This window comes from Streptomyces sp. ATexAB-D23, from assembly GCF_000373645.1.
Classification (GTDB): domain Bacteria; phylum Actinomycetota; class Actinomycetes; order Streptomycetales; family Streptomycetaceae; genus Streptomyces; species Streptomyces castrisilvae.
Genome location: NZ_KB892017.1, coordinates 57,672 through 113,379, shown reverse-complemented (window position 1 = coordinate 113,379; position 55,708 = coordinate 57,672). Strand labels below are relative to the sequence as shown.

At 72.6% G+C, this 55,708-nt stretch carries 55 protein-coding genes (2 of these 55 only partly in view); 30 read left to right on the top strand and 25 right to left on the bottom strand.

The genetic code is table 11. The annotated features are described in order from the left end of the window. Window positions 1–847, top strand: the 3' portion of a protein-coding gene (locus B082_RS0117775) for a hypothetical protein (protein ID WP_018553166.1). Its footprint begins 161 nt before the window's first position; 847 of the gene's 1,008 nt are visible here — the last part of the coding sequence; its start codon lies off the left edge, out of view; the stop codon is at window positions 845–847. Window positions 848–853: 6 nt separating this feature from the next. Here the strand turns inward: B082_RS0117775 and B082_RS0117770 are convergent, their stop codons facing one another. Beyond that, complete coding sequence (locus B082_RS0117770; RefSeq protein ID WP_018553165.1) at window positions 854–1,249, bottom strand: PPOX class F420-dependent oxidoreductase; 396 nt, start codon at window positions 1,247–1,249, stop codon at window positions 854–856. 81 nt (window positions 1,250–1,330) lie between these two features. Here B082_RS0117770 and B082_RS0117765 point away from each other — a divergent pair, with 81 nt between their 5' ends. Then, entirely contained in the window at window positions 1,331–1,846 is a 516-nt protein-coding gene (locus B082_RS0117765) for a GNAT family N-acetyltransferase (RefSeq protein ID WP_018553164.1), read from the top strand. Window positions 1,847–1,849: 3 nt separating this feature from the next. On the opposite strand, the gene B082_RS0117760 is transcribed toward B082_RS0117765, so the two are convergent. From B082_RS0117760 to B082_RS0117725, 8 genes are all read right to left on the bottom strand, one after another. Beyond that, entirely contained in the window at window positions 1,850–2,476 is a 627-nt protein-coding gene (locus B082_RS0117760) for a Uma2 family endonuclease (RefSeq protein ID WP_018553163.1), read from the bottom strand. 164 nt (window positions 2,477–2,640) lie between these two features. Then, window positions 2,641–3,759: a phosphoserine transaminase gene (serC, locus tag B082_RS0117755; RefSeq protein WP_018553162.1), complete on the bottom strand. Its 1,119-nt coding sequence runs from the start codon at window positions 3,757–3,759 to the stop codon at window positions 2,641–2,643. Between the two features lie 105 nt (window positions 3,760–3,864). Further along, window positions 3,865–5,115: a cytochrome P450 family protein gene (locus tag B082_RS0117750; RefSeq protein ID WP_018553161.1), complete on the bottom strand. Its 1,251-nt coding sequence runs from the start codon at window positions 5,113–5,115 to the stop codon at window positions 3,865–3,867. A gap of 102 nt (window positions 5,116–5,217) precedes the next feature. Further along, window positions 5,218–6,516 (bottom strand): cytochrome P450, encoded by a 1,299-nt coding sequence (locus B082_RS36260; protein ID WP_018553160.1) that lies wholly within the window; start codon window positions 6,514–6,516, stop codon window positions 5,218–5,220. Beyond that, the gene (locus B082_RS0117740; protein ID WP_018553159.1) at window positions 6,513–7,178 is read right to left on the bottom strand and encodes a GTP-binding protein; all 666 of its coding nucleotides are present in this window, start codon (window positions 7,176–7,178) and stop codon (window positions 6,513–6,515) included. Before B082_RS0117740 ends, B082_RS36260 begins: the two co-directional genes overlap by 4 nt. After that, window positions 7,159–7,524 carry a DUF742 domain-containing protein gene (locus B082_RS0117735; protein WP_018553158.1) on the bottom strand — a complete coding sequence of 122 codons (366 nt, stop codon included), beginning with the start codon at window positions 7,522–7,524 and terminating at the stop codon, window positions 7,159–7,161. The genes B082_RS0117740 and B082_RS0117735 overlap by 20 nt, the downstream gene beginning before the upstream one ends. Further along, entirely contained in the window at window positions 7,521–7,955 is a 435-nt protein-coding gene (locus B082_RS0117730; protein WP_018553157.1) for a roadblock/LC7 domain-containing protein, read from the bottom strand. Before B082_RS0117730 ends, B082_RS0117735 begins: the two co-directional genes overlap by 4 nt. Beyond that, the gene (locus B082_RS0117725) at window positions 7,952–9,463 is read right to left on the bottom strand and encodes a sensor histidine kinase (RefSeq protein WP_018553156.1); all 1,512 of its coding nucleotides are present in this window, start codon (window positions 9,461–9,463) and stop codon (window positions 7,952–7,954) included. The genes B082_RS0117730 and B082_RS0117725 overlap by 4 nt, the downstream gene beginning before the upstream one ends. A 246-nt stretch (window positions 9,464–9,709) precedes the next feature. Between B082_RS0117725 and B082_RS0117720 the strand changes: the two genes are divergently transcribed. The 4 genes from B082_RS0117720 (at window position 9,710) to B082_RS0117705 (ending at window position 14,794) form a co-directional block, all read left to right on the top strand. After that, window positions 9,710–12,685, top strand: a complete 2,976-nt coding sequence (locus B082_RS0117720) for an FAD-binding and (Fe-S)-binding domain-containing protein (protein ID WP_018553155.1) — start codon at window positions 9,710–9,712, stop codon at window positions 12,683–12,685. Window positions 12,686–12,756: 71 nt separating this feature from the next. Further along, window positions 12,757–12,921, top strand: coding sequence for a hypothetical protein (locus B082_RS39205; RefSeq protein WP_018553154.1), 165 nt, complete (start codon window positions 12,757–12,759; stop codon window positions 12,919–12,921). A gap of 178 nt (window positions 12,922–13,099) precedes the next feature. Continuing rightward, the gene (locus B082_RS0117710; protein ID WP_018553153.1) at window positions 13,100–14,053 is read left to right on the top strand and encodes an EamA family transporter; all 954 of its coding nucleotides are present in this window, start codon (window positions 13,100–13,102) and stop codon (window positions 14,051–14,053) included. Window positions 14,054–14,275: 222 nt separating this feature from the next. After that, window positions 14,276–14,794 carry a DinB family protein gene (locus tag B082_RS0117705; RefSeq protein WP_018553152.1) on the top strand — a complete coding sequence of 173 codons (519 nt, stop codon included), beginning with the start codon at window positions 14,276–14,278 and terminating at the stop codon, window positions 14,792–14,794. Between the two features lie 242 nt (window positions 14,795–15,036). Here B082_RS0117705 and B082_RS0117700 read toward each other — a convergent pair whose 3' ends face one another. Further along, window positions 15,037–15,759, bottom strand: coding sequence for a dienelactone hydrolase family protein (locus B082_RS0117700; protein WP_018553151.1), 723 nt, complete (start codon window positions 15,757–15,759; stop codon window positions 15,037–15,039). 261 nt (window positions 15,760–16,020) lie between these two features. Here B082_RS0117700 and B082_RS0117695 point away from each other — a divergent pair, with 261 nt between their 5' ends. The 7 genes from B082_RS0117695 (at window position 16,021) to lspA (ending at window position 25,715) form a co-directional block, all read left to right on the top strand. Further along, window positions 16,021–16,815, top strand: a complete 795-nt coding sequence (locus B082_RS0117695) for a TIGR03084 family metal-binding protein (protein ID WP_018553150.1) — start codon at window positions 16,021–16,023, stop codon at window positions 16,813–16,815. An 86-nt stretch (window positions 16,816–16,901) separates the two neighbouring features. Next, entirely contained in the window at window positions 16,902–18,632 is a 1,731-nt protein-coding gene (locus B082_RS0117690) for an acyclic terpene utilization AtuA family protein (protein WP_018553149.1), read from the top strand. After that, window positions 18,629–20,236 carry an acyl-CoA carboxylase subunit beta gene (locus tag B082_RS0117685; RefSeq protein WP_018553148.1) on the top strand — a complete coding sequence of 536 codons (1,608 nt, stop codon included), beginning with the start codon at window positions 18,629–18,631 and terminating at the stop codon, window positions 20,234–20,236. The genes B082_RS0117690 and B082_RS0117685 overlap by 4 nt, the downstream gene beginning before the upstream one ends. A gap of 8 nt (window positions 20,237–20,244) precedes the next feature. Continuing rightward, the gene (locus tag B082_RS0117680) at window positions 20,245–22,203 is read left to right on the top strand and encodes an acetyl/propionyl/methylcrotonyl-CoA carboxylase subunit alpha (RefSeq protein WP_018553147.1); all 1,959 of its coding nucleotides are present in this window, start codon (window positions 20,245–20,247) and stop codon (window positions 22,201–22,203) included. Further along, window positions 22,200–23,402 (top strand): acyl-CoA dehydrogenase family protein, encoded by a 1,203-nt coding sequence (locus tag B082_RS0117675; RefSeq protein ID WP_018553146.1) that lies wholly within the window; start codon window positions 22,200–22,202, stop codon window positions 23,400–23,402. The genes B082_RS0117680 and B082_RS0117675 overlap by 4 nt, the downstream gene beginning before the upstream one ends. Before the next feature lie 71 nt (window positions 23,403–23,473). Then, window positions 23,474–25,054, top strand: coding sequence for an AMP-binding protein (locus tag B082_RS0117670; RefSeq protein WP_018553145.1), 1,581 nt, complete (start codon window positions 23,474–23,476; stop codon window positions 25,052–25,054). 103 nt (window positions 25,055–25,157) lie between these two features. Beyond that, the gene (lspA, locus tag B082_RS0117665; protein ID WP_018553144.1) at window positions 25,158–25,715 is read left to right on the top strand and encodes a signal peptidase II; all 558 of its coding nucleotides are present in this window, start codon (window positions 25,158–25,160) and stop codon (window positions 25,713–25,715) included. A gap of 41 nt (window positions 25,716–25,756) precedes the next feature. Here lspA and B082_RS39505 read toward each other — a convergent pair whose 3' ends face one another. Further along, window positions 25,757–25,984, bottom strand: coding sequence for a hypothetical protein (locus B082_RS39505; protein WP_018553143.1), 228 nt, complete (start codon window positions 25,982–25,984; stop codon window positions 25,757–25,759). A 24-nt stretch (window positions 25,985–26,008) separates the two neighbouring features. Beyond that, entirely contained in the window at window positions 26,009–26,470 is a 462-nt protein-coding gene (locus tag B082_RS0117655) for an ATP-binding protein (RefSeq protein ID WP_018553142.1), read from the bottom strand. Between the two features lie 251 nt (window positions 26,471–26,721). Here B082_RS0117655 and B082_RS0117650 point away from each other — a divergent pair, with 251 nt between their 5' ends. Then, window positions 26,722–27,609, top strand: a complete 888-nt coding sequence (locus B082_RS0117650) for a helix-turn-helix domain-containing protein (RefSeq protein WP_026249906.1) — start codon at window positions 26,722–26,724, stop codon at window positions 27,607–27,609. After that, window positions 27,596–27,787, top strand: coding sequence for a DUF397 domain-containing protein (locus B082_RS38040; protein ID WP_078622591.1), 192 nt, complete (start codon window positions 27,596–27,598; stop codon window positions 27,785–27,787). The genes B082_RS0117650 and B082_RS38040 overlap by 14 nt, the downstream gene beginning before the upstream one ends. Before the next feature lie 246 nt (window positions 27,788–28,033). On the opposite strand, the gene B082_RS0117645 is transcribed toward B082_RS38040, so the two are convergent. Together B082_RS0117645 and B082_RS0117640 are read right to left on the bottom strand one after the other, a co-directional pair. Beyond that, on the bottom strand, window positions 28,034–29,470 hold the full coding sequence (locus B082_RS0117645; RefSeq protein WP_018553140.1) for a serine hydrolase domain-containing protein: 1,437 nt from the start codon (window positions 29,468–29,470) through the stop codon (window positions 28,034–28,036). Between the two features lie 243 nt (window positions 29,471–29,713). Further along, on the bottom strand, window positions 29,714–30,364 hold the full coding sequence (locus B082_RS0117640; protein ID WP_018553139.1) for a TetR/AcrR family transcriptional regulator: 651 nt from the start codon (window positions 30,362–30,364) through the stop codon (window positions 29,714–29,716). 142 nt (window positions 30,365–30,506) lie between these two features. Between B082_RS0117640 and B082_RS0117635 the strand changes: the two genes are divergently transcribed. From B082_RS0117635 to B082_RS0117625, 3 genes are all read left to right on the top strand, one after another. Further along, entirely contained in the window at window positions 30,507–31,121 is a 615-nt protein-coding gene (locus tag B082_RS0117635) for a CatB-related O-acetyltransferase (RefSeq protein ID WP_051094634.1), read from the top strand. An 82-nt stretch (window positions 31,122–31,203) separates the two neighbouring features. Continuing rightward, window positions 31,204–32,013 (top strand): methyltransferase domain-containing protein, encoded by an 810-nt coding sequence (locus B082_RS0117630; protein ID WP_018553137.1) that lies wholly within the window; start codon window positions 31,204–31,206, stop codon window positions 32,011–32,013. Window positions 32,014–32,071: 58 nt separating this feature from the next. After that, window positions 32,072–32,287 carry an e9imm peptide gene (locus B082_RS0117625; protein WP_078622594.1) on the top strand — a complete coding sequence of 72 codons (216 nt, stop codon included), beginning with the start codon at window positions 32,072–32,074 and terminating at the stop codon, window positions 32,285–32,287. Window positions 32,288–32,504: 217 nt separating this feature from the next. On the opposite strand, the gene B082_RS0117620 is transcribed toward B082_RS0117625, so the two are convergent. Next, complete coding sequence (locus B082_RS0117620) at window positions 32,505–32,687, bottom strand: hypothetical protein (protein ID WP_018553135.1); 183 nt, start codon at window positions 32,685–32,687, stop codon at window positions 32,505–32,507. A gap of 35 nt (window positions 32,688–32,722) precedes the next feature. Here B082_RS0117620 and B082_RS36255 point away from each other — a divergent pair, with 35 nt between their 5' ends. Further along, window positions 32,723–34,006 carry an RNA-guided endonuclease InsQ/TnpB family protein gene (locus B082_RS36255; RefSeq protein WP_106435507.1) on the top strand — a complete coding sequence of 428 codons (1,284 nt, stop codon included), beginning with the start codon at window positions 32,723–32,725 and terminating at the stop codon, window positions 34,004–34,006. A 155-nt stretch (window positions 34,007–34,161) separates the two neighbouring features. Here the strand turns inward: B082_RS36255 and B082_RS0117605 are convergent, their stop codons facing one another. Continuing rightward, window positions 34,162–34,365 (bottom strand): hypothetical protein, encoded by a 204-nt coding sequence (locus tag B082_RS0117605; RefSeq protein WP_018553132.1) that lies wholly within the window; start codon window positions 34,363–34,365, stop codon window positions 34,162–34,164. A 167-nt stretch (window positions 34,366–34,532) separates the two neighbouring features. On the opposite strand from B082_RS0117605, the gene B082_RS0117600 reads away from it, so the two are divergent. The 3 genes from B082_RS0117600 to B082_RS0117590 all read left to right on the top strand — a co-directional run bounded on the left by B082_RS0117600 (window position 34,533) and on the right by B082_RS0117590 (window position 36,582). Next, window positions 34,533–35,270 (top strand): enoyl-CoA hydratase family protein, encoded by a 738-nt coding sequence (locus B082_RS0117600; RefSeq protein ID WP_018553131.1) that lies wholly within the window; start codon window positions 34,533–34,535, stop codon window positions 35,268–35,270. After that, the gene (locus B082_RS0117595; protein WP_026249904.1) at window positions 35,258–35,851 is read left to right on the top strand and encodes a TetR/AcrR family transcriptional regulator; all 594 of its coding nucleotides are present in this window, start codon (window positions 35,258–35,260) and stop codon (window positions 35,849–35,851) included. Before B082_RS0117600 ends, B082_RS0117595 begins: the two co-directional genes overlap by 13 nt. Window positions 35,852–36,036: 185 nt before the next feature. Beyond that, window positions 36,037–36,582, top strand: coding sequence for a GNAT family N-acetyltransferase (locus tag B082_RS0117590; RefSeq protein ID WP_026249903.1), 546 nt, complete (start codon window positions 36,037–36,039; stop codon window positions 36,580–36,582). A gap of 193 nt (window positions 36,583–36,775) precedes the next feature. Here the strand turns inward: B082_RS0117590 and B082_RS36250 are convergent, their stop codons facing one another. Both B082_RS36250 and B082_RS0117580 read right to left on the bottom strand, forming a co-directional pair. Continuing rightward, the gene (locus B082_RS36250) at window positions 36,776–37,549 is read right to left on the bottom strand and encodes a thioesterase II family protein (protein ID WP_037710387.1); all 774 of its coding nucleotides are present in this window, start codon (window positions 37,547–37,549) and stop codon (window positions 36,776–36,778) included. Between the two features lie 138 nt (window positions 37,550–37,687). Beyond that, window positions 37,688–38,797 carry a citrate synthase 2 gene (locus tag B082_RS0117580; protein ID WP_018553127.1) on the bottom strand — a complete coding sequence of 370 codons (1,110 nt, stop codon included), beginning with the start codon at window positions 38,795–38,797 and terminating at the stop codon, window positions 37,688–37,690. Window positions 38,798–39,013: 216 nt separating this feature from the next. On the opposite strand from B082_RS0117580, the gene pdxH reads away from it, so the two are divergent. Together pdxH and B082_RS0117570 are read left to right on the top strand one after the other, a co-directional pair. Next, window positions 39,014–39,649 (top strand): pyridoxamine 5'-phosphate oxidase, encoded by a 636-nt coding sequence (gene pdxH, locus B082_RS0117575; protein ID WP_026249902.1) that lies wholly within the window; start codon window positions 39,014–39,016, stop codon window positions 39,647–39,649. 357 nt (window positions 39,650–40,006) lie between these two features. After that, window positions 40,007–41,359, top strand: coding sequence for a PAS domain S-box protein (locus B082_RS0117570; protein ID WP_018553125.1), 1,353 nt, complete (start codon window positions 40,007–40,009; stop codon window positions 41,357–41,359). Between the two features lie 104 nt (window positions 41,360–41,463). On the opposite strand, the gene B082_RS0117565 is transcribed toward B082_RS0117570, so the two are convergent. Continuing rightward, entirely contained in the window at window positions 41,464–42,219 is a 756-nt protein-coding gene (locus B082_RS0117565) for an SIS domain-containing protein (protein ID WP_018553124.1), read from the bottom strand. A 185-nt stretch (window positions 42,220–42,404) separates the two neighbouring features. Between B082_RS0117565 and B082_RS0117560 the strand changes: the two genes are divergently transcribed. Further along, on the top strand, window positions 42,405–43,097 hold the full coding sequence (locus B082_RS0117560; protein WP_018553123.1) for a metal-dependent transcriptional regulator: 693 nt from the start codon (window positions 42,405–42,407) through the stop codon (window positions 43,095–43,097). A 623-nt stretch (window positions 43,098–43,720) separates the two neighbouring features. Beyond that, window positions 43,721–44,614 (top strand): alpha/beta fold hydrolase, encoded by an 894-nt coding sequence (locus tag B082_RS0117555; RefSeq protein WP_018553122.1) that lies wholly within the window; start codon window positions 43,721–43,723, stop codon window positions 44,612–44,614. A gap of 16 nt (window positions 44,615–44,630) precedes the next feature. Here the strand turns inward: B082_RS0117555 and B082_RS0117550 are convergent, their stop codons facing one another. Genes B082_RS0117550 through B082_RS0117540 form a run of 3 tightly spaced genes read right to left on the bottom strand, consistent with a single transcriptional unit; the run spans window position 44,631 to window position 47,809 of the window. Beyond that, complete coding sequence (locus B082_RS0117550) at window positions 44,631–46,283, bottom strand: hypothetical protein (protein ID WP_018553121.1); 1,653 nt, start codon at window positions 46,281–46,283, stop codon at window positions 44,631–44,633. Then, on the bottom strand, window positions 46,280–47,110 hold the full coding sequence (locus B082_RS0117545) for an ABC transporter ATP-binding protein (protein ID WP_026249901.1): 831 nt from the start codon (window positions 47,108–47,110) through the stop codon (window positions 46,280–46,282). Before B082_RS0117545 ends, B082_RS0117550 begins: the two co-directional genes overlap by 4 nt. A gap of 42 nt (window positions 47,111–47,152) precedes the next feature. Further along, window positions 47,153–47,809 carry a bifunctional DNA primase/polymerase gene (locus B082_RS0117540; RefSeq protein ID WP_018553119.1) on the bottom strand — a complete coding sequence of 219 codons (657 nt, stop codon included), beginning with the start codon at window positions 47,807–47,809 and terminating at the stop codon, window positions 47,153–47,155. A gap of 326 nt (window positions 47,810–48,135) precedes the next feature. Here B082_RS0117540 and B082_RS0117535 point away from each other — a divergent pair, with 326 nt between their 5' ends. Together B082_RS0117535 and B082_RS0117530 are read left to right on the top strand one after the other, a co-directional pair. Further along, window positions 48,136–49,518 (top strand): hypothetical protein, encoded by a 1,383-nt coding sequence (locus B082_RS0117535; protein ID WP_018553118.1) that lies wholly within the window; start codon window positions 48,136–48,138, stop codon window positions 49,516–49,518. Between the two features lie 230 nt (window positions 49,519–49,748). After that, entirely contained in the window at window positions 49,749–51,206 is a 1,458-nt protein-coding gene (locus tag B082_RS0117530) for a hypothetical protein (RefSeq protein WP_018553117.1), read from the top strand. A gap of 9 nt (window positions 51,207–51,215) precedes the next feature. Here B082_RS0117530 and B082_RS0117525 read toward each other — a convergent pair whose 3' ends face one another. Then, entirely contained in the window at window positions 51,216–52,496 is a 1,281-nt protein-coding gene (locus B082_RS0117525) for an ABC transporter substrate-binding protein (protein WP_026249900.1), read from the bottom strand. Window positions 52,497–52,670: 174 nt separating this feature from the next. Here B082_RS0117525 and B082_RS0117520 point away from each other — a divergent pair, with 174 nt between their 5' ends. Both B082_RS0117520 and purU read left to right on the top strand, forming a co-directional pair. Beyond that, window positions 52,671–53,117 (top strand): SCO4402 family protein, encoded by a 447-nt coding sequence (locus tag B082_RS0117520; protein WP_018553115.1) that lies wholly within the window; start codon window positions 52,671–52,673, stop codon window positions 53,115–53,117. Between the two features lie 28 nt (window positions 53,118–53,145). Further along, window positions 53,146–54,024, top strand: a complete 879-nt coding sequence (gene purU, locus B082_RS0117515; RefSeq protein WP_018553114.1) for a formyltetrahydrofolate deformylase — start codon at window positions 53,146–53,148, stop codon at window positions 54,022–54,024. 170 nt (window positions 54,025–54,194) lie between these two features. Here the strand turns inward: purU and B082_RS0117510 are convergent, their stop codons facing one another. Both B082_RS0117510 and B082_RS0117505 read right to left on the bottom strand, forming a co-directional pair. Beyond that, window positions 54,195–55,514, bottom strand: a complete 1,320-nt coding sequence (locus B082_RS0117510; protein ID WP_018553113.1) for a zf-HC2 domain-containing protein — start codon at window positions 55,512–55,514, stop codon at window positions 54,195–54,197. Next, window positions 55,511–55,708 carry the 3' end of an RNA polymerase sigma factor gene (locus tag B082_RS0117505; RefSeq protein ID WP_026249899.1) on the bottom strand. The gene runs 372 nt beyond the window's last position, so the window shows 198 of its 570 coding nt (coding positions 373–570); its start codon lies off the right edge, out of view; its stop codon occupies window positions 55,511–55,513. The genes B082_RS0117510 and B082_RS0117505 overlap by 4 nt, the downstream gene beginning before the upstream one ends.

The following is a 55,708-nucleotide window of genomic DNA, read 5'->3' as shown; positions in this document are numbered from 1 at the left end:
CCGCGCCCATCCGGGGATCTACTGGACGCACAACGACAGCGACGACGGACCGTACGTCTTCGCCGTCGACTCCCGCACCGGGAAGACCGTCGCGACGATCACCATGCAGGGCGTCGGCGCCCCGCGCGACGTGGAGGCGATCTCGCTCGGGCCCGACGGGAACCTGTACGTCGGCGACATCGGCGACAACCTCAACGGCAGCTGGGACCACGTCTGGATCTACCGGTTCCCCGAGCCGAAGGTGCTGAAGGACGCGACCGTCCGGGCCACCCAGTTCGACGTCAAGTACGCCGACGGCCCGCGCAACGCGGAGGCCCTGATGGTCCACCCCAGGACCGGACGCGTCTACATCGCGTCGAAGAACGAGGAGGGCGGCGGGCTGTACGAGGGGCCCGCCGAGCTGAAGACCGGCTCGGACAACGTCTTCCGGCGGGTCGGTGAGGTGCCGTGGGTGACGGACGGGGCGTTCTCCCCGGACGGCAAGGAGCTGGTCCTGCGCTCCTACTTCAGCGCCCGCGGCTACGCCTTCGCCAACGGCCGGCTCGGCAAGGACTACCCCGTCGAATCACCCCTCCTCCCGCAGTCCGAGTCCGTGACGTACACGGCGGACGGCTCCGCCCTGATGTACGGCTCCGAGGGCGAGCGGAGCCGTGTCGTGCGGGTGGACCTGCCGAAGACCGGGGACGGCGGCGGGGGCGGGGCCACCCACCGGGCCGGGGGGATCAAGGAGTCGGCGGACTCCGACGGGGACGGGGTGCCGGTGAAGGGCACCACGCTGACCGGAGTCGCCGTGCTGGCCGGGATCGGGCTGCTGCTGTTCCTGGGCCGGCGGCGCCGCAAGGGGTGAGCGCGCTCAGGTCTCCAGCGGCCGGATCTCGTAGTGCAGGGTCCTGTCCCGTTTGACGCGGTGGGCGAGCGGTACGAGCACGCCCTGCATCGCCGGGTACTTCCGGGACAGCATCCGGGACGCGTGCGTGTTCTCCTTCGAGCCGGCCGGGAGGAGGCGCGCGTGGGCCTCGATCTGCGGCCCCGTCGGGCGCCCGCGTACGGTGCACGGGCGGATCCGCACCCTCGGGTGGTTGCGCATCCGCTCCACCTTCCACGCCGAGGAGAACGTACGGATGTAGGCGTGGTCGCCCTCGACCGCGATGTGCACCGGGGTGTCGGCATGCGTCCCGTCCTGCCGCTGCGTGCTCAGCAGGACGGTGTACTGCTTCACGTAGGGCTTGAGCTGCGGGATCGTATCCATACCTCCATGGTGCGCCGGTACGAGCCGGTGTCATCCCGGCAGCCGCCGGGCGACAGGCGTTTCGCGTAAGGTCCCCGGTCCATGACGACCGATCGCGGCCCTCGCGGCCCCGCCCCCTTCGCCACGCCCCGCCTCGACGCCCTGCCCCTGCGGGTGGCGCACGCGGACGAGATGGCCGCCGTGCTGGCCGACCCCGCCCTGCACACCTTCACCGGAGGCGCCCCGGAGACCGCCGAGGCCCTGCGGGCGCGGTACGCACGCCAGACCGCCGGTTCGCCGGACCCCGCCGAGCTGTGGTGGAACTGGGTGCTGCGGGAGCGGGAGACCGGCCGGCTCATCGGCTATGTGCAGGCCAGTGTGCGCGGCGGGCTCGCCGAGATCGCCTGGGTGACCGGCGTCCCGTGGCAGGGGCGGGGATACGCCCGGGAAGCGGCCCGGGGGCTCGTCGGCCACCTTCGCGGGACGGGGATACGGGCCGTCGTCGCCCACATCCACCCCGAGCACACCGCGTCCGCGGCTGTGGCCGCCGGGGCCGGTCTGGAGCGGACGGGGGAGTGGGAGGACGGCGAGGAACGGTGGCGGCTGGGCGAGGGGTGAGCCTCAGGCCTCAGGCGTACGGGGCTTGGCCCGGCCCGCCTGGACCAGCTCGGCGACATCGAGACTCACCTCGGCGCCGATCGAGGCGGGCAGTGGTGCCTGCTGGCCGGGGGCGTACACCTCGTGGCGGTCGTACGAGCCGCCCAGCGGCTCCGTCAGGACGTGGACGCGGCCGTGTTTCCGGTCGAGGATCACGTAGACGGGGACCTTCGCCTCGGCGTACGCGGCGACCTTGTGCCGCAGGTCGCTGTTGTAGTTGCTGGAGGTGACCTCCAGGACCAGGCGGAAGACGGCCGGGTCGTAGCAGTTGTACTCGATCGGACGCTCGTCGAAATCCGCGTCGACCAGGGCGAGATCGGGGATCGCGTAGTCCTCCGGACCGCCCGGCAGCCACAGGCCGATGCCTTGGAGGACTCTCGACTCCGGGCCGTGCAGTCCTGCGGACAGGAACGGGATCATGAGTGTGGTCAGCGCGTCCGCGTGCGGGCCGTCCGGGGGTGGAGCCACGGTGATGACGCCTCCGATGATCTCGACGCGATAGCCGGGATGCTGCTCGGCGAGCCGGGTGGCGGTGACGAGCAGGGGCTCCGGTCCATCGTCACAGGGGTGCTCGACTGCTGCTGCAGACATTGCGGGCCTCCTGGAATGGGCTGGTGTCGAGACCATCATCGTAGGGCGGAACGGCCGCGGACCGTGTTTCTGGCATATGCCACTCGGTGGAGTGAAGTCGCCGGGTGAAGCAGAAACGGCCCTGAGCACCTCGCGGTGCGCAGGGCCGTTTTGAGGCGTACGCCCTACAGCTTCTCGATCACGTAGTCGATGCAGGCCGTCAGGGCCTGGACGTCGGACGGGTCGATCGCCGGGAACATCGCGACGCGCAGCTGGTTGCGGCCCAGCTTGCGGTACGGCTCGGTGTCCACGATGCCGTTGGCGCGCAGGACCTTGGCGACGGCCGAGGCGTCGATCTCGTCCGCGAAGTCGATCGTGCCGATGACCTGCGAGCGCTTCGCCGGGTCGGTGACGAACGGGGTCGCGTACTTGGAGTCGTCGGCCCAGCCGTACAGGTGGCCGGAGGAGGCGGCCGTGCGGCCGGTCGTGAAGGCCAGGCCGCCCTGGGTGTTCATCCACTTCAGCTGCTCGTCCAGCAGGAAGAGCGTGGCGAGCGCCGGGGTGTTGTACGTCTGGTTCTTCAGGGAGTTGTCGATCGCCGTGGGCAGCGAGAAGAACTCCGGGATGTGCCGGTCCGAGGCGTGGACGCGGGCCGCGCGCTCCAGGGCCGCCGGGGAGAAGACGCCGATCCACAGGCCGCCGTCGGAGGCGAAGGACTTCTGCGGGGCGAAGTAGTAGACGTCGGTCTCGGCGATGTCGACGGGCAGGCCGCCGGCGCCGGAGGTGGCGTCCACCAGGACGAGGGAGCCCTCGTCGGCGCCCGCCACGCGCTTGACCGGGGCCGCGACACCGGTCGAGGTCTCGTTGTGCGTGAAGGCGTAGACGTCGACGCCCTCCTCTGCCCGCGGGTCCGGGTGGGTGCCCGGGTCGGAGGCGATGACGGTCGGGTCGGCCAGCCACGGGGCGAGCTTGGCGGCCTTCGCGAACTTCGAGGAGAACTCGCCGAAGTTGAGGTGCTGGGACTTCGACTCGATCAGACCGTGCGTCGCGATGTCCCAGAAGGCGGTGGAGCCGCCGTTGCCGAGGATCACCTCGTAGCCCTCGGGGAGGGAGAAGAGTTCGCGCACACCGTCGCGCACCGCGCCGACCAGGTTCTTCACCGGGGCCTGGCGGTGGGACGTACCGAGCAGAGACGTTCCGGTGGCGGCCAGCGCGTCGAGCGCCTCCGTCCGCACCTTGGAGGGACCGGCGCCGAAGCGTCCGTCGGCGGGCTTGATGTCAGCGGGAATCTGGATGTCGGCCACGAGTCGGAGCGTAGCCCTTCCGTGCGGCGGCTACGCACCCTGTCCGTCGGATGAGACAGGGTTCCCGACTCGTGGTCGTAGGAGGAACATCCGTACGGGCGGCTGTCAGCGCAGCGTGACCGGGAGTTCGTACAGGTCGTTCTGCGTGACGATCGGCTTGTTGCGCAGCTCGCCCGCCGGGACGGCCAGCGCCAGGTCCGGGAAGCGGGCGTACAGCGCGGGCAGGGCGACGGACGCCTCCAGGCGGGACAGCGCGGCCCCCGGGCAGACGTGCGGGCCGTGGCCGAAGGAGATGTGGCGGTTGGGGGAGCGGGTGACGTCGAACTCGGTCGCCGTCCCGCCCCACTGCCCCTCGTCGTGCGCGATGGCTGCGAAGGAGATCATGATCCCCTCGCCCTTGGGCAGCACCCGGTCGCCGACCTCGATGTCCTCCGTGGCGAACCGGATCAGGATGTGCGAGGTCGGCGCCGACCAGCGCAGCGTCTCCTCGATCACCCCGTCCCAGCTCACCTCGCCGGCCAGCACCGCGCGCCGCTGCTCGGGGTGGCTCTGGAGCGCCACCACCGCGTTCACGATGAGGCTGATCGTCGTCTCGTGACCCGCCGCGATGATCAGCTTCAGGGTGTTGAGGATCTCGTCGTCGGTGAGGTGGTCCCCGTCCTCGGACGCCACCAGCAGCGCGCCGGTCAGGTCGTCGGCCGGGGACTCCTTCTTCTCGTCCAGGATGCGCGAGAACAGCGTGTGGATGTCCGCCATCATCTGCGGCACCTCGGAGCGGGGCGTCATGTTGGAGAAGAACTTGTCGAAGAGTTCCTTCATCCGGGGCAGGTCGGCGGAGTCGATGCCCATCAGCTCGCTGATGACGTTCATCGGCAGCGGGTAGGCGAACTCCGCCTTCAGGTCGACCGTTTCGCCCGCCGTGTGCCGCTCCAGGCGGTCCAGCAGCTCGTTCGTACGCGCCTCGATGCCGGCGCGCAGCCGCTCCACCCGCCGCACGGTGAGCGCCTGCGCGACCAGGCCGCGCAGCCTGCGGTGCTCGGCGCCGTCGGCGGTGAGCATGGTGCGGCCCGGGTTGACCAGGCCGATCAGCGGCCAGTCGAGCGGGATCTCGCCGCGCTGCCAGGCGCCCCACACGTTGATGTCCTTGACCAGGCGGCTGTCGGTGAGCAGCGCCTTCGCCTCGGCGTAGTGGGTGACGCTGTAGACGGGTACGCCGCCCGGCAGTTCGACGCGGGCGAGCGGGCCCGCCGCGTACAGCCGCGCGCTCTCGCCCGCGAGGTCGGCGACGAACGGGTCGAGGACGATGCGCTCGGGGTCGCTGCCGGTGCCGGTCGGTTCGGTGGTGGTGGCGGTCATCTGGGGGCTCCAAGGGGGTGTCTTGTCGTTCAGGACCGGATCAGGCCGAGGCGTCTGGTGCGGTGCATCGCAAGGCGCCGGAGCGTCCTCATCGCGGAGCGATTAGGGCGTTTCGGCAACGCCGCGAGGTGCCGTGCCAGGCGTCGCGGACCCGGTCCTGAACGACGAGCCACCCCCAAGGGCCGGGGTGGGCGTGAAGCTGACCGGGAGATCGGTGAGGCCACGCAGCCAGGGGGAGGGGCGCCGGGTCAGCTGTTCGGCGGGGACGGCGAGGTCGACGTCGGGCAGCCGGTCGAGGATGACCTCGATGGCCGTACGGGCGATGACCTCGGCGATCTCCTGCGCCGGGAACGGGCAGCGGTGCTCGCCGTGGCTGAAGGAGAAGAAGGCGTTGTTGCCGCCGGTCAGCGTCGACCCGTCGGTGCGGACCTGGGGGTCGGCGTTGGCCCCGGCCAGGCTGAGGACGAGCAGGTCGCCCGCCTTGATGTGGTGGGCGCCGAGGCGTGTGTCGCGGGCCGCCCAGCGCCCGGCGATGTTCTGCGAGGGGGTGTCCTCCCACAGCACTTCGTTCATGGCCTCGGCGACGCTGTGCCGGCCGCCGGAGAGGGAGGCGGCGAAGCGGTCGTCGGTGAGCATGAGGCGCAGCGAGTTGCCGATCCAGTCGGAGGTCGGCTGGTGCCCGGCGGCCATCATGACCATCAGGTCCCGGGCGACGTCCTCCTGGGTGAAGCCGCCGGTGTTGGCGAGCATCCGGGTCGCGACGTCGTCGCCGGGCTCGGCCTGCCGCTCGGCCAGCAGCTGGTACATGGACGTGGCGATGTGCTTCTGGCCGGCCAGCGCGCTCGCCCCGCCGTTGATCATGTCGTTCATCGCGGTGACGAGGGCGGGGCCCTTGTCGTCGGAGAACCCGTAGAGCTTCGCCAGCACCCGTACGGGAAGCAGCATCGCGTACTGGGCGATCAGGTCCGTCGAACCGGCCGAGCAGAACGCGTCGATCAGCTCGTCGGCGAACTCCTCGGTGCTCTTCTTCAGCTCGAACGGGTTCGCGGCCTCCAGCGCCTCGCCGATCATCCCGGCGCGGAGGCTGTGGCGTTCGCCGACCGTGTAGAGGATCGAGGGCTGGGTCCGGCTGATCATCGGCATCAGCGGCCAGTCCTCGGGGATCGCGTCCCACTGGTTCCACAGCTGCGAGTCGCGGGTGAACAGGACCGGGTCCCCGGTGACCTGGTGCAGCTCGCGGTAGCCGAGCACGAGCCAGGCGGGGATGTCGCCGGGCAGCACGATCGGGGCGACCGGGCCGTGTTCGCGCCGGATCTCCCGGTACAGCTGGGCCGGTTCGGCCTGGAACCGGGGGCCGGAAAGCGGTACGGCACCGGCCGCCGCGTGGGGGCACTGGGTCACGGGGTGGGCTCCGAGGTCAGGGCGGCCGTCAGGGCCGGACCGTCGTCGGGCGCGGTGGGCCCGGCGGCGTCCCCGGCGCGTGCGGCGGACATCCGGTGCAGGTGCTCGACCAGGGTGATCAGCACGTACTTGCTGGAGGACCGGTCGCGCGCGTCGCACTCCACGAGCGGCACGTCCTGGGAGAGGTCGAGCGCCTCCCGGATCTGCTGCTCGGTGTGGAGCGGGCCGCCGAAGTCGTTGCAGGCGACGATGAACGGCGTGCCGTGGTGCTCCAGCCGGTCGATGGCGTACCAGGAGTCGGCCAGCCGCCGGGTGTCGACCAGGACGACGGCGCCCAGGGTGCCGGAGAACAGCCGGTCCCACAGGAACCAGAAGCGCTCCTGGCCGGGCGCGCCGAACAGGTACAGCACCGAGCGTTCGTCCAGGCTGATCCGCCCGAAGTCGAAGGCGACCGTGGTGGACGTCTTGGAGCCCACGCCGTCGAGGTGGTCGACCGCCTCGCCTGCGCGGGTCATCGTCTCCTCCGTGTTGAGCGGACGGATCTCGCTCACGGATCGGACCATGGTGGTCTTGCCGACCCCGAAGCCGCCGACCACGACTATCTTCAGTCCGTTGTCGGCCGTCGCCTGCAGGGCGGCGCGGTCAGAGGTTGCGGAGTCCAACGAGCACCTGTTCCAGGATGTCGGGGGCGGGAAGCCGGTCCGATACGCGTGCGGTACGCGGGTGGCGGGCGCTGATCCGGCCGGTGTCGAGCAGGTCGCACAGCAGGATGCGCACGATGCTGACGGGCAGGTCCAGGGTCGCCGAGACCTCGACCACGGCGGTGGGCCGTTCGCACATCCGCAGGATCGCGGCGTGCTCCGACTGCATGCCGGGGGCCGGCTCGCATTCGGCGACCACCAGGGTGACCAGGTCGAAGGCGGCGGAGTCGGACCGGGTACGGCCACCGGTGAGGGTGTAGAGCCGGTCCGGGCCGTCGTCCCTGCCGGGCCGGGGGCGGCGCGTCATACGGCCGTGCCCGGGGCGGAGGCGGCCTCGGCGGGTTCGCGCGGCGGGGCCACCAGGTGCTCGCCGAGCTGCTCGACGAGCTCGCTCATGTTGTGCCCGACGAGGCCCACGTCGGCGCTCTCGGCGGCGACGACCGCGAGATGGGCGCCGGCGCCGGCCTCCACGATGAACAGGATGCCGCCGTAGAACTCGGCCATCGCCGACCGTACGCCGCCGCCTCCGCTGCCGAACTCCACGGAGGCGCCGTGCGACAGGCTCTGGATGCCGGCGGAGATCGCGGCCAGCTGGTCCGCCTGGTCGACGGAGAGCTCGGGGGTGCGGCACAGCTTGAGGCCGTCCCTGGACAGCACGAGGGCGTGACGGGTGCCGGGGGTGCGCTCCAGGAGCCCCTCCAGCAGCCAGCTGAGCTTCTCGTCGGTGGTCGCGGTCATCGGGTGTTGCCTTCCGGGTCTGGGGAGTTGGGCCGTACGGCCTTGCGGAAGCTGCTGAAGCGGGCCGCCTGGGCGCGGGGGTCGGACGTGGGCCGGGGTACGGAGCCGTCCGCACCGGTCTCCGTGTTCTCGGCGCCGGAGGCCGACCGTGCGCGGGCCTCGGCGGCGGCCAGGGTGCGCCCGCGCGAGCGCTTGGGCAGGCCGCTCTCCCCGAACCTGGGGAGGTTGCCGGTGGTGTCGGACGCCGAGTCGGAGCGCATGGGCTCGTCGGCGGGTGGTGCGGCGGGGGCGCTGTGCCGGTCGCCGGGGGCGGCCGGTTCGGCGCCGGAGGTGTGGACGGGCTCCGGCTCGGCGGTCTGGGCCGGTGCCGGTCCGGTGCGGGCCGGGGTGCGGGTGATGATCTCCTGCGGGAGCATCATCAGGGCGCCCGTCCCGCCGCGCGCCGAGGGCCGGAAGGAGACCGTGAGGCCGTGCTTGCGGGCCAGCCGGCCGACGACGGCGAGGCCGAGACGGGTGCCGGTCAGGGCGGTGAGGTCGGTGTCGTCGGCGGACACCGCGCGCTCGGCCCGGCGCAGCTGCACGTCGCTCATGACGAGGCCACTGTCCTCGACGGTCACCACGATCCCGGCCGGGACCTCCTCCACGTACACATGGACCTCGGCGGTGGGCGGCGAGAAGTTCGCCGCGTTGTCGAGGAGTTCGGCCAGGGCGTGCATGACGCCCTCGGCGGCGTGGCCGGCGACGGCGACGTCGCTGGTGGAGTGGAGCCGGACGCGCTGGTAGCCGCTGATGCGGCCCATGGCGCCGCGCAGGACGGACTCCATGACGATGGGCCTGGCCCAGCGCCGCCCGGAACGGGCCCCGGTCAGTACGGCGATGGAGTCGGCGAGGCGGCCGGCCTGGGCGGTGCGGTGGTCCAGGTGCAGCAGGTCGGTCAGCACGTCCTCGGAGGTGTGCCGGTGTTCCATCTCGCGCAGGTCGGCGAGCATGCTCGTGGCCAGGGCCTGCATGCGGCCGGCCGCGTTGGCGCAGGAGGAGAGGGCCGCGGAGCGCTCGGTCCTGCTGCGCGCGGCGGCCGCCTTGAGCTTGGCGTTCTCGGTGGTGAGACGGGCGGTGGTGGCCTCGGTCTCGGCGGTGAGTCGGGCCGTGGCGGCCTCGGCGTCGGCGGTGATCCTGGCCGTCTCGGCGGCGGCGGAGGCCTTGACACGGGCGTTCTCGGCGGTGAACCGCTGGGCCTCGGCGGCGGAGGCCGAGACCAGGCGGGACACCTCGGCGGTGAACCGCTCGCTCTCGGCGGCATTCGCCGCCCGCAGCCGGCGGATCGTGGCGCGGGCGTGGACGGCGGTGGCGACGGCGGTGGCGAGCAGCACGGCGGCGGCACACGCGCCCCAGGCCACCGCGGTCCTGGCCGATTCGGGAGCGGCGACGATCGCCCACGCGCACAGCGGTCCGGTGAGGGCCACCGTGACCAGAAGGGCCAGTGCGGTCGGCCGGATTGAGGGGCTCAAAGCGGAGTCCTTGGGGGCGGACGGTGGCGGACGGGGCGGTTCGGGCGGGTCGGTGGCACTCGGGGTGAATCGGGACAACTGGAACAGCGAATTCCTGGATAAGTCTCAGTCACTATATGAGAATTGACGATCTGTTTGGGAAGAACTTGTGGTGATCTCTGTTCTCTTTCCGTTCGCATCCCTACCGATTTCCGACTGACTGACGTCGTTGCGGTGACCGCGGAGCTGTGGCGGCATTCTGGTCGAATGGCATCCGGCAATGCACCGCACGGCAGCAAGCCCACCAACACCGCGCCCGCCGCGCTGGCCCGCGACCTGCGGGCGGCCGTACGCGGCGAGGTCGCGTTCGACGTCACCGCGAGGGCGCTCACGACGATGGACGCGTCCAACTACCGGCGGGTGCCGCTCGGCGTCGTGGCCCCGCGCGACGCCGCCGACACCGCCGCCGCTCTCGCCGTCTGCCGCGCGCACGGGGTGCCCGTCGTGCCGCGCGGCGGCGGTACGTCCATCGCCGGCCAGGCCACCGGCACCGGCGTCGTCCTCGACCTCACCCGCCACCTGCGGTCCGTCGTCGAACTGGACCCCGCGTCCCGTACCGCCGTCGTCCAGCCGGGCGTCGTCCTGGACGACCTGCGGGCCGCCGCCGCCCCGCACGGCCTGACCTTCGGCCCCGACCCCTCCACGCACAGCCGCTGCACCCTCGGCGGCATGATCGGCAACAACTCCTGCGGCTCCCACTCGGTCGCCTGGGGCACCACCGCCGACAACGTCCACGCCCTGACCGTCGCCCGCTACGGCGGCGACACCCTGCGCCTGGAGCGCGGCGCGCCCGGCCCGCCCGGCGTCCGCGAGCTGGTCGCGGACCACCTCGCCCTCCTGCGCACCGGCTTCCCCGACCTCCCGCGCCGCATCTCCGGCTACGCGCTGGACGCCCTGCTCCCCGAGAACGGCCCCGACCCCGTTCGCGCGTTCTGCGGCAGCGAGGGCACGCTCGGTGTCGCCACGGAGGCGACCCTGCGGCTGGTCGAGGCGCCCGCGGCCCGCGCCCTCGCCGTCCTCGGATACGCCGACGAGTCCGCCGCCGCCGAGGCCGCACCCGGCCTCCTCCCGTACCACCCGCTGACCGTGGAGGGCATGGCCGCCGACCTCGTACGCGAACCGGCCGGGCTGCCGCGCGGCGGTGCCTGGCTGTTCGCCGAGACGGGCGGCGCGACCCCCGCCGAGGCGCGGGCGCACGCCGAACGCCTCGTACGGGCCGCGTCCGCCGACGCCATGGACACCGCCGTCGTCACCGACCCGGCCGGGCAGCGGGCGCTGTGGCGCATCCGGGAGGACGCGGCCGGCACGGCGACCCGGCTGCCGGGCGGCAGTGAGGCGTGGCCCGGCTGGGAGGACTGCGCGGTGCCGCCCGCCCGGCTCGGCGGCTACCTCCGCGACTTCCGGGCGCTGCTCGCCGAACACGGCCTGCGCGGCACCCCGTACGGGCACTTCGGCGACGGCTGCATCCATGTCCGGATCGACTTCGACCTGCTGAGCCCCGAGGGCGTGGCCCGCTTCCGCCGCTTCTCCGAGGACCTCGCCGCACTCGTCGTCGCGCACGGCGGCTCGCTCTCCGGCGAACACGGCGACGGCCAGGCCCGCGCCGAACTCCTCCCGAAGATGTACGGGGACGAACTCGTCGCGCTCTTCGCCCGGTTCAAGGACCTCTGGGACCCCGAAGGCGGCATGAACCCGGGCGTCCTCGCCCGCCCGGCCCGCCTGGACGACAACCTCCGCTTCGACGTCCTGCCCCGCCGGCCCGTCGACGTGGCCTTCGGCTACCCGCACGACGGCGGCGACTTCTCGGCCGCCGTCCGCCGCTGCGTAGGCGTTGCCAAGTGCCGTACGGAGCGGGCCGCGGGCCCGTCCGTGATGTGCCCCTCCTTCCGGGCGACCGGCGAGGAGGCCCACTCCACGCGCGGCCGGGCCCGGCTGCTGCACGAGATGCTGGCCGGGGACGCGGGCGGCGTGATCACCGACGGCTGGCGCTCCACGGAGGTACGGGACGCGCTCGACCTGTGCCTGTCCTGCAAGGGCTGCCGCAGCGACTGCCCGGTGGGCGTGGACATGGCCACGTACAAGGCGGAGTTCCTGCACCACCACTACCGCCGCCGGCTCCGCCCCGCCTCCCACTACGCGATGGGCCGGCTGCCGCAGTGGCTGCGCCTCGCCGCACCCTTCGCGGGCCCGCTGAACGCCCTCGCCCGCGTCCGCCCGCTCGCCGCCCTCGCCAAGCGGCTGGCGGGCATCGCACCCGAACGCGGGATTCCGGTGCTGGCGCGGGAGACGTTCACGCGGTGGCTGCTGAGGGACCGGGGCGCGGGGGCGCGGGTCTTCGTGGGCGGCGGCCGGCGGCGCCGGGGCGGGGGTGCGCGGGTCTTTTTCGGTGGCCGGCGGCGCAGGGGCGAGGATGCGCGGCTCCTTCCCGGCGAGGGCGCGCGGCCCTTCCCCGGCGAGGGCGCGCGGCCCCTTCCCGGCGACCGGGTCGCCCTCCTCTGGCCCGACACCTTCACCGAGCACCTCGCGCCCGAGGTGGGCCGGGCGGCGGTCCGGGTCCTGGAGGCGGCGGGACGCACGGCCCTGCTGCCCGGGAAGGGGCTCTGCTGCGGCCTCACCTACGTCTCGACCGGCCAGCTCGACAAGGCCCGTGCGGTGATGCGCCGCACCCTGGACCGGCTGGGCGACGACTTCGACCACCCCGTGGTCGTCCTCGAACCGAGCTGCGCCGCGACCCTGCGCACCGACCTGCCCGAACTCCTCCCGGACGACCCGCGCGCCGCCCGCCTCGCCGCCTCCGTCCACACCCTGGCCCAGTACCTGGAGGCGTACGCCCCCGACTGGACGCCCCCGCGCCTGGACGCGCCGGTCACCGGCCAGACGCACTGCCACCAGCACGCGGTCCTGGGCGACGAGGCGGACCGCAGGCTGCGCGAGCGGGCGGGCCTGACCGGCGACCTCAAGGGCGGCTGCTGCGGTCTGGCCGGAAACTTCGGCTTCGAGCGGGGGCACTGGGACGTCTCGGTGGCCTGCGCCGAGGAGCAGCTCCTCCCGGCGGTCCGGGACGCGGCCCCCGGCACCCGCGTCCTGGCCGACGGCTTCTCCTGCCGCACCCAGCTCTCCCAGCTGGGCGGGGTGCGCGGCCGGCACCTGGCGGAGGTGCTGGCGGAGGGGCTCAGGGACTGACCCGGACGGCCCCGGCCACGCCCGGGGCCGGAGGGGACTACTCCGCCGAATGCGCGGGGATATTCGCGAACATGTCAAAACTGGTGGGGTGGGCGTGCGTCATCGCCTTTGTGATCTGGAGCCTGGTCGCCGTGCAGTGGATGGACAAGGGGTGCGACGCCGTGGAGGCGTACACCGCGGTCTTCGAGTACGGGGTGCCGGAGGGTCTTGAGTTCCTGCCGGCCTGCAACTCGTAGAGCGCCATGGGCATTCGATGCCGCCGGGGCCGACCCCGGCGGCATTTCATTTCGTAAGCCCGGCGCGAGTCCTTACCGTGGACGGACGGGCCGCATCCGGTGAGTGCAGTACCGTGTATCGGGTAGTGCATCATGCTGCACTCGTGATGTTCATGGAACCAAGAAGGACAGGCCCCGGGTGAACGACCAGAGCACCGCCGCAGAGCCGGCCGCAGCCGCCGTAGCCGTGCCGGAGGCGGTCGCGGCCCCCGGGCTCGGCGGCCCGGACCGGACCGGCGGGCGGCGGGCCGCGCTCGCCCCGGTCGCGCTGGTGGTCGCGGGCGGTCTCTCCGTCCAGTTCGGCGCCGCCATCGCCGTGCTGCTCATGCCCAGGACCGGTGCGCTCGGCGTCGTCACGCTGCGGCTGGCCGCCGCAGCGCTGGTGCTGCTCGTCGTCTGCCGGCCCCGGCTGCGCGGCCACTCGCGCGCCGACTGGGGCACGGTGCTGGCCTTCGGCGTCGCGATGGGCGGCATGAACACGCTGTTCTACCAGGCCGCCGACCGCATCCCGCTCGGCGCCGCCGTCACCCTGGAGGTGCTCGGCCCGCTCGCCCTGTCGGTGATCGCCTCGCGCCGCCCGGTCAACGTCGTCTGGGCGGCCCTCGCCCTGGCCGGGGTCGTCCTGCTCAGCGGCGGGGGCTTCGACCGGCTCGACCCGGTGGGCGCCGCCTTCGCCCTCGCGGCGGGGGCGATGTGGGCGGCGTACATCGTCTTCAGCGCCCGCACCGGCCGCCGTTTCCCGCAGGCCGACGGGCTGGCCCTGGCGATGGTGGTGGCGGCCCTCCTCTCGCTGCCGCTCGGCATCATGGACGCGGGTTCCAAGCTCCTCGTCCCGAGCACGCTGGGGCTGGGCGCCGCCGTCGCGCTGCTGAGCTCGGTCCTCCCGTACACCCTCGAACTCATCGCCCTGCGCCGCCTGCCCGCGCCCACCTTCGCCATCCTGATGAGCCTGGAACCCGCCATCGCCGCCCTGGCCGGCTTCCTCCTCCTCGACCAGGCCCTCTCCACGACGGACGCCCTCGCCATCGCCCTGGTCATCGGCGCGAGCATGGGCGCGGTGCGCGGGCAGGTGCGGGGCGCCGGAAAGCGGTGACGGGGGCGGGCCGATGATCCTGCGACTCGGCGGACGCGAGGTGCGGCTGTTCTCCACGATCACCACGTTCGGTACCCCGATGGGCATCCCCCCCCCAGGGCGAAGCCGCGACCGAGCTGTACTGCCCGGCGGACGCCGGAAGCGCCGTGCACTTCGCGGATCGGCCACCGGAGCCGGGCCCCCGCTCCTAAGGTGATCACAAGATCCGATCGAGAGGACCCCATGACGGAACGTGATGACCTGCTCGCGCTCGCGACAGACCAGCGCGCCAACTTCCTCTTCACCGTCGCCGAGATCGACGACGAACAGGCACGCGCCCGTACGACGGTGAGCCGGCTGACGCTCGGCGGCCTCCTCAAGCACCTCGGCACCGTGCAGCGCATGTGGCTGTCCGTCGTCGACGGCACGGCGCCGGCCAAGGTCGAGTGGAGCGACCTCGACCCGGACGGCAGCCGGATGACCGATTCCGATACGTTGCCGGAGCTGCTGGACGCCTTCCACGCGGCGTCCGCCGCGTTCGACGGCGCGGTCCGCGACGAGGCCGACCTCGACCGCGAGATCACGCTCCCCACGTACCCCTGGTCGCCCCCGGACCCGGTCGTCTGGAGCGTCCGCCGCATCCTGGGGCACATCTTCCGCGAAATCGCCCACCACAGCGGCCACGCAGACATCATCCGCGAGGCGCTGGACGGCGCGAGCACGACGGCGAAGATGGCCGAGGCGGCGTCGAAGGGGCAGTAGCCCGCGGGCGGTCCGAGCCCGTCGGCGGCCGTCCGGCCCGGCAGCGGGCAACCGTCCGCCGCCGGGCCGGCGCCCCTCCTAGTGCCGTGGCGGCCAAGGTTTGCCCGGAAGGAGCGGCGTCCGGTGCGTGCTCTCGGCGTGCCGGCCGGAAGCCCTCGTACTGGACGTACTCGGGCTTTCGTCCGGTGCGGCGAGAGTGCGTGCCGGGCGTCGCGACGGGGCAAACCCTGGCTGCCACGGCACTAGCTCAGGTGGCGTGCGAAGAACCGTTCGGCGTCGTCCACCTCGAACCACGGGGTGCCCGCGTGCCCGCCCACGTTGGCGTGCAGGGTCTTCTCCTCGCTGCCGAAGGCGTCGAACAGGTCCAGGGCGCGTCCGCGCGGGTTGCCCTCGTCGTCCCACTGGAGCAGGAGCAGCAGCGGGGCGGTGACCCGGCGGGCCTCCTCGTGCTGGGCGCGGGGCACGTAGCCGCCGGCGAAGAAGGCGGCCGCCCGGATGCGGGGATCGGTGGCCGCGAGGCGGATGCCGACGGCGGTCCAGCCCGAGTAGCCGACGGAGCCGCCGATGCCGGGCAGTTCGAGGAGGGCGTCCAGGGTGGTCCGCCATTCCGGGACCGTCTTCGCGACCAGTGGGCCGACGAAGGCCTCGAAGAGTTCGTCGGCCGGTTCGCCCGCCCGCATCGCCCGGCGGAATTCGGCGCGGGCCGCGTCGTCGTCGGCGGAACGCGGCCGGTCCCCGTGTCCGGGGGCGTCGATGGCGGCCACCGCGTAACCGTGGGACGCGGCCTGCCGGGCCCGGCCCACCAGCCGGGATTCCCGTCGGTGCAGGCCGCCGTTGTGGGCCATCAGGATCAGCGGGGCCGGTTCGGCGGACGCGGGCGTCCACAGGGTGCCCGGGATCTCGCCGAGGGTGAATTCGCGTACGAGGACGCCGTTGTCGAGGCGTTGCTCGGAGGTGAAACGCATGGTCGTGCCTTTCGGGGAAAGCGCGTGGAACGGCGCTCCCGGACGACGACCTATCGCCCGACCGTGACCCCTGAGGGGAGCACCCATGTCGATACAACGTTCACGGGTACCACCTCCTCGGTCTTTCGCACGGCCTCCGGAAGGCTAACAGGGGCGGGCGGCCCCGGGCACGGCGATAAAAATCATGCAAGCATGCTTGATTGTTTTCCGTTCCGCTGGCAGGCTCCCGGGCACACCGCCACGCCCCGAGGGGAGCGCACCGTGTCCGATGCCTCAGCCGTGCTCGACGATCTGCGCAGCGAGAGCCGGGAGCTCGATCTGCTCGTCGCCGGGGCGAGCGCGAGACAGTGGGCGGGGGCGACCCCCGCCGAGGGGTGGAGCGTCGCCCACCAGATCGCCCACCTGAGCTGGACCGACGACGTCGCGCTGATCTCCGTCACCGACCCCGGGAGGTTCGGCGACGAGGTGGCGAAGGCGATGAAGGACCCCGAGGGCTTCGTCGACGTGGCCGCCGGGGAGATCGTCGCCGCGTACGCCCCGGACGCGCTGCTCGCCCGCTGGCGGGAGGGGCGCGAGCGGTTGCAGGAGGCCCTGCGGGCGGCGCCCGCCGGGGCGAAGTTCCCCTGGTACGGGCCGCCGATGAGCGTCGCGTCCGTCGCGACCGGGCGGCTCATGGAGACCTGGGCGCACGGCCAGGACGTCGCCGACGCCCTCGGGGCCACCCGCACCCCCACCGCCCGGCTGCGGCACGTCGCGCGCATCGGGGTCCGGGCCCGCGACTACGCCTTCCTCGTCCGGGGGATGCAGCCGCCCGGCGAGGAGTTCCGGGTGGAACTGACCGCGCCGGACGGCGAGTTGATCGCGTACGGGCCCGAGGGCGCCGCCCAGCGCGTCACCGGGCCGCTGCACGACTTCTGCCTGCTCGTCACCCAGCGCGCCCACCGTGACGACCTCGCCGTCCGGGCGGAGGGGGCCGACGCCGACACCTGGCTCTCCGTCGCCCAGGCCTTCGCCGGCCCCGCCGGTCCGGGCCGCCCCCCGAAGGCCCCCCGATGACCCCGCCCCCGGCGTCCGGGTCCCCGGCGTCCGCGTCCCCGGCGCCCGGGTCCCCGTCGGCCCCGTCCCCGGTGTCCGCGTCCCCGGTGTCCGCGTCCCCGGCGTCCGGGTCCCCGGCGCCCCCGCCCCTCCGTATAGGCAACGCCTCCGGGTTCTACGGCGACCGCTTCGACGCGGTGCGCGAGATGCTGACCGGCGGCCCCCTGGACGTCCTGACCGGTGACTACCTCGCCGAGCTGACCATGCTCATCCTCGGCCGAGGCCGCCTCAAGGACCCCGCGCGCGGCTACGCCACCACGTTCCTGCGGCAGTTGGAGGAGGGGCTCGGGCTCGCCCACGAGCGGGGCGTGCGGATCGTCGCCAACGCGGGCGGGCTCAACCCGGCCGGGCTGGCCGACGCGGTGCGCGAGCTGGCCGGGAAGGTCGGCGTGCCCGTGCGCGTCGCCCATGTCGAGGGCGACAGCCTGCCCGTACCGGAGGGGTTCCTCACCGCCAACGCCTACCTCGGCGGCGCGGGCATCGCCGCCTGCCTGCGGGCCGGGGCCGATGTCGTCGTCACCGGCCGGGTCACCGACGCCGCCCTCGTCACCGGGCCCGCCGCCGCCCACTTCGGCTGGGGCCCGGAGGATCACGACGCGCTCGCCGGGGCCGTCGTCGCCGGGCACGTCCTGGAGTGCGGGACACAGGCCACGGGCGGCAACTACTCCTTCTTCCGCGCCCACGACATCCGCCGCCCCGGCTTCCCCGTGGCCGAGATCCACGCCGACGGCACGTCCGTCATCACCAAGCACGACAGCACGGGCGGCGTGGTCGACCTCGGCACCGTCACCGCCCAACTCCTGTACGAGACCGGGGGAGCCAGGTACGCGGGCCCCGATGTCACCGCCCGGCTCGACACCGTACGGCTGTCGTCCGACGGGCCGGACCGGGTCAGGATCTCCGGCGTGCGAGGCGAGGCACCCCCGCCCACCCTCAAGGCCGGGCTCACCCGGCTCGGCGGCTGGCGCAACGAGGTCGTCTTCGTGCTCACCGGGCTCGACATCGAGGCCAAGGCACGGCTCGTGCGGGACCAGTTCGCGGACGCCTTCGCGCGCGCCGGACGGCAGCCCGACGAGGTGCGCTGGGAGCTGGCCCGTACGGACAGGCCCGACGCCGACACCGAGGAGACCGCGAGCGCCCTGCTCCGGCTCGTCGTCCGCGACCGGGAGCCGGACCCCGTCGGGCGCGCGCTGTCCGGCGCCGCGATCGAACTCGCCCTCGGCAGCTACCCCGGCTTCCACGTCACCGCCCCGCCCGGCAAGAGCGCGCCCTACGGCGTGTTCGAGGCCGGGTACGTACCGGCGGGGGAGGTCGAGCACGTCGCCGTGACTCCGGACGGGACGCGCCGGACCGTCGCGCACCCCGTACGGACGCGGCCCCTGGCGGACGTCGAACAGCCGCCGCTGCCGGCGCCGTTGGCGCCGGGGCCGACCCGCCGCGCGCCCCTCGGCCGGGTCGCCGGGGCCCGCAGCGGGGACAAGGGCGGGGACGCCAACGTCGGCGTGTGGGCCCGGGACGACGAGGCGTGGCGCTGGCTGGCCCACGAACTGACCGTCGAACGACTGCGCGCTCTCCTCCCGGAGACCGCCGGACTCACCGTCGTACGCCACGTCCTGCCGAACCTGCGCGCCCTGAACTTCACCGTCCACGGGCTGCTCGGCGAAGGGGTCGCCGCCCAGCACCGCTTCGACCCGCAGGCCAAGGCCGTGGGGGAGTGGCTGCGCTCACGCCACCTGGACATACCCGTGACCCTGCTGGAGCCGGAGGACCACGTATGACCGTCCTGCCCACCGGGCTCGACACCGCGAGCCCCGAATACGCGGCCAACCGGGCCGCCATGCTCGACAAGCTCGCCGAGCTGGACGCCGCGCACGCCAAGGCGCTGGAGGGCGGCGGCACGAAGTACGTCGAGCGGCACCGTTCGCGCGGCAAGCTGCTGGCCCGCGAGCGCATCGAGCTGCTGGTCGACCGGGACACCCCGTTCCTCGAACTGTCGCCGCTGGCCGCCTGGGGCAGCGAGGCCCCCGGATACACCGTGGGCGCCTCGCTCGTCACCGGGATCGGGGTGGTGGAGGGCGTGGAGTGCCTGATCACCGCCAACGACCCGACCGTACGCGGCGGCGCGTCCAACCCGTGGACGCTGAAGAAGGCGCTGCGCGCCAACGAGATCGCCTTCGCCAACCGGCTCCCCGTCATCAGCCTGGTCGAGTCGGGCGGCGCCGATCTGCCGTCCCAGAAGGAGATCTTCATCCCCGGCGGCGCGCTCTTCCGCGACCTCACCCGGCTCTCCGCCGCCGGCATCCCGACCGTGGCCGTGGTCTTCGGCAACTCCACCGCCGGCGGGGCGTACGTGCCCGGTATGTCCGACCACACCGTCATGATCGAGGAGCGGTCCAAGGTCTTCCTGGGCGGCCCGCCCCTGGTGAAGATGGCGACCGGTGAGGAGAGCGACGACGAATCGCTCGGCGGCGCCGCGATGCACGCCCGTACGTCCGGGCTCGCCGACCACTTCGCCGTGGACGAGCAGGACGCCCTGCGCCAGGCCCGCCGCATCGTCGCCCGCCTCAACTGGCGCAAGGCGCACAGCGATCCGGGCCCCGCCGAACCGCCGAAGTACGACGAGGACGAGCTGATCGGCATCGTGCCCGGGGACCTGAAGGTGCCGTTCGACCCGCGCGAGGTCATCGCCCGGCTGGTCGACGGCTCGGACTTCGACGCGTTCAAACCGCTGTACGGGACGAGCCTGGTCACCGGCTGGGCGCGGCTGCACGGCTACCCGGTCGGCATCCTCGCCAACGCGCAGGGCGTGCTGTTCAGCGAGGAGTCGCAGAAGGCCGCCCAGTTCATCCAGCTCGCCAACCAGCGCGACATCCCCCTCCTCTTCCTGCACAACACCACCGGCTACATGGTCGGCAAGGAGTACGAGCAGGGCGGCATCATCAAGCACGGCGCCATGATGATCAACGCGGTGTCCAACTCGAAGGTCCCGCACCTGTCGGTCCTGATGGGCGCCTCCTACGGCGCCGGGCACTACGGCATGTGCGGCCGGGCCTACGACCCGCGCTTCCTCTTCGCCTGGCCCAGCAGCAAGTCCGCCGTCATGGGGCCGCAGCAACTGGCCGGGGTGCTCTCCATCGTCGCCCGCGCCTCGGCCGCCGCGAAGGGGCGTCCTTACGACGACGAGGCCGACGCCGGACTGCGCGCCATGGTCGAGCAGCAGATCGAGTCCGAGTCCCTGCCGATGTTCCTGTCCGGGCGGCTGTACGACGACGGGGTCATCGACCCGCGCGACACCAGGACCGTCCTCGGGATGTGCCTGTCCGCCATCCACACCGCACCGGTCGAGGGCGCCCGCGGCGGCTTCGGCGTCTTCCGGATGTGAGGAGTGAAGTGATCACCAGCCTGCTCGTCGCCAACCGGGGCGAGATCGCCTGCCGGATCTTCCGCACCTGCCGGGCGCTCGGCATCGCCACCGTCGCCGTGTACTCCGACGCGGACGCCGGCGCCCTGCACGTCCGGGAGGCCGACACCGCCGTACGGCTGCCGGGTGCGGCCCCCGCCGACACGTATCTGCGCGGCGACCTCGTCGTGGCCGCCGCGCTCGCCGCCGGGGCGGACGCCGTGCACCCCGGGTACGGCTTCCTCTCCGAGAACGCGGGCTTCGCCGCCGCCGTGCGGGACGCCGGGCTCGTATGGGTCGGGCCGCCGGCCAGGGCCATCGAGCTGATGGCGTCCAAGACCCGCGCCAAGGAACTGATGGCCGCCGCCGGGGTGCCGCTCCTCGCCCCCGTGGACCCGGCCGCCGCCACCGCCGACGACCTGCCGCTGCTGCTGAAGGCGGCGGCGGGCGGTGGCGGGCGCGGGATGCGGATCGTACGGGAACTGAGCGCGCTGCCCGGAGAGTTGGCCGCCGCCGGGGCCGAGGCGCTGTCCGCGTTCGGGGACGGGGAGGTCTTCGCCGAGCCGTACGTGGAGCGCGGCCGGCACGTCGAGGTCCAGATCATGGCCGACGACCACGACGGGGTCTGGGCGCTCGGCACCCGGGACTGTTCGCTCCAGCGCCGCCACCAGAAGGTCATCGAGGAGGCCCCCGCGCCCGGCCTGACCGACGAGCTGCCGGAACGCCTCCACGAGGCCGCCGTCGCCGCCGCCCGCGCGGTCGGATACCGGGGCGCCGGCACCGTCGAATTCCTGGTCGCCGCCGACGGGCGCCCGTACTTCCTGGAGATGAACACCCGCCTCCAGGTCGAACACCCCGTCACGGAGGCCGTGTTCGGGCTCGACCTGGTCGCCCTGCAACTCCGGATCGCGGAGGGCGAGCCACTGCCCGCCGCCACGCCGCCCGAGCCCAGCGGGCACGCCATCGAGGCCCGGCTCTACGCGGAGGACCCGGCGCGGGACTGGCAGCCGCAGACCGGAGCACTGCTCTCGTTCGACGTGCCGGACGAGCCTGGTCTGCGGCTGGACACCGGCTACACGGGCGGCGACACCATCGGCGTGCACTACGACCCGATGCTCGCCAAGGTCATCGCCCACGCCCCCTCCCGCAACAAGGCCGTACGGCTCCTCGCCCGCGCCCTGGAGCGCACCCGTATCCACGGCCCGGTCACCAACCGGGAGCTGCTCGTCCACTCCCTGCGCCACCCGGACTTCCTGGCGGCCCGCCTGGACACCGGCTTCTACGACCGCCACCTGGCCGCCCTGACCCCCGGGCCCGACGAGACGTCCGCGCGGCACGCCGCGACCGCCGCCGCCGTCGTCGAGGCCGCCCGCAACGCCACGCTCAACGCCGGGGGGTTCATGCGATTCGGCGCCTGGCGCAACCTCCCCTCGCAGCCCCAGCTCCGGCGCTACCGCAGTGAACCGGACGGCCGCGAGTACGAGATCACCTACCGCCCCACCCGCGACGGCCTGGCCGTCGGCACCGAGGGCGTCCGCGTACTCTCCGCCGACCGGATCCGGGCCACGCTCGACATCGACGGCGTGACCCGCGTCTTCCACGTGGCCGTACGCGACGGCCGGGCGTACGTGGACACCGCCTCCGGCGCGTACACCTTCACCGCCCTGCCCCGCTTCACCGACCCCGCCGCCCGCACCGAACCCGGCTCCCTGCTCGCCCCCATGCCCGGCACCGTCGTCCGCCTCGCCGACGGCCTGGCCGCCGGGGCCACCGTCGAGGCCGGGCAGCCGCTGATCTGGCTGGAGGCGATGAAGATGGAGCACCGCGTCCTCGCCCCCGCCTCCGGCACCCTCACCGCCCTGCACGCCGCGCCCGGCCTCCAGGTGGAGGTGGGCGCCCTGCTCGCCGTCGTCACGGAATCCGCAGACTCTGCTGAGGAGCACGCATGAGCACGAGCACCGTCCTCGAAACCGAAGAGCACCAGGCCCTGCGCGCCGCCGTCGCCGCCCTCGGAAAGCGGTACGGCCGCGCCTACATGACCTCCCTCGTCAGCGAGGGCGCCCACCCGCGCGAGCTGTGGGCGGAGGCGGCGAAGGCCGGCTTCCTCGGCGTGAACCTCCCGGAGGAGTACGGCGGCGGGGGTGCGGGGATGGCCGAACTCTCCATCGTTCTGGAGGAGTTGGGGGCCTGCGGCTCGCCCCTTCTCATGATGATCGTCTCGCCCGCGATCTGCGGCACGGTGATAGCCCGCTTCGGCACCGAGGAGCAGAAGCGGCAGTGGCTGGCCGGTCTCGCCGACGGCTCCCTCACCATGGCCTTCGGCATCACCGAGCCCGACGCCGGCTCCAACTCGCACCGCATCACCACCACCGCCCGCCGCGACGGCGAGGACTGGCTGCTCACCGGCCGCAAGGTCTTCGTCTCCGGCGTCGACATCGCGGACGCCACGCTCATCGTCGGCCGCACCGAGGACGCCAGGACCGGCAAGCTCAAGGCCTGCCTGTTCATCGTCCCCCGCGAGACACCCGGCTTCCAGCGGTCGCAGATCGACATGGAGGTCCAGGCGCCGGAGAAGCAGTTCGAACTCGTCCTGGACGACGTGCGGTTGCCGGCCGAGGCTTTGGTCGGAGGGGGCCCCTCCCGTTCGAGCGGAGCCGAGAATGGAGGAGAGGATGCCGGCCTGCTCCAGCTGTTCGCCGGCCTCAACCCCGAACGCATCATGACCGCCGCCTTCGCCATCGGCATGGGCCGTTACGCGCTCGGCCGGGCCGTCGACTACGCGAAGACCCGCCAGGTGTGGAAGGAGCCGATCGGCGCCCACCAGGCCATCGCCCACCCGCTGGCCCAGGCCCACATCGAAATCGAACTGGCCCGCCTGATGATGCAGAAGGCCGCCCGGCTCTACGATGCGGGCGACGACTTCGGCGCGGGCGAGGCGGCGAACATGGCGAAGTACGCGGCCGGTGAGGCGTGCGTGAAGGCGGTGGACCAGGCGGTGCACACGCTCGGCGGCAACGGTCTCACCCGCGAGTACGGCCTCGCGTCCCTGATCACGGGCGCCCGGGTGGCCAGGATCGCACCGGTCAGCAGGGAAATGATCCTGAACTACATCTCCCACCAGACGCTGGGGCTGCCGAAGTCGTACTGAGCGCAGCTCCCCGCCGTACGGGCCGCGGCCACCGGCCGCAGCCCTTCGCCCCGCCCTCGAAGGGAACGACCATGGTGTTCCACAGCGAGTACGCAGACGTTCCGGTCCTGGAAGCGCCCATCCACGACGTGGTCCTCGGCGGGGCCGCGGCCCACGGGGACACCGTCGCCCTGATCGACGGCACCAACGGCATGAGCGTGACCTACGCCCAGCTGGACACTTTCCACCGCCGCATCGCCGCCCACCTGGCCGAGGCCGGCCTGCGCAAGGGCGACGTGCTCGCCCTCCACAGCCCCAACACGATCGCCTACCCGGCCGTCTTCTACGGGGCGACGCGGGCCGGAGCGGCGGTCACCACCGTGCACCCGCTGGCCACGGCCGAGGAGTTCGCCAAACAGATCGAGGACAGTGGCGCCCGCTGGATCGTGACCGTCTCGCTGTTCCTCGACGTGGCCCGCCGGGCGGCCGAACTCGCGGGCGGCGTCCAGGAGATCTACGTCTGCGACCGGGCGGAGGGCCACACCTCCGTCCTCGACATGCTCGGCTCCACCGCCCCGGAACCGGACATCGCGTTCGACGCCGGCGACGTCGCCGTGCTCCCGTACTCCTCCGGGACCACCGGCACCCCCAAGGGCGTCATGCTCACCCACCGCTCCATCGGCAGCAACCTGGAGCAGCTGCGCCCCTTCATCCCCATGGAGCCCGGCCGGATCATCCTGGCCGTACTCCCCTTCTTCCACATCTACGGCCTCACCGCCCTGCTGAACGTCCCGCTGCGCAGCGGCGCCACGGTCGTCGTGCTGCCGCGCTTCGACCTCGACCAGTTCCTCGGCGTGATCCAGGAGTACCGCGTCACCGGCCTGTACGTGGCCCCGCCGATCGTCCTGGCCCTCGCCAAACACCCGGCCGTCGACGCCTACGACCTGTCCGGCGTCGAGTACATCGTCAGCGCCGCCGCCCCCCTGGACGCCGACCTGGCCGCCGCGTGCGCCGCCCGCGTGGGCGTACCGGCCGTGCTCCAGGCGTACGGGATGACGGAGCTGTCCCCCGGTGCCAACGTCGTACCCATCGACGCCCCGGACGCCCCGCCCGGAACCGTCGGCAAACTGCTCCCCAACACCGAACTGCGCATCACGTCCCTGGACACCCCCGGCGAGGACCTGGGCATCGACACCGACGGCGAGATCCTGATCCGCGGCCCCCAGACCATGAAGGGCTACCTGGGCCGCCCCGACGCCACCGCCGCCATGATCGACCCGGACGGCTGGGTCCACACCGGCGACGTCGGCCGGGTCGACGCGAACGGCTGGCTGTTCGTCGTGGACCGCGTCAAGGAGCTCATCAAGTACAAGGGCTACCAGGTCGCCCCCGCCGAACTGGAGGCGCTGCTCCTCGGCCACGAGTCGGTCGCCGACGCGGCGGTGATCGGAGTCCCCGACCCCGACGGCAACGAGATCCCGAAGGCCTGCGTGGTCCGCACCCCGGGCGCGGACCTGACGGCGGACGCCCTGATGGCCTGGGTGGCGGAGCGGGTGGCCCCGTACAAGAAGGTGCGGGAGGTCGAGTTCATCGAGACGGTCCCGCGCGCGGTCTCGGGAAAGATCCTCCGCAGGGAACTACGCGAACCACGGGAGCGGGCGGACGGGCGGTGACGGGAGGCCGGTGAGCGGGCCCGGTTCTGCCGCCCGGATACTCTCCTCACGGGAAAGAGCTGTCCGTGGCGCGACGAGGGCCAGGAGTGCGAGGAGACCGGACGTGACGACGAGCGACACGGTGACGGGCGCGGCGTCGCCCACGCGCAGGCGCGCCTACCTGCTGTGGGCGATCGCGGCCCTCGCGTACGCCGTCGACCTGGGGAGCAAGCTGGCGGTGGTCGCGAGGCTCGAAGGCCGTACGACCGTATCCGTGCTCGGGGACTGGCTGGTCCTGCGCGTGCAGCGCAACCCCGGCGCCGCGTTCGGCATGGGTGAGGCGACGACGATCGTCTTCACCCTGATCGCCACGGCCGTCGCCGTCGTCGTGGTCCGCTACTCACGCCGCCTGGCGAGCACCCCCTGGGCCATCGCCCTCGGCCTGCTCCTGGGCGGCGCCCTCGGCAACCTGACCGACCGCCTCTTCCGCACCCCCGGCGGCCTCCAGGGCGCGGTGGTCGACTTCATCTCCGTCCGGGGCTTCAGCGTGATGAACCTCGCCGACTGGGCCATCACCTGCGGCTGCGCCCTGGCCCTCCTGCTGTCCTTCCGAGGCTCACCGACGACCGGGCCCGTGGCCCGTTCGTACGAGGCGGGGGGCCCGGAGGGGGAGGCGGCGTAGGGCGCACGGCCGCAGTGCCGTGTTGAGCGCGCGCGGCCGGGTCACCCGGGCGCCGGCAGGTCCCAGCGGGCACCGTCGGGGATGTACCGCGCGTACGCACTTCCGTCCGCCTCGCGGACGTAGCCGAACCGGTCGTGGGAGGGGCGGCCGGCTTCGTTCCACCAACGCCAGGCCTCCTCGATCCAGTCCCACTGGCCGCACGGATTCGCCTCCAGGAAGGTGAATCCGTGCGCCGTGCGGAGCCGGTCACGCCTACCGTGGCCCGGCACCCGCCGCGAACACCTCGTGCAAGGTCAGTCGGCGTACGGCACCTCCGCCCAGACGAACTTTCCGAGCGGCCGGTCACCGACGCCCCATCGCTCGGGGCACAGCGCGTCCAGAATCAACAGGCCACGCCCACGCGTGGGTTCATGCCCCGGCTCCGCCCCGCCCGCCCGGCGTCGGGGCAGGCGTCGTACGGGGTCGTGCACCTCGATACGGGTCCGGGCGTCGTCGATGTCGACGACGACGGCGATCAGGTCTCCGGGCTCGGTTCCGTACCGGTAGGCGTTGGTGACGAGTTCGCTGGTGATCAGGACGACGGTGTCCGTGTGGTGTTCCGTCGCGTGCGGTGCGTGGTGGCCGACGTGTTCGCGAGTGAACGCCCGTGCGTGGCCCACGGATTGGGGCTCGGCGGCGAGGAGCAGGGAGCGGGGTGGGCTGGCGAGGGGTGTGCAGACGGTGGGGTGAAGGGTGGCCTGGGGGAGGTCGAGCACGAGTTGTCCTCAGGGGAATTGCCGTACGCGGCAGGCGAAACGTGCGCGTCGGCACAGCTGTCTCGCCCACTCGACGCTCACGGAGAGTGGTTCTCAGACTGCACAGCGGTGCAATCTCCGTGCAAGACTTCATAGCGATGTACCGCTGATAAAGCATCGAACAGATGACTTGTACTGCGAAACGAGCATCAACCTGCTTTCATCGCGAGGGGCGAAAGTCCTTCATACTGAGGTGTGTAAGGGGAGTTGAGATGGCTGAAGGTCCGACCGGGTCGACCGTTCCGCGGCGTCAGCTGGGGAGAAACCTTCGAGAGCTGCGTAACCGAGCTCGCCTGACCGTGCGCGCGGCGGCGGCGAAGCTGGAGTGGTCCGAAGCGAAGATGTGGCGCATCGAGACTGGCCAGACAGCGTTACGGAGCCTGGACGTCCAGGCCATGTGCCTCGTGTACGGGGCGCCCCCGGATCTCACGCAGGCGCTGATGGGACTAGCCAAAGAGACCAAAGCGCGCGGCTGGTGGCATGCCTATGGTGACTTGATTCCGGAAGGGTTCGACGTCTACGTAGGGCTGGAAGAGGCTGCGTCGACTCTGTCGATGTACGAGAGCGACATTGTTCCGGGGCTCCTTCAAACCGAGGGATACGCGCGAGAGATCATCCGCACACACATCCGGGACATCGGTGAGGCGGATCTCGACGGGCGCGTACGGCTACGCATCGAACGGCAGACGTTGCTCACCCGCGTCACTGACCCGCCGGTGTTCCGAGCGGTGCTGGGCGAAGCGGTGCTGCGTCGGCCTGTCGGGGGGCATGACGTGATGGCGCAGCAACTCGCGCACCTGATCTACGTCTCGGAGCGGACGAACATTTCCATCCGGGTGGTTCCCTTCGCGGCCGGTATGCATGCCGGGGTGGTGACGGGGCCGTTCGTGATCCTTCGCTTCCCGCTGACTGGTGAGGGGGTCGCCACGGAGCCGCCGACGGTTTACGCGGATGGGTACACCGGGGGGCTGTATCTGGACAAGGAGCGGGAGGTGCAACAGTACGACGCGGCCTTCGACAACGTCTGGAACGCATCGCTGGATGAGCAGGCGTCGCGGCGCCTGATCGGTGAGGTAGCAGGGAGCTATGAAAAGGGTTGACGACGCTGAGTGGTTCAAATCGAGCCACAGCAACGGAAACGGCAACTGTGTCGAGGTGGCGCACCTCGGGGCCGGGGTCGCCGTGCGGGACAGCAAGGTGCAGGCAGGCCCGGTGTTGACCTGTGCCGCAGGTGGATGGCGCGCGTTCATTGGAAGCGTGGTTCGGGGCGAACGGTAAGTGCCCGCGTACAAGCGGTACTTCGCCCGTGGCGGCCGGCGCCACGTTCACGAAGCCTTCGTGCGGTGGACCCGGGCCGCACGTACGGCTGTCGGAGGTGTCCACCGCCGAGGGATAAACGGCGAGCATCACCATCAGGCTTCGCGATCCGGCCGCGCTCCTCGGAGGGTGAGACCGGCGATGACGGCGGCGTCGGGGCCGGCTTCTCGTAGCGGCCTTCGGGAGCACCCGGTCGGCCGCTGGCTCCTACCCGACGTCAGGGCGTGTCATCAGTGGCGCACGCACGTGCAATTCCAGGCTGGGACCGGTCAGGGGCACAGTGCTCCAGGTCGCCGTCGCGGTCCTCGTCTCGGCGTCGAGGACCAGCCGAACGCGGTGCGGGGTGGTGATGACGTAGAGATCGGCCACGAAGGTGCTGCCCTGCCAGGCACCGGCCGCGACGAGAGGCCGGCCGAGCGGGGAGCTTTCCCGCCAGTCGCCGTGGCCGGCCTCGACGTCGAGGAGCGACTCGAACCGTACGAGCCATCCACCGTCCACGGGATCGATGAGCACCGTCGTTCCGTCGGGCAGGGCCGAGCCCTCGGCGGAGGAGTCGAGCGTCGCACGGGCCGAACGCCCGGGGTCGGCGGTACCCCGCACCGGCGGCAGAGACAGTTGCCGCAGTCGTGCTGCGAGGATCTCGTCCTCCTCGGCGCTTCCCGCGTGGCCCACGCCCGGTGTCAAGGACTCCAAGCACTCCCACAGGGCGTCGAGCACCTTCTGGGACACTCCTTGGGCGGTCACGGCGACCACGAGATCGTGCGCGGGGACCACCACGCACTGCTGCCCGAAGGAGCCATGACCGTGGTAGCCGTGACGCGACATCCAGAACTGATAGCCGTAGCCGGAAGCGAAGTCCGCCTGGTCCGATCCGTCCAGGATCCACTCACTGTCGATGTGGCGGCTGGTCGCGAGCTCCACCCATTCGCGCGGGACGAGTTGCCGGTCGCCGAAGCGCCCGCCGCGCAGCAGTAGTTCACCGAAGGCGGCAATGGCCTCGGTCGTGAGGTGCAGTCCGTGGAATCCGAAGGCGGCACCGCTCTTCACCCGGTCCCACTCGGCGTGGTCGATGCCCATCGGCTTGAAGAGGCGCTCGTCGAGGAACTCCGGGAGCCCGCGACCCGTGACCCGTTCCACCATCCGGGCCAGGATGAAGGTGGTTGAGTTGTCGTAGGTGTGCCGCGTTCCCTCGGCCGTGGCGAACGGCAGGCCCAGGAAGCCCTTCACCAAGTCGTCGGGCTCCTGCTGCCAGGCGTCGGCGAGGCTGTCCGTTCGGTGCCCGGCCGTCATGGACAGCAGGTGGTGAACGGTGATGCGGCTTGCCTGCTCCGAGACGTCGGCCGGGACGTGGTCGGGCAACACCCGCACCACCCGATCGTCCAGCGAGAGGAGTCCGTCGGCGACCGCGAGCCCCACGGCGATCGACGTGAACGACTTGGTCAGCGAGTAGAGGAGATGCGGGCGTTCGGCCGAGTACGGGGCCCACCAGCCTTCGGCGACGACGTGACCGCGGTGCACGACCATGATCGAGTGGCACTCGACCGATTGCGCTTCGAGCCGGTCCAGCAGCGCGGTGATCGAACGGGACGAGATCCCCGAGGCAGCCGGTGCCGAACGTGGAAGCAGCGCGCGTTGAGCAGACATTCCGACTCCCTGACAGATGCACGAGGATCTGGTTCGGCCTTTGGGCTGGAGGTGGGGCGATGACAGCGATGCGCATGGAGCAGGGGCTGCCGGCCTGGGCATGTTATGGCCAGGCCGAGTCACGGAGCCATGAGGTTTTTCTTCGTCGGGCGATGGAGGTGTCCGACAACTCCGCACGCAGGGGGTCGAGCGGCACCTGCGGGCCGCCGAGGTGTCGGGTGGGTCCCGGCCGGTTCTCGGACGTTACGACGTGGCTGTGTTCTCGGGCTCCTGACGGGGGAGGGAGAAGGCCCCGGCGGCAGCCGCGAGGACTGCCGCCCGCGCGGCCCGTTCCGGCAGGCGCGGGTCCGGATCGGTGCGCAGGAGCACCAGTTGGTGGTAGAGCGGCGCCGTGGCGGCGATCAGCAGGCCCCGCGCGTCCGTGTGCTGTGCGGCGGCGGGGAGTTCGCCGCGCCCGGCGGCGCGTGCGACGAGGATCTCGCACTGGGCGTACCGGTTGGTCCACAGCTGTGTCTGGGCGCGCGCGGCCTGTTCGGAGTGGTACGAGGCCGCCATCAGGGCGACGGCGAAGGACGGCTGTACGACCAGGGATTCCTGGATCTCCTGGTTCAGGGCCGTCAGATCGCCGCGCAGCGAACCGGTGTCCGGCGGCTGCCAGTCCATCTCGCCGGCCGCGTCGATGACGTCGGCGAGCAGGCCGCCGACATCGCGCCAACGCCGGTAGACCGTGGCGCGGTGCACCCCGGCCCGCGCCGCGACACCCTCCACCGTGAGCCCCTCGTGCCCGCTCTCGGTGAGTTCGGCGCGCACCGCGTCGAGGACCTGGGCGCGGACGCGGGCGGTGCGGCCGCCCGGACGGCGGCCCGGTGTGGTGTCCGGTGGATCGTCTGTCATCGGCTGTCGGTATCCGGTTGATCAAGGCGGCTGGGCTGTGCCAGCATCTTAACGCGACAGTCGTCGCTCCAGGTCACTCCGCCGGAGAGGATCCGCCTCCGTGACGCCGCCCGTGCCCGCCGACCCCACCGTGCTCCACCCGATGCCCGAGCACCCGCGCATGGTCCTGCTCAAGCCGCTGGTGACGTCGCCGCTGATCGAGGTCGGTGACTTCACGTACTACGACGATCCGGACGACCCGACCGCCTTCGAGACGCGCAACGTCCTGTACCACTACGGCCCGGAGCGGCTTGTCATCGGCAAGTACTGCGCGCTGGGGACGGGCACCCGGTTCATCATGAACGGCGCCAACCACCGTATGGACGGCCCCTCCACCTTCCCGTTCCCCACCATGGGCGGCTCCTGGGCGGAGCACTTCGACCTGATCACCGGCCTGCCCGGCCGGGGAGACACGGTCGTCGGCAACGACGTGTGGTTCGGCCACGGCGCGACGGTCATGCCCGGCGTACGCATCGGCCACGGCGCGATCATCGCCGCCGGTGCGGTGGTCACCGCCGACGTCCCCGACTACGGCATCGTCGGAGGCAACCCGGCCCGCCTCATCCGCACCCGCTACGACGCCGCGGACGTCGCCCGGCTCCTCGCCGTGGCGTGGTGGGACTGGCCCGTGCGACACATCACCCGGCACGTCCGGACGATCATGTCGGGGACGGTCGCCGACCTGGAGGAGGCCGCCGCGCAGCTCGGCCGGGCCTGACACCGCGCCCTCGCCACGGGGGCGCCCACGGTCGGGCGGTTCGCGGGTTCACCGGCTCGGCCGGTACGTCTAGCGTGGTCCCATGAACGATCACGACGCCCCGCACGGTTTCACGTCCGTGGACACGCAGGCCCGGCCGGCCGACTGGGTGCGGGTCCTGGACCGGCTGAGCGCGGAACCGTTCTACGCCGCCTACAAGCGGCGGTTGCAGGAGCTTCTGCGTCCGGCTCCCGGCGGGCTGTTCCTGGAGGTGGGAGCGGGGGTCGGGGACGCCGCCATGGACCTGCGCTCGCGCGGTGGCGCCGAGGTCGTGGCGGTCGACAGCTCCCTGACGATGATCGCGCGGGCACGTGACCGAGGGCTGGTACGTGCCGCCGTCGCTGACGGGCACCGGCTGCCGTTCGCGGCGGACCGGTTCGACGGCGCCTGGGCCGACCGGGTCCTTCAGCACGTCGCCGAACCGGGCCGCGTCCTGGACGAGTTGCTTCGAGTGGTCCGCCCCGGCGGCCGGGTCGCCCTGGCGGACCCGGACTACGACACCCAGGTGCTCGACATCGACGACCAGGAACTCGCCCGCCGGGTGCTGCGGTTCAGGGCCGACAGCGGACTGCGCAACGGGTCGCTGGCCCACCGGCACGCCGGACTGCTCGCGGCACGGGGTGTCCGCGACGTCGAGGTGGAAGCCCGGACGCTCGTCGTGCGGGACTCGACGGCGGCCGACCACGTCATGGGCCTGCGCACCTGGGCGCACGCCGCCGCGGCCCGGGGCCGGCTCGCTGCCGCGGACGCGGACCGGTTCGTGGCCCAGTTCGACGACGCGGTGCGCGCGGGGCGCTTCACCTACGCCGTCACGTTCTTCCTGACCGTGGGGACGCTGCCCTTGTCGGGCTGAGAGCCGGGGCGGCGGCTAGGAGGTGTGAGGGGAGTGGGAGTGGTTGGGAGTGGTGGAGATGAACCGGGCCGAAGCGGTTGCGGTCGTGCGGCGGATCATGGATGGGGACTACGACTCCGAAGCCGAGCTGGATGTGTGGCTGCACAGGCTCGACAGGGCCCTGGGCTGTCCGTCCGGCTATGTCGGCGACTTGGTCTTCTGGCCGCCGGAGCGCGAGCTGTCGGCCGATGAGGTGGTCGATCAAGCCTTGGCCTATCGGGCGATCGCCTTGTGAGGCCCTTCGTCAGGGAGTGACGCTCTCCCGGTGCTCGCCGATGACGAGTGGAACAGCGTTGCTGCCGATGTGCTGGGGCGCGATCCGGGATGGAGCGCCGGACCGGAGGCCGAGACCGTGGTCCGGACGCCCTTCGTGTCCGGCCGTATCGACCTGATCCTTTCCTCATCGGTGGTCGGCGATCCAGTCGTCGGGAGGAGGGGCTGCCCGCCAGGGATTACGGGACAGCCGGCGCTGCCTCGACGACGAAGAACAGGAAGAAGGTCTTGGCCGAAAGGTCACGGAAGGCGTCACGGAAGGCGTCGGGGAACAGTTCGCGGGCGGCCGGGTCGGGCTGGGGTTCGGTGATCGCGGGTGGGGGACATGACGACCCGTGCGTACGTCCGAATTTGGGTTCCATCGTGGTGACATGAACCAAAAAGTATAGTGATCGGCATGCAGCTTCGGTACAGCTTCCGGGTGTACCCGAGTGCCGGTCAGCGGATGGCGTTGGCGAGGGCGTTCGGGTGCGCCCGGGTTGTCTTCAACGACGCCCTTCGGGCCCGTGAGACTGCCCGCGCTGCCGGTCTGCCGTTCATCCCGTCCGGAGAGTTGTCCAGGCGGCTCACCGCCTCGAAGAAGACGCCCGGGCGGGCATGGCTCGCCGAGGTGTCGTCGGTCGTGTTGCAGCAGTCCCTGCGTGACCTGGACACCGCGTACAAGAACTTCTTCGACGGCCTCAAGGGCAAGCGCCCGAAGATGGGACCGCCCCGGTTCAAGTCCCGCAAGGACACCCGGCAGTCGGTCCGGTTCACCGCGAACGCCGGGTGGAAGATCACGACCGGTGGGAAGCTCAGGCTCCCCAAGGTCGGCGACCTGGCCGTGAAGTGGTCGCGGGCCCTGCCGTCCGTTCCGTCGACGGTGACCGTGGTCAAGGACTCGGCCGGTAGATACTTCGCCTCGTTCGTGGTCGGGACCGGGCCCGGGACACTGCCCGCCACGGACAACGTCGTCGGCATCGACCTGGGCCTGACCCACTTCGCGGTCCTCTCCGACGGTACGAAGATCGACAGCCCCCGCTTCCTGCGCCGGGCCGAGAAGAAACTGAAGAAGGCGCAGCAGAATCTCAGCCGCAAGGCGAAGGGGTCGAAGAACCGGGCGAAGGCCCGGATCAGGGTTGCACGCGCCCATGCACGGACCGCCGATGCGCGGCGTGAGTTCCACCACCGGCTCTCAACCGAGCTGATCCGCGAAAACCAAGCGGTCGCGGTGGAAGACCTGGCGGTCAGGGGACTCGCCCGCACCCGCATGGCCAAGTCCGTGCACGACGCCGGATGGTCGGCGTTCACCACAATGCTGGAGTACAAGGCCGCCCTGTGCGGGCGCGCCTTCCACCGCATCGGACGCTTCGAGCCCACGTCACAGGTGTGCTCGCAGTGCGGCGTAAAGGACGGCCCCAAGCCCCTGCACATCCGTGAGTGGACGTGCGGGGCCTGCGGTGCCCACCTGGACCGGGACATCAACGCGGCGGTCAACGTCGCCAGGGCGGCCGGACTGGCCGTATCAGCCTGCGGAGCGCGGGTAAGACCAGGACGTCTCGTCCCGGCACAGCGCGAAGAAACAGGAACCCACCCGAAGCCCAAGCCGGTGACCACCGGCAGACAGGCGGGAATCTCCGTCCTTCGGGGCGGAGAGGACGTCAAGAGCATTCCAACTACGTCGGGTGCATGTTCTCGGTGAAGCCGGGCGGGTCCGAGGCGGCCGTGGCGTCCCACTTCAACGACAAGATGACCTCATTGCGCGTCGGCAGCGGCTGCTGACCCGAGCCGAGTTCACGCGCCCCGGTCCCGCGTGGACCGGGGCGCGCCCGCGGGTGGCCCCGGTCGTGGGAGGGATCAGCTCCCCGCCGCACTCCCCAGCACCGCCGTAACGGTGACGACCCGCTTGCCGCACGGGAGACGGCCTTCAGGGGTCACGAGTGGGGCGGAGCCATGGATGAACTCCTCGCGCAGTTCCTCGGTCCGGTCTTCGTCCAGGACCGTCATGTCGTAAAGGACCCCGGTGACGGACTCCCAGACCTCGGCCGGGGTGCCGCCCATGTCGAGAGTGACGGGTTCCCAGGAGACCGGGGCGAAGCCGGCCGGTGCCAGGGCAGGGCGGGCGGCCCTGCGGCGGTGTCAGAATCATGCAAGCGCGCTTGATTGTTCTTGTTCCTGCTGCCACGCTCGACGCGACGGCCCGCAGAGAAGCAGAGGGAGCGCGATCCATGAGTCAGCTCGCCCCGCCCGCCCACGCGCGCGGCATCACCACCCTCACGCTCGACTCGCCCGCCAACCGGAACGCCCTCGGCGCCGGGCTCGTCGCCGAGTTGGCCGAGGCCCTGGCGGGCTGTGCGGCCGACGACTCCGTACGGGCCGTCGTCCTCACCCACACCGGCAACACCTTCTGTGCCGGCGCCGATCTCAAGGCCCCGGCCGACCCGCACGATTTCGTCGCCCTCATGCGGAGCATCGTCGCGCTGCCCAAGCCGGTCGTCGCGCGGGTCACCGGGCACGTCCGGGCCGGCGGGCTCGGGCTCCTCGGGGCGTGCGACATGTCCGTGGCCGGGCCGGAGGCCACCTTCGCGCTCACCGAGTCGCGGCTCGGCCTCGCGCCCGCCGTGATCTCCTTGCCGTTGCTGCCCCGCATCGACGCACGGGCCGCCGCCCGGTACTACCTCACCGGGGAGAGGTTCGACGCGGCGGAGGCCGCCCGCATCGGGCTGGTGACCCTGGCCGCCGAGGACGTGGACCTCGCGCTCGGGCCCCTGCTGGACGGGCTGCGCAAGGCGTCCCCGCAGGGGCTGGCCGCGTCCAAGGAGCTGGTCGCGGCTACTGTGCTGGACAGCTTCGACCAGCACGCCGAAGACCTCATCGCCCGCTCCGCACAGCTCTTCGCCTCCGCCGAGGCGCGGGAGGGGATGACGGCCTTCCTCGAACGACGGGACCCCGCATGGGCGTTGTGACACCGGGCGGCAGCACGGGCCCCAAGCAGGACCGCAGCCGGGCCACCCGCCGGCGCCTCCTGGAGGCCGCGGTGGCCTGCCTCGCCGAACACGGCTGGGCCGGTTCCACCGTCGCCGTCGTCGCCGAACGCGCCGGGGTCTCGCGCGGCGCCGCCCAGCACCACTTCCCCACCCGCGAGGACCTGTTCACCGCCGCCGTCGAGTACGTCGCCGAGGAACGCTCCGCCGCCCTGCGCGCCGTCCCCGACCAGGACCGCGCCGCCGTCGTCGCCGCCCTGGTCGACCTCTACACCGGCCCCCTCTTCCGCGCCGCCCTCCAGCTCTGGGTCGCCGCCTCCAACGAGGAGCAGCTGCGGCCCAGGGTGACGGAGCTGGAGGCCCGGGTGGGCCGCGAGACCCACCGCATCGCCGTCCACCTCCTGCGCGCCGACGAGGCGAAGCCCGGTGTGCGGGAGACCGTGCAGGGGCTGCTCGACATGGCCCGGGGGCTGGGCCTCGCCAATGTCCTCACCGACGACACCGCCCGCCGCCGCAAGGTCGTCGCCCAGTGGGCGGAGCTGGTGGACGGGGCACTGGGCTGAGAGCGTTCTGCCGACCGCGCGGGCAGGCCGGCGGCGAGCGACCTGATCGCGCTGTCGTACCAGGTGTCCAGCGGACCGCGCGGGCAGGCCGGGGCCGGGCCCGGACGGTGTCCGTGTCCGGGGAGCCGGAGTGCGGCGCGGAAACGCCTTGGTGTCGGCAAAGTCGCGCGTATATGGTCCGCAGCATGAGCAGCAGCACCACACCTCCCTTTCCCGACCACGTCGAACTCACGGGTGAGGGGCTCGTGCTGCGCGACTGGACGGAACAGGACCTGGCCGCGATGCCGGAGCTGTTCGACCACCCCGACATCGCGCACTGGACGCCGATCGTCTCCCCCTTCGACGCCGGGGCCGCCCGCGAGCGGCTGGTGAAGGCCCGGCAGCTGCGGGCGGACGGCACGGCCGTGCTGCTCGCCATCACGCTCGACGGCGGCGCCCCGCTCGGTGAGGTGATGCTGCGCCGCGCCCCCGAGGGCACCGAGATCGGTTACGCGGTCGGGCCCGCCCACCGCGGGCAGGGGCTCGCCGGGCGGGCGGTGCGGGTGATGGCCGCGTACGCCTTCGGGGAACTGGGCGTCGACCGGGTGATCCTGGAGCTGGAGCCGGAGAACGCCGCCAGCGTCGCCGTGGCCACCGCCACCGGCTTCCGGCTGCTCGGCGTCCCGCTCATCGAGGGCGTCGAGAAGGGGCGTCCGTACGCCCTCCAGACCTGGGCGCTCGACCGGCCCTGACGGCGGGCCCGTCGCACGCCGTCACCCGGTGTGCGACGGCGTGGACGCGAGGACGTTCATGAGCAGCGGCGCTCGACCGGCCCTGACGGCGGGCCCGTCGCACGCCGTCACCCGGTGTAAGACGGCGTGGACGCGAGGACGTTCATGAGCAGCGGCGCTCGACCGGCCCTGACGGCGGGCCCGCCGCACGCCGTCACCCGGTGCGCGACGGCGTGGACGCGAGGACGTTCATGAGCGCGGCCACCATCGCTGCCGGGTCGGCGTGGGGGTAGTTGTGGCCGCCGGGCAGCAGCGTCAGCGAGAAGTCGGAGCCGGCGCAGGCCCGCCACTCGGGCAGTCGGCCGGGCGGCGTCACCTGGTCGTCCGTGCCGCCGAACACGTGCAACGGGCCCGGCAGCGGCGCCGGTTCGTCGAGCGAGTAGCTCTCGGCGATCCGCAGATCGGTGCGTATGTACCCCATGATCTGACGCACGAACGCCTTGTACGCGAGCAGTTCCTCCGGCATCCCGCCGTTGCGGATCAGCCAGTCCAGCAGCTCTTCGTCGGACGCCTCGTACACGGCCGTCGTGGGCGGGGTGTGCGGGGCCCGGAAGCCCGATACGACGGTGGCCACCGGGGCGGGCAGCCCCCGGGCCTCGATCCGGCGGCTCAGCTCGTAGACCAGGGCCCCGCCGAAGCTGTGCCCGAACAGCACGTACGGCATGCCGAATTCGGGGGTCAGGCCGGTCAGCAGCCTGTCGGCCAGCGTGCCGAAGTCCGCCGGCATCGGCTCGGCGTCCCGGGTGCCCCGGCCCGGCAGTTCGACCGGAGCCAGCTCGTACCCCTGCGGGATGTACTTGCGCCAACCCGCGAACGCCCCGGCGCCGGCCCCCGACTGCGGCACGCAGATCAGCCGGGTACGCGCGGTCCCGACAGCCATCCGGCCGACGATCCAGCGCTCGTTCTGCGGCCGTGTCGACACACTCATGCGGTCCACCTCTGCTTCACCGCCGACGGGGCCGGCGTTCTGTCCGGGCACGGTGGACAACATTGTGGCAGCGCGGCGCCGGCCCCCTCCGGGCGAGGGCGAGGAGGGGGCCGGCGCGCCTGCGCTGTCGCGGCGCTCTCAGTTCCCCAGATCCGCCAGCTCGCCGAACCCGTCGATCTCGCGGGGGCTGCGCGGGCCCGGTCCCACGTACCGCGCCGACGGGCGCACCAGGCGGCCCGTCCGCTTCTGCTCCAGGATGTGGGCCGACCAGCCCGCCGTACGGGCACACGTGAACATCGACGTGAACATGTGCGCGGGGACCTCGGCGAAGTCCAGCATGATCGCCGCCCAGAACTCCACGTTCGTCGCGAGGACCCGGTCCGGGCGCCGGGCGTGCAGCTCCTCCAGCGCCGCCTTCTCCAGCGCCTGCGCCACCTCGAACCTGGGCGCGCCCAACTCCTCGGCGGTGCGGCGCAGGACCCGGGCACGAGGGTCCTCGGCCCGGTAGACGCGGTGGCCGAAGCCCATCAGCCGCTCGCCCTTGTCCAGCGCCTTCTTCACGTAGGCCGTGGCGTCCCCGGTCCGCTCGATCTCCTCGATCATGCCGAGGACGCGGGAGGGGGCGCCGCCGTGCAGCGGGCCCGACATGGCGCCCACCGCGCCGGACAGCGCGGCGGCCACGTCGGCGCCGGTCGAGGCGATCACCCGGGCGGTGAACGTGGACGCGTTCATCCCGTGCTCGGCGGCGGACGTCCAGTACGCGTCCACGGCCTTGACGTGCCGGGGGTCCGGCTCGCCGCGCCAGCGGATCATGAACCGCTCCACGACGGACTCTGCCTTGTCGATCTCGCGCTGCGGGACCATCGGCCGGCCCTGCCCGCGCGCCGACTGCGCCACGTACGACAGGGCCATCACGGCGGCCCGCGCCAGGTTCTCGCGGGCGGTCTCCTCGTCGATGTCCAGCAGCGGCTTCAGCCCCCACACCGGGGCGAGCATGGCGAGCGCGGACTGCACGTCGACCCGGATGTCACCGGAGTGCACCGGGATCGGGAACGGCTCGGCGGGCGGCAGACCGGGCTTGAAGGCCCCGTCCACCAGCAGCCCCCACACGTTGCCGAAGGACACGTGGCCGACGAGATCCTCGATGTCGACGCCCCGGTACCGGAGCGAACCGCCCTCCTTGTCGGGTTCGGCGATTTCCGTCTCGAACGCGACGACTCCTTCGAGTCCGGGTACGAAGTCGGACATCAGGCGGCTCCCTCGGATCGACGGCTTGCGGGCGGGCCCGGAGGCCCACCCCCGATACTGGCGGGTTCCGACGGGCCCGGGAAGCGTGACATCCGGCACAGCCGCCCCTTCCCCGTCCAACGGCGGGCGGACCTGCTTCGTGCCCGTCCGCTGCGGCAGGATGGGCCCGTGCCCACCGCAGACTCCTCCTCCGATTCCACCACCGATCCGGCCGCGATGCGCGAGCAGTACCGTTCCGAGAGCTTCACCGAGGACGGCCTCGCCCCCGACCCGATGGACCAGTTCGCCCGCTGGTTCCGGCAGGTCGCCGCCGGCGGGATGCTCCACGAGCCGAACGCCATGGTGGTGTCCACGGCGACCCCCGAGGGCCGCCCGTCCTCCCGCACGGTGCTGCTGAAGATGTACGACGCGCGCGGCTTTGTCTTCTTCACGAACTACGAGTCCCGCAAGGGCCGCGAGCTGGCCGCCAACCCGTACGTCTCGCTGCTCTTCCCCTGGCACCCGCTGGCCCGCCAGGTCATCGTCACCGGCACCGCCTCCCGCGTCCCCCGCGAGGAGACCGTCGCCTACTTCCGCACCCGCCCGCACGGCTCCCAGCTCGGTGCCTGGGCGAGCGACCAGTCGACGGTGATCGGCGACCGCGACGAACTGGTCCGGCGCTACGAGGAGCTTGCCGCCCGCTACCCCGAGGGCGAGAAGGTCCCCGCGCCCCCGCACTGGGGCGGATTCCGGGTCGTCCCCGACACGATCGAATTCTGGCAGGGCCACGAGAACCGGCTCCACGACCGGCTGCGCTACGTCCGCGAGGGCGGCCGGGACGGAAAGTGGCGCGTCGAGCGGCTGTGCCCGTAGCCCGCTCCGGAAACGCGGAAACCCGCAGGCTCTGGTCCCTCCTTGCGGAGGAGCCGGCCGGATCTACCGGCGAGCCTGCGGGTCGGTGACTGCTTGGGTTTCGGCAGACAGTCCGCCGAGGTGCACGTTGTGCGACGACGGGCTGTCAGCCCGCAGCCACCTCACGAATCCGATAAGACTGCACTTTTCGGATCACCTCCTTTCAGCGTGTACGCACAGCCTAGGAACGGCCCGCGCGGCCCCACAACCGATTTATCGGGGGGATCGATTTCGGGGAAGTCGCTGTGTGCTGGGTCACGTTCGAGTTCAATGGTCTGACGTGCGGCAATGGCGGACACGTCCTGCAGGGGGTCCGGGATGAGCGCTTCCACGAGCAGGGGGACGACCGACGGCGCGGTCGGCCCCGAGCCGGTTCCGGGGGCGGAGCTGCTGGCGGCCCTCCTCGACGGGATGGACGCGGCGCTCTGCGCGTTCGACGCGGAGGGCACCGTCACCCACTGGAACCGCGAGGCGGAGCGCATCCTCGGCTGGTCCGCCGAGGAGGCCGTGGGGCGGCCCGGATTCGCCGGCTGGGCCGTGCGCCGGGCCGACGCGGACGAGGTGCGGGGCCGGCTCATGGCCGTCATGGACGCGCCGGGCCGGCAGGTCCACGAGTTCGCGCTGCTGCGCAAGGACGGCGGCCGGGTCCTCGTCCGCACCCAGTCCGCCGGGGTGCGGGGCGCGGACGGCGGACCGGCCGGGGTGTACTGCGCGTTCAGCGAGGTCCACGCGCAGATCGACCTGGAGCGGGCCATCGCCCTCAGCGAGGCGCTGTTCGAGGACGCCTCCTGGGGTGTGGTCCTGGTCGACGTGGACCTGCGCCCCACCGTCGTCAACGCGTACGCGGCCCGCGCCCTGGGCGGCGGCCGTACGACGCTGCTGGGGCGCCCGCTCGGCGAGCTGATCGACCAGGGGGTGGAGGAGCTGGAGGGCGCGCTCCAGCACGTGCTGGCCGAGGGCGCGCCGCCCGCCCCCGCCGAGCTGTGGGTGACGCTGCGGGGTGGCGAGGGCTCACGCCGGCGCTGCTGGCGCAGCGGTTTCCTGCGGCTCGCCTCGCCGCTCACCGAGGAGCCGGTCCCGCTGGGGGCCGGCTGGGTCTTCCAGGACGTGACGGCGGCGAAGCTCGCGGCGCAGGAGGCGGACCGGGTGCGCTTCCGCGCCAACCAGCTGCACCGCGCCTCGCGGTCGGCCGCCGAGTGCGAGGACCCCATGGAGGCGGCGACGACCTCCCTCGACTACGCGCTGGCCGGGTTCGCCGACCACGCGCTGATCGACCTGGTGGCGGGGGAGCGGTTGGTACGGGCCGCCGCCACCCCGGCCGACGCGCCGGGGCCGTGCCTGCCGGTGGCCGGCGGCGGCATCCCGCTGCGGTACGCGCCGGGCCACCCGGCCCTGCGGGCGGTGGACCGCACGGGCTCGGTGCGGGCGTCGGCGGGGGCCGCGCGTACGGACGGGGAGTGGGCGAAGCAGCGGCAGTGGCCCGCCGACGCGGTGCACGCGCTGTGCGCGGTGCTGCGCAGCCGGGGCCGGACCCTGGGCGTGGTCACCTTCCTGCGCTCCGCCCACCGGGCCGCCTTCGAGCGGCCGGACGCGGTGTACGCGGAGAGCGTCGCGGACCGGGTGGCGGCCTCGGTGGACCTGCACGGGGCGACCGGCCCGTCCGGTGGCTGAGGACCGGACCGCTTCGGTCCGGCTGGTGCGGTCCCCGAGCCTGCACGGGGCGACCGGCCCGTCCGGCGGCTGAGGAGGCGACCGACGCGCGGGCGGCCCGCCGCTCAGTGCCGGTAGAAGATCCGGTCCGCGTACTGCGCCATCACGCGCCCGTTCCACTCGTGCCCGCCGTCCACGTTCCCCGACCGCAGCAGCGGCGGCTCCACGCCCCGCTCCAGCAGCCCTTCCGCGGCCGCCGCCATCATGCCCTGCATGATCGCGCTGGTGACCACGGTGGACGCCGGGGCGAACGGCGCCTCGATGCCGTCCACCTCAAGCTCCGCGTCGCCGACCGCGATCTTGCTGTCGAGGACGATGTCGCAGTGGTCCCGCAGGAAGCCGCCCGAGCTGTGCCGGGACCGGGTCCCGGTGGCGTACGCGACCGAGGTGACGCCGATGACCTTCAGGCCGAGCGCCCGCGCGTTCATCGCCATCTCGACGGGCAGGGCGTTGCGCCCGGAGAGGGAGATGATCACGAGGACGTCGCCCGCCTTCGCGGGGCTGGAGTCCAGGACCGCGCCCGCGAGACCGTCCACGCGTTCCAGCGCGGAGCCCAGGGTCGCCGGCATGACGTCGACGCCGAGCGCGCCGGGGACGGCCATCAGGTTCATCAGGGCGAGCCCGCCCGCACGGTAGACGACGTCCTGGGCGGCGAGCGAGGAGTGCCCGGCGCCGAAGGCGAAGAGCCGGCCGCCCGCGGCGACGGTGTCCGCGATGGCGGCGCCGGCGGCGGCGATGCTCTCGGCCTCCTCGTCGCGCACCCTCCCCAGCAGGCCGATCGCTGCGTCGAAGAACTGACCGGCGAGCTTGCTTTCGCTCATCGAGGAGGACCTTTCCGGCGGGGTGAGATGTCCATGGGGCGTCCGTACCGCCGATCACGTTGCGGTCTGGACCAGTGACATGTCAATACCGCAGCGTGCTGGGGGCGGCCGGCGAGGCACGGTTACCCGCGCGATGCGTCAGAATTGGTGGAGGGCCAGCGCACGACTGCATCTGAGGGGCACGAATGTCCGGACTGATCGACACAACGGAGATGTATCTCCGCACCATCCTCGAACTCGAAGAGGAAGGCGTGGTCCCCATGCGCGCCCGGATCGCGGAACGGCTGGACCAGAGCGGTCCCACCGTCAGCCAGACCGTGGCGCGGATGGAGCGCGACGGCCTGGTGCAGGTCGCGGGTGACCGGCATCTGGAGCTGACGGAGGAGGGCCGCCGGCTGGCGACCCGCGTCATGCGCAAGCACCGGCTGGCCGAGTGCCTGCTGGTCGATGTGATCGGCCTGGAGTGGGAGCAGGTCCACGCGGAGGCATGTCGCTGGGAACACGTGATGAGCGAGGCGGTGGAGCGGCGGGTGCTGGAGCTGCTGCGCCACCCGACGGAGTCGCCGTACGGGAACCCGATCCCGGGCCTTGAGGAGCTGGGCGAGAAGGCCGAGGCCGACCCGTTCCTCGACGAGGGCATGGTGAGCCTGTCCGAGCTCGACCCGGGGAGCGAGGGCAAGACGGTGGTGGTCCGCCGGATCGGTGAGCCGATCCAGACGGACGCCCAGCTGATGTACACGCTGCGGCGGGCGGGCGTGCAGCCCGGTTCGGTGGTCAGCGTGACGCAGTCGCCCGGCGGTGTGCTGGTCGGCAGCAGCGGTGAGGCGGCGGAACTGGACACGGAGATCGCCTCGCACGTCTTCGTGGCCAAGCGGTAGGGCCTGTGTTGAGTTGCCCGTCGTCGCCCGGAGGGCGGCCTCGCGGCGTCCGGTGCGGCGAGATGCCGTGCCAGGCGTCGCGAGGCAGGCGGGGAACTCCAATACAGGCCCTGGGACCCACGGGGTTCCGGGGAGACCGGGCATCGGCGGCCGTGGCCGCCGATGCCCGGTTTTTCTTTTTCCGTCCGGAACCGCAGCGCGTCGGCGCCCCGCGTGCCAGGCTGTGGTGGAGGGGTAGCTGAGAGTGTCGGCTGCCGGGCCGCGGCCGGGGAGGGGAGCCTGGATGCACCCGTCGTACGAGCGGTCCCGGCCTGCGGTGGAGGCGCCCCGGAAGCGGCCGGGCCGGGAAACGGATGGCCCCGGCGCCGCAAGGCGCCGGGGCCTGTCCTCCCCTGTGTCCGACCTGGAGCCCCGAGCTCTCAAGGTCGGTCCCGTGGGCCCTCATCCCCGAGTGGCCCGCCTCCCGCAAGAGGTCTCCCCGCAGCTGCGGCCGTCAATCCTGGGAAGCAGTCACTCGAACGAGCGGTGTTGGTCGGCAGATCCCGGTTTTCGAATAAGAGTTCGATAGTCTGGCCGAGACGACCACCCGGTGACCGAGGGGACAGAAGGGGGTGCCTGAAACTATGGCGCGGCGCATCGATGTGACCGGAACCGACGGCGTACGCCTCGCGGCCTGGGAGTTCGCCGGCCCGCCCGAGGAGAGCCCGGCCGGTGACCGGGCCCCCGGCGTCTTAATGCTGCACGGCCTGATGGGCCGCGCCTCGCACTGGGCGGCCGGCACCCGCTGGCTCGCCGAGCGCCACCGCCCGGTCGGCCTCGACCAGCGCGGCCACGGCGCCAGCGGGAAGCCGGCCGAAGGCCCGTACACCCGGGACGCCTACGTGGGGGACGCCGAGGCGGCGGTCGAACAGCTGGGCCTCGCCCCCGTCACCCTCATCGGGCACTCCATGGGCGCCCTCACCGCCTGGCAGCTCGCCGCCAAGCGCCCCGACCTGGTCCGTGCGCTGGTCATCTGCGACATGCGGGCCTCCGCGCTCGGCGCGGCCTCGCAGCGCGAGTGGGCCGACTGGTTCGACACCTGGCCGCTGCCGTTCGCCTCGCTCGACGCCGTACGGCAGTGGTTCGGCGAGGACGACCCCTGGGTGGAGCGCCCCAATCCGTCGCGCGGCGAGTTCTACGCCCAGGTGATGACCGAGCACGCCGACGGGTGGCGGCCCGTCTTCTCCCGCCGGCAGATGCTCGAATCCCGCGCCACCTGGGTGTTCGACGCGCACTGGGAGGAGCTGGCCCAGGTCAGGTGCCCGACGCTGGTGCTGCGCGGCCTGGACGGCGAGCTGGGCCGGGCGGAGGCGCAGGAGATGGTCCGGGTCCTGCCGCGCGGGCAGTACGCCGAGGTGGCCGACGCCGGCCACCTCATCCACTTCGACCGGCCCGATGAGTGGCGCGCCGCGGTCGAACCCTTCCTGGAGCAGCTGGCCGAGGACGCGAAGGGAGACCGGGAGCCGGTCTCTCCGTAGGCCCCAGGCTCCGCCCTCACCCCTTGCTGACCGCCCCCAGGATCTCCGGCAGCCGCTCGACCATGCGCGGGGCCGCCAGCCGCAGCCCGCCCCAGGCGATCAGTGCCCCGTACACGGCTCCTACCGGCACCACGAGCCACAGCAGGTCCTCGGAGCCCGAGACGTGCAGGCCGATCGTCAGGGCGATCACCGGGGCGCTCAGCAGCGCCGCCGACACCATGCCGCCGAGGATCGAGATCCAGGCCAGCCCGGCCTGCCCCGGCGCCACGTTCTTGAACGCGCCCTCCTGCGGGACCGAGTACGGGTAGTTCACCGAGGCCACCGCGCCCGTCGCCAGCATCGCGCCCAGCAGTGCGAGCGACAGGCCCATGACCCCCGGCAGCCGCACCCAGTCCTTCAGCAGCGCCGACGTCACCACCGACACGAGCACCGTGTACGGCAGGGTGATCAGCAGCAGCGCCAGCGCCCGCGCCCGCAGTTCGAGGTACGCGTCCCGCGTGGACGAGATCGTCAGGGCCACCATCCAGAACGCGGAGGTGTCCTGTCCGAACTGGTTGTACATCTGGATGCCGAGCATCCCGGCGCAGAAGCACGCGAAGTACACCGAGCCCGTGCCCTGCATCGCGTTGAGCACCGGCACGATCAGCCCGACGGCCAGCGCGGTCACCCACGCGGCCTTGGTCTTCGGGTCCCGTGCCACGTACCGCAGGGTCCGCTGCATCACCGTGCCGGTGCGCCCCTCGGGGAACAGCGCCCACAAGCCGTCGCCGCCCCGGCCGGACTTCTTGCGCTCCGGGTCGGCGGCGGCGACCGTCGAGCCGTCGGGCGCGGTCATCAGCTTCGTCAGGGTGCGCTGCCACAGCCACAGCAGCAGGACGAGCGCGGCGACGGTGAGCAGCAGCTGCACGACGGCCCGCCCGTACGCCCCCTGGGAGGCGGAGTGCACGGATCCGATCGCCGACGCGGGCGGCAGCCAGCGCACCACGTCCGCCGTCGGGTCGAGCGAGGAGAGGCCGCCCGTCCGGCCGAGGCGCTGCACGCCGAAGTTCACGACCTGGATGCCCACCGCGATGACCAGCCCGCTGAGCACCGCCAGGTCGCGGCCCTTGCGGGAGGAGAGGAGGCGGGAGTTGGCGGTGGTGACACAGCGGGCCAGGGCCACGCAGACGAGCAGGGCCAGCGGGACGGCGAGGACGGCGAAGACCACCGCGCCCGCCCCGTGGGCCACGGCGGCCACCGAGCCGGCCGCCAGGCACACCGTGAACAGCGGCCCGATGCCGATCAGCGAGGACACCAGCAGCGCGACGATCAGCGGCCGGGGCCGCAGCGGCAGCATGACGAGCCGGGTCGGGTCCAGGGTCTCGTCACCGGCGCCGAGGAACAGCGGCATCACGGCCCAGCCGAGCGCCAGGATCGCGATGAGCAGCACGGTCACGGAGCTCGCGTGGGCGTTGCCGCGCAGCAGGACGAGCCCGAGGACCTGGCCCAGCGCGATCAGCACGGCTCCGGCGACCGAGGCGATGTAGGCGGCCCGGCGCCCGGCGGACTGGCGCAGCCCGTTGCGCAGGAGGGTCAGCTTGAGCCGGGCGAAGACGGGGACCAGTCCCGTGCCGAGGTCCGCGGCGCGCGGACGGGGGCCGGTGCCGGCCGGGGCGTCGAGCACGCTCATCGGTCGCCGCCCAGCCAGTCGAGGGTCTCGCCGGTGTCGCGGTCGCCGGCGCCGACCAGCTCCAGGAAGGCGTTCTGGAGGGAGGGCGCGTCGCCGCGCACCTCGGCCAGGGTGCCCCGGGCCCGGATCGTTCCGGCCGCCATGACGGCCACCCAGTCGCAGAGCGACTCGACCAGTTCCATCACATGGCTGGAGAAGACGACGGTGGCCCCGGAGCCGGTGTAGCGCTCCAGGACCTGGCGGATGGTCTGCGCGGAGACGGGGTCGACGCCCTCGAACGGCTCGTCCAGGAAGAGGACTTCGGGATTGTGCAGCAGCGCGGCGGCGAGCCCGATCTTCTTCCGCATGCCCGTCGAGTAGTCGATGACCAGCTTGTGCTGGGAGCCCGCCAGGTCCAGCACGTCCAGCAGCTGGGTGGCGCGGCTGTCGACCTCGTGGCCCGGGAGCCCGCGCAACCGCCCGGTGTACGCGAGGAGTTCGCGGCCGGAGAGGCGTTCGAAGAGGCGCAGGCCCTCGGGCAGGACACCGATCCGGGACTTCACCTCGACCGGGTCGCGCCAGACGTCGCGTCCCCCGATCTCGATCCTGCCCTGGTCCGGGCGGAGCAGGCCGGTGACCATGGAGAGCGTGGTGGTCTTCCCCGCCCCGTTGGGGCCGACCAGCCCGATGAACTTGCCGGCCGGCAGTTCCAGGTCGATCCCGGCGACGGCCGTCTGTTCGCCGAATCGTTTCCACAGCCCCTCGACGCGCACCGCGGGCGGTGCCGCCCGAGGTGCGCCGGGCCCGGCGGTCCGGTCCGTTACGTCGTGTTGCGCCCGGTCTGGCATGTGCACGCCTTTCGAAGTCCCCGTACGTACGTGGGGGCCACCCTACGAAAGGCTCTCCCGGGCGTCCGCCGCCGCCCGTCCGCAGGCATAGGCCAGCGGGCTGATCAGCTCCTCCACCTCGGGCAGCCAGCGGTTGGCGGTCGTGGGCGAGCGGGCCCACTGCACCGCTCCCGCGCCGCCGACCCGGGTGGGCGGCGCGGTGACGTAGCCGCCCTCGCCGATCCCGCGCAGGCCGATCGCCGCCGCGTTCCACCCGGCCCGGCGCACCAGGTCCTCCACCTTGGGGGCGGCGCCGGGCAGGACGAAGAACTGCATGCGGCGGTCGGGGGTGCGGGTGACGGGCCCGAGCGGCAGGCTCATCCGCTCCATCCGGGCGAGCGCCAGGAACCCGGCCGACTCCGGCACGTCGACCGCGTCGAACGCCCGCCCGGCCGGCAGCAGGACGGCCGCGCCCGGGTGCCGCGTCCACATCCGGCGGGCCGCCGCGCCGCTGCCGGTGGCGCCCTCCGCCCAGTCGGCGCGGGCCGGGTGCGCGCCGGGCGAGGCACAGCCGGCCTCGCCGCACGAGCACCGCTGGGCGCCGTCGACCGTCTCCAGCCAGGTGCCGGGGCACACGTCCCAGTGCCGTTCCTCCGTGTACCGCACGGCGGCGTCGAGCAGTTGCCCGACGCGCTGCCGGGGGACCTGTGCGGTTTCCATGACTCCGATGGGCTCTTCCACGTTCAGCTCAACTACAGGCTTCACGAAGAGTTACGGGCGCGCCGGGCGCGGACGCGGGCGCCCGCAACCGCATGCGGGGCGCACGGATGCATCGGCGGGGGCGCGTGGGAGAAGTCCGGGCCGGGGATGGGTAACTGCTTACGGGACATTCGGACGACCGGGTTCGCGCGGCATTTTAGGGGGTTGTCGCGGTGAATCGGGGTGAGTCGCGATGAAAGTGACCAACACGATGAATCGGCGCATTTCTCAGGCATATGTCGGGCAGTGATCGCATCACCGATCACTGCGGCCTCAGGGGGACACACATGGCAGCCAGGCCTCTCGTCGCACGCCAGCCGAACGAACGGCTCCAGGCGCTCATCCAGGAAGCCGGATGCTCCAACGCGGGCCTGGCCCGCCGCGTCAACATGGTCGGGACCGAGCGCGGTCTCGACCTCCGCTACGACAAGACCTCCGTGGCCCGCTGGCTGCGCGGCCAGCAGCCGCGCGGCCGGGCGCCGGGCATCATCGCCGAGGCGCTGGGCCGCAAGCTGGGCCGTACGGTCACGATCGACGAGATCGGCATGGCCAACGGGAAGAACCTGGCCTCGGGCGTCGGCCTCCAGTTCGCCCCCACGGTCGTCGGGGCCATCGAGCAGGTCTGCGAGCTGTGGCGCAGCGACGTCGGCCGCCGCGACTTCCTGTCCGGCTCGACGGTCGCCTCGTCCGCGCTGGTGGAGCCCAGCCGCGACTGGCTGATCACGGGCGCGGACCCACAGGTCGCGCGGGCGTCCGGGTCCCGGGTCGGGATGTCGGACGTGGAGGCGGTGCGGGCGACGACGTCCGCGCTGGTCGACCTCGACCACCGCTTCGGCAGCGGACATGTGCGCCCGGTCCTGGTGCACTACCTCAACAGCGTGGTCTCCGGGCTGGTTTCGGGCGCGTACCGTGAATCGACGGGCCGTCAGCTGTTCGCGGCCGTCGCCCGGCTCACCGAACTCGCCGGATACATGGCGGTCGACACCGGCCAGCCGGGCCTGGCCCAGCGCTACTACATCCAGGCCCTGCGCCTGGCCCAGGCGGCGGGCGACCGCGCCTACGGCGGTTATGTGCTGGCCGCCTCGATGAGCCACCTGGCGGCGCAGCTCGGCAATCCGCGCGAGATCGCGCAGCTGGCGCGGGCCGCTCAGGAGGGCGCGCGCGGCCGGGTCACGCCGAGGGCGGAGGCGATGTTCTACGCGGCGGAGGCCCGCGGTCACGCCCTGCTCGGCGACGGGCGCACCTGCCAGGAGGTGGCGGGGCGGGCCCGGACGGCGCTGGAGCGGGCCGAGCCGGACACCGGGGACGACCCCGACTGGATCGCCCACTTCGACCACGCCTACCTCGCGGACGAGCTGGCGCACTGCCACCGGGACCTCGGCCAGGCCGAGGCCGCCGCGCGCCGGGCGAAGGAGTCCCTGGACGGCCACCCGGAGTCCCGGGCCCGCCGCCGGGGCATCGGCCTCGCGCTGCTGGCCACGGCCCAGGTGCAGTTGCGGGAGGTGGAGCAGGCCTGCCACACGGGGACGCGGGCGATGGAGCTGCTGGGCACGGTGCGCTCCAGCCGGGGCGCGGAGTATCTGGACGACCTCCAGCAGCGCCTGCTGCCGTACGGGGACGAGCCGGCGGTCCGGGAGTTCGGCGCCCGTCTGGAGCTCCAGGCGGCCTGACGGCGCCCGCTCCGGCGCGAACGCCCCCTTAACTGCGTCGTGAGGGGGCGGGGCGTTACACCCCGGGAGGCGGGGTACGCGAGGGACCACGGGCACTTGGCGAACGGCGGCTGCCACCCGATAGCGTGAGCCGACGATTCCATAGTTGACACGTAGGAGTCCCGGTGACGCAGAGCGGACAGGGCGACGAGCAGCAGCTCCCTGCTGTACGACCCGCACACGAGGGTGTCGTGCTGCCCTCGGACGGCGGCGAACCCTGGACGCCGGGGGGAGCGGCGGACGGCAGGGCCGTACCGGCCGGCGGTCAGCCGTGGGGGCAGCCGTGGGGCCCGCAGGACGGCGCCGGCCAGGACCCGTACGGGCAGGGCAGGCAGCAGCCCCCGTACGACGCCTCCGGGCAGCAGGGCCAGTACGGCGGGCAGGACGGCTACGGCCAGGGCGGGTACGACCAGGGACAGCAGCAGCCGCCCGCGTACGGCCAGGGACAGCAGCAGCAGCCGTACGCCCAGCCGTTGCCGCCCGAGGCGGGCCACGGCGCGGCCCCCGGCGGCGACGCCGACGCCACGCAGTACATCGCGCCGATACCCGCGGGCCCGGCGCCCGGCGGGCTGCCGCCGGAGAACCCCGCGGAGTCCACCCAGTTCCTGGGCCACGCCCCGCAGCAGGGCTACCAGCAGCCCGGAGCGCACGCCGCGCCCCCCGCGCAGGGCGGCCCGGACGCCGACGCGACCCAGTACATCCCCCCGGTCCCCGGCGGCGCCCCGTACGGCATCCGGCCCGGGGCGCCCGGCGAGCGGCAGCCCCCCGCCGAGTTCGACAACCTCTTCCGCAGCGACGCGCCCGAGGGCGCCACCCAGCAGATGCCCCGGTTCGACCCGGCGCAGCAGCACCAGGCGCCGCAGCAGCCCTATCAGGCGGGCCCGCCGCCGCAGCAGCCGTACCAGGCGGGCCCGCCGCCGCAGCAGTCCTACCAGCAGCAGCCGCCGCAGCCCCCGTACTCCGGCCCGGAGGACGGGCTGCCGCAGGACGGGGACGGGGACGGCGGGCGGCGCAAGAAGTCCGCGGCGGTTCCGCTGATCGCGGCGGTCGTCGTGGGCTGCGCGGTGATTGGGCTCGGCGCGGGCGCGCTGATGAGCGGCGGCGACGATGACGACAAGGACGCCAAGCAGCCGGTGGCGTCGGCGAGTTCGCCGGCCGCCTCCGAACCGGCCAAGGAGGAGCCGGCGCCCGACCCGGCCAAGCCGCAGGCGGAGGAGCTCGACAAGCTCCTCGCGGACAGCAACAACAGCCGGGCGGCGGTCATCGGGGCGGTCGAGAAGACCAAGTCCTGCACCGACCTGGACAAGGCCGTGTCCGACCTGAAGGGCGCCGCGCAGCAGCGCCGCGACCTGGTGACGCGCCTGGAGGGCCTGACGCTCGACAAGCTGCCGAACCACGACCGGCTGACCGCCGCGCTCACCAAGGCGTGGAAGGCGTCCGCGTCCGCCGACGACCACTACGCCGCGTGGGCCAGGCAGGCCAAGAGCAAGAAGGTGTGCAAGGACGGCCACGCCCGTACGACCTCGCACACCCAGCAGGCGACCGTGAAGAGCGGCGAGGCGAGCACGGCCAAGCGGCAGGCGGCCACCCTGTGGAACGCCATCGCGGCCAAGTACGACCTGACCAAGCGCGAGGCGACCGCGCTCTGAGCGGCCGGGTCAGCGGGTCGCGCTGGCGTCCGCGAGGGTCCGGGTGACGTCCACGAAGCCCTTCCTCGCGGCGACCAGCCGTCCGTCGCGCACGACCTGGAAGGTCACCTTGCTGTTGACGATGCGCGGGTACGCCTCCGAGCCGAGCGTGTCCTCGTAGCGCCAGCGCAGCCGGGGTGTGAGGCCGCCGGTGTCGACGCGCAGGCCCTTGACGAGGGCCTGGGTGACCTTCCCGGCGGTGATCCGCTCCTCGTGCAGCGACTCGACGACCGACCTGAGCGCGGTGTACGCGATCCAGGTGGTCTGCACGCCCGTGTCGTCCGGGTCGATCCGGTTGTCGCCGAAGGCGTGCTCGCGGATCACCTTCCGCATGGGGTCCCACCGCTTGTCGCCCGGGGCCGGGTACCAGCCGGTGACGTACGCCCCCTCGAACGGGCTGTTCCGGCCGCCCGTGCGGTCGATGAGCGGCTGCCCGACGCTGCCGAGCACCGAGGAGACGCGCACCCGCGCACCGGCCGGCTCCAGCCGCCGGAAGGAGTCGAAGAACGTCTCCGTGCGGTCCCCGAGCACCGACGTCACACAGCCGCCGCCCGTGCCCGCGTCCGACAGCGCCCGCCCGGCCTCCTTGTCGTAGGAGGTGGCGCCCTCGGCCGCCGGTATGTCGAGCGGGGCGGGCCGGCCGGCCCCGGTGAGGCCGGTGCGCAGCAGCCACGCCTGGCTGTCGCCGCTCAGCGTGTCCGGGCGCACCAGCGCGACCCGGTCGCAGTCGCCGGAGAGCTGCTCGGCGTTGCCGGCCATGAGCGCGGACTGGCCGCCGGTCAGCGGGTAGGCCATGTAGCTGCGGAACTCCTCGTCGGAGGCGCCGTAACCGCCGATGTACGGGATTCCGGCGGCCTCCAGCGGGGCCATGAACGACCGCCCGTGCCGGCTGTAGGAACCGAGGACCGCGACGGCCTCCTCCTCGACGGCCCGGCGCGCGCAGGCCGCCGCGCCGCGCGAGGTGTCCTGTTCGTCACAGGTGACGACGCGCAGCTCGTGCCCGTCGATCCCGCCCGAGGCGTTGACCCAGCGGCCGTACGCCTGCGCCATCGCGGTCATCCCCGCCATGTTCGCCGCCTCCGGGGCCGAGTCGCCGCCCGGCGCCCAGGTGACGACGGTGACGGGCTCCCTGGAGTCCCCCGATCCCCCAGGGAGCGCGCCGCAGCCGGACAGCAGCAGGGTCCCCGCCGCCACCGCACCGGTGAGTGTTCTGAAAGGGCGGGAGGAAGGGGGGCGTCGCCGTCCGGTCATGGACCCAGACCCTTCCCGGCCCCGGGTAACGCCACGGTGTGCCGTCCTCAACGCTCGGTGACGTCACGGTGAACGGCAGGGGGCCGTACGGAAGGCCGGAAAGGGAACGTACGATCGACAACCGTGCAGCAAGGTTCCGAGAACTCTTCCCGTCGCGGCCGTCGCTCCTCCACCATGGGCGGCATGCCGCTCAACGACCTTCCGTGGTGGCGCTGGCGCAGCAACGTGCGCTCGGCGCTGCACATGCTCTCCGACCCCGTCTTCCACCACGAGTGCTGGCTGGCCGGCCGGGAGGGATACGGCGACGTCACCGACGCCGTGTACCGCCTGGTCGAGGACACCTGGCTCGACAACTGGTCCGCCGAGAAGTACGTCGGCACCATATTCAGGGACCCCGGCGAGGCCGCCCTCGTCGACGCCGCCGTGCTGCGGGTGCTGCGCATCATGCACCAGGTCGGCGCGGACGCCCCCGTCTCCGCCTACCTGGAGCACCACGGCTGGCCGGAGGCGGTCAGGGCCGCCCGCGAGGCCCATGTGCTGCTCGCCACGAACGACGGCGAGGACCCCGACGTACCGCCGCACTCCCTGGACGTGCTCCGCATCATGACCAGGACCGCCTGAACCGCCGACGGTGTGGCACGCTACGGGGATGACCGCGCCGCAGCCTGCTGACACCGTCCCCGAGCAGTACGTCCTGACCCTGTCCTGCCCCGACAAACAGGGCATCGTGCACGCCGTGTCGAGCTATCTCTTCATGACCGGCTGCAACATCGAGGACAGCCAGCAGTTCGGGGACCACGACACGGGTCTGTTCTTCATGCGCGTCCACTTCTCGGCGGGCAGCCAGGTCACCGTCGACAAGCTGCGGGCGAGCTTCGCCGCGATCGGCGACTCCTTCGCCATGGACTGGCAGATCCACCGGTCCTCGGAGCGGATGCGGATCGTGCTGATGGTCAGCAAGTTCGGCCACTGCCTCAACGACCTGCTCTTCCGCTCCCGGACCGGTGCCCTGCCGGTCGAGATCGCCGCAGTCGTCTCCAACCACCCCGACTTCGCCGAGCTGGTCGCCTCGTACGACGTGCCCTTCCGGCACATCCCGGTGACCCGGGACAACAAGCCCGAGGCCGAGGCCGAGCTGCTGGAGCTGGTCCGCGAGGAGAACGTCGAGCTGGTCGTCCTGGCCCGCTACATGCAGGTCCTCTCGGACGACCTGTGCAAGCAGCTGAGCGGCCGGATCATCAACATCCACCACTCGTTCCTGCCGAGCTTCAAGGGTGCCAAGCCCTACCACCAGGCGCACGCGCGCGGCGTGAAGCTCATCGGCGCCACCGCGCACTACGTGACGGCCGACCTGGACGAGGGGCCGATCATCGAGCAGGAGGTCGAGCGCGTCGGCCACGGCGTGACACCGGACCAGCTCGTCGCCATCGGCCGCGACGTGGAGTGCCAGGCGCTGGCGCGCGCGGTGAAGTGGCACGCGGAACGCCGCATCCTCCTCAACGGCCGCCGCACGGTGGTCTTCGCGTAAGGGCTGTCCCGCAATTCCTGGCGGGCGCACGACGTCAGCTACGGCACCTCGCCGCGTTGTCGAAACGCCCGAATACATCCAGTATGCGGGCGCCTCTCCGCCTTGCGATGCACCGCATCTGACGCCGCGCGCTGATCCACCAGGAATTACGGGACAGCCCTTGGCCGGTCTCACAGCCGGCTGAGCGAGGCGGCAGCGAACAGCACGTCCTGGATCGCGTCGCGGTCCCCGTGCTGGCCGGCCGCCGCCTCCACGGGCGGCACATGCCCGGCCACCAGCCGGCAGAACTCCACCCCGTCCAGCGCGACCTGCGCCACCGTGTGGTCCGGGGAGCCGAGGGCGGCGGGGGAGTCCAGCGCGACGTACCAGTCGCCGCCGCCCGAGCCCTCGATCTCCAGATGCAGCGAGCGCCCCGGGGACCCCGCCGTCACCAGCTGACGGGCCGGCCCCGCGAGCCCCGACCGGCGCCGCCCCGCCAGCGCGGCGGGCAGCATCCGGACCGCGAGGTCGATCATCCGGTGCAGATGTCCGGCGGACGGCGGCTCGTACGGATAGTCCACCGCCTGCGCGATGTCCCCCGCGTGCACCCAGCACTCGAAGGCCCGGTCCAGCAGGGCGTCCTGCAACGGCAGCGCGAAGTCCCCGTACGACACGGACAGCTCCGAGACGTCGCGCCCGGCGAAGGACACCGTCCGGATCAGGGTGTGGCTCTGCTCGCGCCACGGCTCGCGCACCGCGCGTGTGGGCGGGACGGGGGCACGGGCCCAGTACGACTCGGTGCGCGGTGTCGGTGCGAGCGGCACCCCCTCACCCCCGCGCGGGCGGCTCCCGGCGAGCGGGTCGTCCAGCCCGAGCGCCGCGCTGACCAGGCCGTCCACGGTCATCAGGTGCCCGATCACCCCGGCGACCGTCGTCCTGCGCTGCACCCCGCGCTCGCCCTCGAACCACTTCAGCCGCACCGGCGCGTGCCACTCCGAGCCCCCGATGTCCCGCAGCAGCGCGTCCAGCCGCGCCGTCTCCGCGTCGTACGGGGTGGCCCAGTCCGGCACCGGGATCCTGGCGGGGCGCCGGCTCAGACAGCTCTCCAGCACCCGCGACCTGAGCAGCGGGTCGAGATCCAGGGACCGGTCGGTGTGCAGCAGCCCGACCGCGTCCCGCAGCCGCAGCGCCTCGTCCGCACAGGGCGCGCACTCCGTGAGGTGCGCCTCGACGGCTTCGGTCTCCTCCGCCGAACACGCGGTCAGCGCCCAGGCCCCGAGCAGCGCCTGAAGCACGCGGTGCGGCAGCGGGGCCGGCGCCTCGGCGCCGTCCCCCGACGGCTCCGACACGGGCTCACACTCCGAAACGGGATCGGGATCGGGCTTCGGCACCCGCGGGCGGCTCAGCTCGGCGAAGTCGTCCGCGGCGGCCCGTGGCCCCGGTATGCGCCGGGCGCCCCGTACCTCCTCCTCGCGCCCGCCCTCGTCCCGGTCATCGGTGCCGCCGCTCACAGGGCCCGCCCGTATCCGGGCGGCGGGGCGCCCTCCAGCGGCCGGGTATGGGCGGTGGACAGCAGTTGCAGCCCGAGCCGCAGCCGGCGCCGCGCCTCGTCCTCGGTGACGCCGAGGTCCGTCGCGGTCTGCCGGTAGTCGCGGCGCTGGACGTACGCCAGCTCCAGCGCGGCCCGCAGCGGGGCGGGCATGGA

Coding starts and splice junctions, on each gene's coding strand:
- B082_RS0117770 (WP_018553165.1), bottom strand. CDS start 1,249: ATGGATACGATCCCGCAGCTCAAGCCCTACGTGAAGCAGTACACCGTC.
- B082_RS0117765 (WP_018553164.1), top strand. CDS start 1,331: ATGACGACCGATCGCGGCCCTCGCGGCCCCGCCCCCTTCGCCACGCCC.
- B082_RS0117760 (WP_018553163.1), bottom strand. CDS start 2,476: ATGTCTGCAGCAGCAGTCGAGCACCCCTGTGACGATGGACCGGAGCCC.
- B082_RS0117750 (WP_018553161.1), bottom strand. CDS start 5,115: ATGACCGCCACCACCACCGAACCGACCGGCACCGGCAGCGACCCCGAG.
- B082_RS0117735 (WP_018553158.1), bottom strand. CDS start 7,524: ATGACGCGCCGCCCCCGGCCCGGCAGGGACGACGGCCCGGACCGGCTC.
- B082_RS0117730 (WP_018553157.1), bottom strand. CDS start 7,955: ATGACCGCGACCACCGACGAGAAGCTCAGCTGGCTGCTGGAGGGGCTC.
- B082_RS0117720 (WP_018553155.1), top strand. CDS start 9,710: ATGGCATCCGGCAATGCACCGCACGGCAGCAAGCCCACCAACACCGCG.
- B082_RS39205 (WP_018553154.1), top strand. CDS start 12,757: ATGTCAAAACTGGTGGGGTGGGCGTGCGTCATCGCCTTTGTGATCTGG.
- B082_RS0117705 (WP_018553152.1), top strand. CDS start 14,276: ATGACGGAACGTGATGACCTGCTCGCGCTCGCGACAGACCAGCGCGCC.
- B082_RS0117700 (WP_018553151.1), bottom strand. CDS start 15,759: ATGCGTTTCACCTCCGAGCAACGCCTCGACAACGGCGTCCTCGTACGC.
- B082_RS0117685 (WP_018553148.1), top strand. CDS start 18,629: ATGACCGTCCTGCCCACCGGGCTCGACACCGCGAGCCCCGAATACGCG.
- B082_RS0117675 (WP_018553146.1), top strand. CDS start 22,200: ATGAGCACGAGCACCGTCCTCGAAACCGAAGAGCACCAGGCCCTGCGC.
- B082_RS0117670 (WP_018553145.1), top strand. CDS start 23,474: ATGGTGTTCCACAGCGAGTACGCAGACGTTCCGGTCCTGGAAGCGCCC.
- B082_RS0117650 (WP_026249906.1), top strand. CDS start 26,722: ATGGCTGAAGGTCCGACCGGGTCGACCGTTCCGCGGCGTCAGCTGGGG.
- B082_RS38040 (WP_078622591.1), top strand. CDS start 27,596: ATGAAAAGGGTTGACGACGCTGAGTGGTTCAAATCGAGCCACAGCAAC.
- B082_RS0117645 (WP_018553140.1), bottom strand. CDS start 29,470: ATGTCTGCTCAACGCGCGCTGCTTCCACGTTCGGCACCGGCTGCCTCG.
- B082_RS0117640 (WP_018553139.1), bottom strand. CDS start 30,364: ATGACAGACGATCCACCGGACACCACACCGGGCCGCCGTCCGGGCGGC.
- B082_RS0117635 (WP_051094634.1), top strand. CDS start 30,507: ATGCCCGAGCACCCGCGCATGGTCCTGCTCAAGCCGCTGGTGACGTCG.
- B082_RS0117630 (WP_018553137.1), top strand. CDS start 31,204: ATGAACGATCACGACGCCCCGCACGGTTTCACGTCCGTGGACACGCAG.
- B082_RS0117625 (WP_078622594.1), top strand. CDS start 32,072: ATGAACCGGGCCGAAGCGGTTGCGGTCGTGCGGCGGATCATGGATGGG.
- B082_RS0117620 (WP_018553135.1), bottom strand. CDS start 32,687: ATGGAACCCAAATTCGGACGTACGCACGGGTCGTCATGTCCCCCACCC.
- B082_RS36255 (WP_106435507.1), top strand. CDS start 32,723: ATGCAGCTTCGGTACAGCTTCCGGGTGTACCCGAGTGCCGGTCAGCGG.
- B082_RS0117605 (WP_018553132.1), bottom strand. CDS start 34,365: ATGGGCGGCACCCCGGCCGAGGTCTGGGAGTCCGTCACCGGGGTCCTT.
- B082_RS0117600 (WP_018553131.1), top strand. CDS start 34,533: ATGAGTCAGCTCGCCCCGCCCGCCCACGCGCGCGGCATCACCACCCTC.
- B082_RS0117595 (WP_026249904.1), top strand. CDS start 35,258: ATGGGCGTTGTGACACCGGGCGGCAGCACGGGCCCCAAGCAGGACCGC.
- B082_RS0117590 (WP_026249903.1), top strand. CDS start 36,037: ATGAGCAGCAGCACCACACCTCCCTTTCCCGACCACGTCGAACTCACG.
- B082_RS36250 (WP_037710387.1), bottom strand. CDS start 37,549: ATGAGTGTGTCGACACGGCCGCAGAACGAGCGCTGGATCGTCGGCCGG.
- B082_RS0117580 (WP_018553127.1), bottom strand. CDS start 38,797: ATGTCCGACTTCGTACCCGGACTCGAAGGAGTCGTCGCGTTCGAGACG.
- pdxH (WP_026249902.1), top strand. CDS start 39,014: ATGCGCGAGCAGTACCGTTCCGAGAGCTTCACCGAGGACGGCCTCGCC.
- B082_RS0117570 (WP_018553125.1), top strand. CDS start 40,007: ATGAGCGCTTCCACGAGCAGGGGGACGACCGACGGCGCGGTCGGCCCC.
- B082_RS0117565 (WP_018553124.1), bottom strand. CDS start 42,219: ATGAGCGAAAGCAAGCTCGCCGGTCAGTTCTTCGACGCAGCGATCGGC.
- B082_RS0117560 (WP_018553123.1), top strand. CDS start 42,405: ATGTCCGGACTGATCGACACAACGGAGATGTATCTCCGCACCATCCTC.
- B082_RS0117555 (WP_018553122.1), top strand. CDS start 43,721: ATGGCGCGGCGCATCGATGTGACCGGAACCGACGGCGTACGCCTCGCG.
- B082_RS0117550 (WP_018553121.1), bottom strand. CDS start 46,283: ATGAGCGTGCTCGACGCCCCGGCCGGCACCGGCCCCCGTCCGCGCGCC.
- B082_RS0117545 (WP_026249901.1), bottom strand. CDS start 47,110: ATGCCAGACCGGGCGCAACACGACGTAACGGACCGGACCGCCGGGCCC.
- B082_RS0117540 (WP_018553119.1), bottom strand. CDS start 47,809: ATGGAAACCGCACAGGTCCCCCGGCAGCGCGTCGGGCAACTGCTCGAC.
- B082_RS0117535 (WP_018553118.1), top strand. CDS start 48,136: ATGGCAGCCAGGCCTCTCGTCGCACGCCAGCCGAACGAACGGCTCCAG.
- B082_RS0117525 (WP_026249900.1), bottom strand. CDS start 52,496: ATGACCGGACGGCGACGCCCCCCTTCCTCCCGCCCTTTCAGAACACTC.
- B082_RS0117520 (WP_018553115.1), top strand. CDS start 52,671: ATGGGCGGCATGCCGCTCAACGACCTTCCGTGGTGGCGCTGGCGCAGC.
- purU (WP_018553114.1), top strand. CDS start 53,146: ATGACCGCGCCGCAGCCTGCTGACACCGTCCCCGAGCAGTACGTCCTG.